Consider the following 57,671-nt stretch of genomic DNA (forward strand, 5'->3'; position numbering starts at 1 on the left):
CCCTAACATCATATCTGTTAATATGTAATTCAATAAAATAATAACCACCGATGTCCAAACAAAAGAGGTTGTACTGGCTTTACCAACTTCAAGCGCACCACCTTTCATGTAATAGCCATGAAAGGATGGAATGGTTGCTAAAACAAAAGCAAAAATAAAGGTTTTAACAAACGAATAGGCCACATGGAAGGCATTAAAATCGGTTTGTAATCCAAGAATATAATCTGCCAAAGATGTATAACCACCAAAAACACAAGCAGCCATACCTCCTAAAATACCTAAAAACATTCCGATAGCAATGGCAAAAGGATATAGCATTAGCGCCACTGTTTTAGGGAAAACAAGATAATTTAAAGAGTTGATTCCCATAACCTCTAAAGCATCAATTTGTTCAGTAACACGCATTGTTCCTATGCTAGAAGTTATAAATGAACCCACTTTACCAGCCATAATAATTGAGGTAAACGTTGGTGCGAATTCTAAAATAACAGATTGCCTTGTTGCAAAACCAACCAAGTATTTTGGAATTAGTGGATTGCTAATATTTAATGCAGTCTGGATAGTAATTACACCACCTACAAAAAATGATATAAATGCAATAATACCTAATGATCCAATAATTAAATCGTCAATATCTTTTAGGATTAATGTTTTCATTACAGACCATTTAGTGGGCTTGCGAAACATTTCTGCAATCATTAAAAAATAAGATCCAATATTATGAAGGTATGTCATATAAAAATTTGTTAGTGCTAAAGTAAAAAAAGTTATAGAATTTAGCCTTAATTTTAAAATATCATATTTTAAAATATGTATTTTTGATCTTATAAATTTTTTAATCATGCTAAAAAACGTAGTACCTTTTTTTTTAATTATTTTTTTATATAATTCCACTTTTGCTCAAAGACCTAGAGTGAAAAAGCAGAAAACTAAAGTAGAAACAATTAATTCTAGACCTAAATTAGTAGTAGGTGTTGTAGTAGATCAAATGAGGTATGACTATTTAACACGTTTTGAAAATAAATATGGAGATGGCGGGTTTAAACGTATGATGAATGATGGTTTTAATTGTAAAAACAACCATTTTAACTATGTGCCAACGTATACAGGGCCAGGACACACATCAATATACACAGGAACAACACCAAAATATCATGGTATTATTAGTAATGATTGGTATGATAAAGAATTAAAAGACTGGGTTTATTGTGCAGGAGATACTACTGTGCAATCTGTAGGTACAACTGAAAAATCTGGACAAATGTCTCCACACAGAATGAAGACAACGACGTTTGCTGATGAGAATAGATTATTTACTCAGCTTAGAGGAAAAACAATTGGTATTTCAATTAAAGATAGAGGAGCCATTTTACCAGCAGGTCATTCTGCAAATGCAGCTTTTTGGTTTCAAGGAGGAAAAGAAGGATCTTGGATTTCAAGTACATATTATATGAATAGTTTACCAAAATGGGTTAACGATTTTAACGCTTCAGATATAGCCGAGTCTTACTTTAAAGTTTGGAATACTTTATATGATATTGATACATATATTGAGAGCGGAAGTGATTTGAATAATTTTGAAGGTGGGTTTGTTGGTAAAGAAACAGCAACATTTCCTTATGATTTAGCTGTTTTGAAGAATGATAATAATGGTTTCGATATTTTAAAATCGACGGCTTATGGTAATAGTTTGACAACAGATTTTGCAATAGCATCTCTTGATGGCGAACAATTAGGGAAAGATAATATTACCGATGTATTAACAGTGAGTTTTTCATCAACAGATTATGTGGGTCATAACTTTGGTGTTAACTCAAAAGAAGTAGAAGACACCTATCTTAGATTGGATAAAGATTTAGAGCGTTTATTTAATGCTTTGGATGATAAAGTAGGCAAAGGAGAATATACGATATTTTTAACTGCCGACCATGGAGCAATAGATGTTCCGTCTTATTTGCAGACTTTAAAAATACCATCAGGATACATAGATAATTCGCAGAGAAAGGAAAAGTTTCAAAAATTCCTAATAGATACTTATGGTGACAAAGATATTGTCGAAAATATTAGTAATAATCAAATCTTCTTAAATAGGGAAAAGATTAAAACATTAGGATTAAACCTTGAAGAAGTGCAACAAGCTATAGTTAATGAACAAATTAACTATAAGCATATTTCAAAAGCGTATACAGCTCATACTATGAGCTCTACTAATTTTACAACAGGTATTGAAGCATTATTGCAAAGAGGATATAATCAAAAACGTTCTGGAGATGTTATTTTGGTAAATGATCCTGCATACATAAATTATCATGTAACAGGATCTACACATGGTAGTAGTTTAAATTACGATACACACGTTCCGTTATTATTTTTTGGTAAAGGAATTAAACCTGGGCATACACTTAAAAAAACAGAAGTAACCGATATTGCACCAACCATGTCTGCTTTGTTAGGAATCAGTTTCCCTAATGGTGCTATTGGAAAACCATTAGACTTTGTGCTAGATTAAATTTATCATAATTGAATAAGAAAACAGTTTATTCGTTGTTAGCTATTTTACTCCTTTTAGGTGTTTATGGTTACGAACACTTTTTAAATGAAGATGAGAAAGCTGAAATTATTTATGAAGGTAAATCGACAAAAAAAGAAACTAACGAATATTTCTTACCAACAAGTACAACGGGGCAAGTAATTCATCATAAAGGGTATTCGTTATCATATAGTGAACCACACGAACAAGCCGAATGGGTGGCATACGAACTGAAGAAATCTCATCTTTCAAACACAAATTTCAAACGGCCATATTTCGAAATTGACAAGGCTGTAAAAACTGGGGCTGCTAATTGGCGTAATTATAAAAAGTCTGGGTATGATCGCGGACATTTGTGCCCTGCAGGAGATAGACGTTATAATCAACTTGCGCATGACGAAACTTTTTTAACTAGTAATATTAGCCCGCAGGAACATAAATTTAATTCGGGCATTTGGAATACTTTAGAACAAAAGGTACGTTACTGGGCAAGTAAGTACGATGGTGTTTTTGTAATAACGGGAGGTGTTTTAAGTGGTAAAATGGAAACTATTGGAGTTGAAGAGGTTTCTGTACCTAACCAATTTTATAAAGTATTAATTGATAATAATTCTGGTGAAACAAAAATAATCGCATTTTTAATACCGCATAAAAATTCTAATAAACCTTTATACGAATTTGTAGTTCCTGTCGACACCATTGAAAAATTGACAGGAATTGATTTTTTTCCTCAGTTAGATGATAATATTGAAGATAGACTAGAGGCCTCTAGTAGTTATAAAGCTTGGAGCTTTTAATTAAAGTCTTACATAGATACTATAATATTAAAAATCAAAATGTTAGCTGTCTAACATTTTGATTTTTTTTTACCTCATAGCTTTACAAGAATTAATTAATCAATAATTTTATTATGGAAAAAGAACAACTTTTAAGCTATGTTGGATCAAAAATTCAATATACAAGAAATGCCCTTTTAATCGTTTTCCTTTTATTAATGAGTCTCAATTTAAATGCCCAACAGGAGAAGCGAGGCAAATATCTTAATGGAGGAAAAATTGAAACGAAAGACGATACTACAATTTGTATTGATGGAAATTCTACGCCAATTGATGTGTATAGAAAAGGAGCCAAAGGGAAAAAGAAGCGTTGGATTATTACCGATGCTGATAATAATATTTTAGCACTACCAAAAGCTCCTCCTTTTGATTTTGAAGATGCTGGAGCTGGAGTTTGTAAAATTTGGAGCATATCATATTGGTGGTATGTGAGAAACTTAAAAAAAGGTAAGAACTTATCGAAGTTAAGAGGATGGTATGATTTATCCAATCCTATAGAGGTAATAAGAAACCAACCCAAGGGCGGTACATTAACCGGGGGTCCGTTTGAATATACAGTAGGAGATGGAATAGCAGATAACATACCAGAAGGAGCCATTACATTAGAAGGCAATGCGGGGTCAAATTCGCAATGGGTAGTAACTGATAGTGAGGGGAACATTTTAGGTTTACCTCCGAGTCCATATGTAGTAGATTTTGATGGTGCAGGAGCAGGCACATGTTTAGTATGGCATTTAAGTTTTGATGGTGATTTAGAAGGTGCTGCAATGGGAAACAATGCATCAGATTTAGTAGGGTGTTATAGTTTGTCTAATCCGATAAAAGTAGTTAGAAATTCAGTTATAGCTGATGGAGGTACTTTAACAGGTGGCCCATTTGAATATTGTGTAGGAGATGGAGCTGCTGATAATATTCCAGAGGGTGCCATTACATTAGAAGGCAATACAGGATCAAACTCACAATGGGTAGTAACTGATAGTGAGGGGAACATTTTAGGATTACCACCAAGCCCATATGTAGTAGACTTTGATGGTGCAGGAGCTGGGACATGCTTAGTGTGGCATTTAAGTTTTAATGGAGAGTTAGAAGGTGCAGTTATGGGAAACAATGCCTCCGATATAGTTGGAGATTACGATTTATCCAATCCTATAGAGGTAATAAGAAACCAACCCAAGGGCGGTACATTAACCGGGGGTCCGTTTGAATATACAGTAGGAGATGGAATAGCAGATAACATACCAGAAGGAGCCATTACATTAGAAGGCAATGCGGGGTCAAATTCGCAATGGGTAGTAACTGATAGTGAGGGGAACATTTTAGGTTTACCTCCGAGTCCATATGTAGTAGATTTTGATGGTGCAGGAGCAGGCACATGTTTAGTATGGCATTTAAGTTTTGATGGTGATTTAGAAGGTGCTGCAATGGGAAACAATGCATCAGATTTAGTAGGGTGTTATAGTTTGTCTAATCCGATAAAAGTGGTTAGAAAAAATAAAGTTGATCCAATATGTGACGTTAATGGCGGATATCTTAAGGCAGGAGGGTTATATCTTTTTTGTCAAGGTGATGGTGTTGATGATTTTGCAACTGGTATAGAACTTAAAACAAATGTAGGATCAAACTCACAATGGGTTGTAACTGATGTTGAAGGAAATATTTTAGGTTTACCACCAACCCCAGAAGCAGTTAACTTTGAAGGCGCAGGACCTGGAGTTTGTTTAATATGGCATTTAAGTTTTGATACGATATATGGAGTAGAAGAAGGAAATAATGTTTTTATAAATTTATCTGGATGTTATGACTTATCTAATCCTATACCAATTTTTAGGTTCCCATATGATAGTGGATTTTGCGATTTGATTACTTATGCGAATAGGCATGAAAACGAAATCGTTAAGATTTCAATGTATCCTAATCCTGCAAAAAACAACTTAAATATTGATTTGTCAGGAATTAAAGATGAGGATGTTACGGTTAAAATCTATAACTATTCAAGTTTAGAAGTTTACAATCAATCTATAAATCTTAAATCTAAAAGAGATAAATCTATTGATGTTAATGTTAGTAAGCTACCTCAAGGACTTTATTTAGTTAGTATTACTAATAAAGATAATTCAATAAAAGCCATAAAGCGTTTGCTTGTTGAGTAGGATTAATTTTTTTGTATATAAAAGAGGTTATCTATTATAGGTAACCTTTTTTTGTTAAAACAATGCTTTTTTAATCCCTTTCCAGCGCAGCCTTCTAATAAATTCTCCTTCTTTTTTAGAAACTAAATAATCCATTTTTTGCTTTTTTGCTTTAAAATAACCAGCTAAATAATTTTTAAACAAAACGAAGCTTCTTTTTTTATAAGCAAGTTTCAATGCCGAAATAAAAGTAATTAAAAAGCCATAACGCATTTTGTACATAGCTTCACCTTGCAAATATTTTGAGGCTTTATTATAACTAATACCTGTTGGCTTTAGATGTTTAACCTTAAGATTTTCATCAGTTAAAATTGTCCAACCATAAAATTGTGCTAGCAACTCATCAACAGTATCCCAACCCATAGATGGTTTTAGTTTTCCTATATCAATAAAGCAAGGTTTTCTATAAGCTTTTAATGCGCCCCGAATATGATCTTTGTTCGTTAAATTCTCTAAAACCCATTCATTATTTTTTTCTATGTAACAAAAACCGGCAGCCATACCCAACTTTTGATTCTTATTAAAATGATGTGTTAATTGTTCTAAATAATTTGTTGGGAAAATTAAGTCTGCATCAAACTTGCAGATTACATCATAATTATCATCTAAAATTTCAAAGCCTTTGTAAAAAGCATTTATAATTTTTGAACCTGGAATATGCTCATTTGATGATTTTGAATTTATTAATGAAATCCAAGTATGTTTCTCGGCGAAAGCTTCAACAATATCCTGAGTTTTATCAGTGGAATTATCATTAACCACAATAACTTTTTTTGGTAAATGCGTTTGATTTACTAGCGAATCTAAAGTGAGTCCTATAGAGCGCTCTTCGTTATGTGCTGGAATAACAATATAAAAGTTCAAAATTTTAAAGCTTAGTATTCAAAGTTAAACTCTTTCAGCGTAAACTATGTAATATCTTGGCGTAAACCACCTCAAAATGGGTCTGAGTCCAATTTTTTTAGTTGGATTAGTCCATTTTTGTTTGTCTAAAATTTTCCAACCTGCTTTTTCTAACAACCAATCAAATTGCCAGTCTTCAAACTCGTGGTAATGTCTGTCAAGCATGTCTGTTTTACTTCTATATGCTGAAGAAAACCATAACTTAAGTGGTACACTAGCAACCAATTTATCTGCTTTTATAGATTTTAACACAGTAAAAGGTGATAGTAAATGTTCGAATATTTCAAAAGCAGTAACAACATCAGCTTCTGAATTAGTAATGGTAGAAGTATCTATATCTAAATCTTCCCCTTTAGTGTTTTCAACTTTATAACCATGTTCTTGCATGATTTTGGTAAATGGATTAATAACACCTAAATCTAGAATAGCTTCGGAAGCCGAAACATGCTTATTTAAAAATTGAATGGTATGTTTAAAGCGTTTATTAGGATAACTTTTCTCGTACATTTTAATGTTTGTAAATAATAGCATTAATATTCATGCCAGCACCAACACTAGCAAACATAATAGTATCTCCTTTATTTATTTGCTGATTTTCCATATCTCCTTTCAATATCATATCGTATAATGTAGGAACGGTTGCAACACTAGAATTTCCTAATTTACCAATAGTCATTGGCATAATGTCTTCTGGCATTTCTAAATCGTATAACTTATAAAAACGTTTTACAATGGCTTCATCCATTTTTTCATTGGCTTGGTGTATAAGAATCTTTTTTAGGTCTTTAATGTCCACACCACTTTTGTCTAAGCAAGATTTCATTGCTTTTGGAACATTACTAATAGCGAATTCATAAATTTTTCTACCATACATTTTTATGTATCGTCGTTTATCATTTATGTCTTGATTATTTGTTTCTCCAAAAAATATAAAATGAGCTTCATCAAAAGCAAAGGTTGCTGTTTCATGAGCTACTATGCCACCTTCTTCATTAGTAGATTCTACGATAACAGCGCCTGCACCATCACTATATATCATAGAGTCTCTATCGTGAGGGTCAATAACACGAGATAATGTTTCTGCGCCTATGACTAAGCACTTTTTAGCAATTCCAGATTTAATGAAAGCATTTGCTTGAATTACGCCTTCAATCCAGCCTGGGCAACCAAAAAGCACATCGTAACCTACACATTTTGGGTTTTCAATCTTTAAAAGATGTTTAACTCTTGATGCGATACTTGGTACGGTATCACTCTGTTCTGTGTTGTGTTTTACATCACCATAGTTATGGGCTACAATAATATAGTCTATATCTTCACGATTAATATTAGCATTAACAATAGCTTTTTCAGCGGCAAAAAAAGCAATGTCCGAAGTGTTTAAAGATTTTTTTGCATACCTACGTTCTCCAATCCCTGTAATGGCTTTGAATTTTTCAACTATAACCTCATTAGAAGCATTTATAATTGAACCATCGCTATTTAAAAACTGATGTTGGTAAAAGTCTTCATTCCTTTCAATATTATTAGGAATATAACTTCCAGTACCTGTAATTTTTATAGTCATAAAATAAAAAATTGCCTTTGATTAAAAACTAAAACCCAATATAATAGTTTATAATTAAAGGCAAGTTCAGTTTTGTTTTAATTTACGATGTTCAAAAGACTAATTAAACTTCTGCATATGCCTCAATAGGCGTGCATGAGCAAATTAAATTTCTATCGCCATAAGCATCATCAACACGTCTTACACTAGGCCAAAATTTATTGTCTTTTACATATTCCAAAGGAAAAGCGGCTTCTTGTCTTGAATATGGAAACTGCCATTCATCATTTGTAATCATGTCTAATGTGTGGGGTGCATTTTTAAGCACATTGTTGATGTCATCTTTTGAAGATTGATCAATTTCTTTTTTGATTGAAATCATAGCATCACAAAAACGATCCATCTCTGCTTTACTTTCACTTTCAGTTGGTTCAATCATTAATGTGCCAGCAACAGGAAATGATACTGTTGGTGCATGAAAGCCATAATCCATTAATCGTTTAGCAATATCTGTAACTTCAATACCATGAGCTTTAAATGCTCTACAATCTACAATCATTTCGTGTGCAGCACGACCACGTTCTCCAGAATACAGCGTATCGAAACTACCTTGTAATCGGTGTTTTATATAGTTTGCATTTAAGATAGCAATTTTAGTAGATTGTGTTAGCCCTTCAGCACCTAACATTTTAATATATCCATAAGAAATTAAGCAGGCTAAAGCAGAACCAAAAGGAGCTGCTGAAATAGCTGTAATGGCTTTGTCTCCACCAGTTTTTATTACAGGATTTCCTGGTAAAAATGGAACGAGTTGTTTTGCAACACAAATTGGACCAATACCTGGGCCACCGCCACCGTGAGGTATAGCAAAGGTTTTATGTAAGTTTAAATGACAAACGTCTGCCCCAATATTACCTGGGTTAGTTAACCCTACTTGTGCATTCATGTTAGCACCATCCATATAAACTTGACCTCCGTTATCGTGAATAATTTGTGTAACCTCTTTAATAGCTGATTCATATACACCATGTGTGGATGGGTATGTTACCATCAAAGCTGCTAAATTATCTTTGTGCAATTCGGCTTTTTCGCGTAAATCATTTACATCAATATTACCCTCTTCGGTAGATTTTGTTACTACCACTTTCATGCCAGCCATAACAGCACTTGCAGGATTTGTACCATGTGCAGAAGACGGAATCAAGCAAATATTTCTATGATGATCTCCTCGCGATTCATGATAAGCTTTAATAACCATCAAACCGGCAAACTCGCCTTGAGCACCAGAATTTGGTTGTAAAGAGGTTGCTGCAAAACCTGTTATTTCGGTTAATTGATCTTCTAATTCTTTTAAAATAGTAGCATAGCCTTTAGCTTGTTTTAGCGGTGCAAACGGATGAATATTACCCCATTTAAACCAACTTAATGGTAACATTTCTGCAGCAGCATTTAGCTTCATGGTACATGAGCCTAAAGAAATCATTGAATGATTTAATGATAAATCTTTGCGCTCTAACGATTTTATATAACGCATCAATTCAGTTTCAGAATGATGAGTATTAAAAACGGTATCTGCTAAAAAATCTGATGTTCTTTGTAAAGACTCATCAATATTATTTGTTTGTTCTATTTCAGTAACTTCAATAGTGTCTTTTTGGGCTGCTTCAGCAAATAAAGAAATCAAATAATTAATATCTCTAATGGTTGTGGTTTCATTTATAGAAATAGTAACAGTTTCTTTATCGGGATAATTTAAATTTACCTTTTTATCGGTTGCAACCTTCTTTATGTTTTTTGCTTTTGTTTTAATTTGAAGGGTATCAAAGAAATACGTATTTTTTTGCTCGTAACCTAGTTTTGATAAAGCATTTGATAAGACCACTGCTTTATCATGCACTTTACCAGCAATAAATTTTAAACCCTTTGGCCCATGATACACAGCATACATACCAGCCATAACTGCCAAAAGTACTTGTGCTGTACAAATGTTTGATGTGGCTTTATCTCGTTTTATATGTTGCTCGCGTGTTTGTAATGCCATGCGTAACGCTCTATTACCGTTTGCATCCTTTGTTACGCCAATAATTCGTCCAGGAATATCTCGTTTATATGCTTCTTTTGTAGCAAAGAAAGCTGCATGTGGACCACCATACCCCATAGGTATACCGAAGCGTTGTGTTGTTCCAACCACTACATCTGCTCCAAACTTGCCTGGAGCTTCTAATTTAACTAAGCTTAAAATATCGGCAGCAACGGCTACTTTAATTTCAGCAGCATTAGCTTTATTAATAAAAGATTTAATATCTGTAACCTGTCCATTTTTCCCTGGGTATTGTAATAAGGCTCCAAAAAACTCATTAGAAAAACTAAAAGTATCTTCTTTTCCAATTACCAATTCAATACCGATAGGATTTGCTCTTGTTTGTAAAAGTGATAAGGTTTGTGGTAAAATATTTTCAGAAACAAAAAACTTGTTTATACCTGCTTTTTTCTGACTACGCTCACGAACAGAGAATAACAAACTCATAGCTTCAGCAGCTGCGGTACTTTCGTCGAGTAAAGATGCATTAGCAATTTCCATTCCTGTTAAATCTATAACCATGGTTTGAAAATTTAAAAGCGCTTCTAGTCTGCCCTGGGCAATCTCTGCTTGATAAGGCGTGTAAGCTGTATACCAGCCTGGATTTTCAAGAATATTTCGTTGAATAACAGCTGGCATTATAGTAGGATGGTATCCAAGACCTATATAAGTTTTACGTGCTTTATTTAATTTAGATAAATCATGAATATGAAGCAAATACTCATGCTCCGTCATTGGCTCATCTAAATTTAATCCGTTTTTTAAACGAATATCATCTGGAACAGTTTCCTGAATTAACTGGTCTAAAGAGTCTATTCCTAAGGTTTTCAACATAAGATTTTGGTCGTCTTCTCTAGGACCAATATGACGTAATGCAAAAGCTTTTGTGTTCATTAAAAATCAATTTTTTATATAATTCGCAAAAATACGTAATATAATTCGCGAATAAATGCATAAAACGTAAAGTTTTTAACCATTTGAAAACGTTATTAACAGTTTGCTTATTTTTGTAAAATGACACTATTAAAACAAATTTTAAACTTTTATATTAATAGTAGCATTCACGTCGCATTATCGGTGTTTTCATTAACATGGATGACGTTGATTGAGTATAATTTTTTGTATGATGAAAATGTGTTATATTTTGTGTTTTATGCCACTATTACAGGTTATAACTTTGTTAAGTATTTTGGAATAGCAAAATTCTATCACAGAAGCTTAGCTACTTGGCTAAAAGCGATTCAAATATTTTCATTAATCTGTTTTATTTTAATGTGTTATTATGGCCTTCAATTAGAAAAAAACACTCTATTGTGTATAGCCGTTTTAGGATTAATTACTTTTTTGTATGCTATTCCTTTTTTGCCCAAGCATTTGTTTTTGGATAAGCATCACAATTTGAGAAGTATAAGTGGTTTGAAAATTTATTTAATTGCTTTGGTATGGAGCGGAGTTACTGTTTTTCTACCTTTAATAAATATGAAATATGGCATTAATACAGATGTTATAATAACGGGGTTACAGCGCTACTTTTTTGTTATTGTTTTAATGTTTCCTTTCGAAATTAGAGACCTACAATATGATAGTTTGAAGCTCTCTACAATTCCTCAAAGAATAGGAGTAAAGCAAACAAAAGGGATTGGAACTTTATTATTAATGTTGTTTTTCTTTTTAGAGTTTTTTAAAGATGAAACTAATATAGGTAGTGTTATGATATTATTAGTAATTACTTTTATTACAATGCTTTTGTTAGTGTTTTCTAAAATTAAGCAGAGTAATTATTATAGCTCGTTTTGGGTAGAAGGTGTGCCTATTTTGTGGCTAATATTAATGCTTTTAAGTCTTTAATTTGAATATTCGCTTATAGCATGCTCTAAATCTTTTTTCATAGATTCTTTGCACTTTTTATCTAAGCATTCAACTTTGGACTTTTTTATTTCCTTAGTAAGCTTAGTATTATTTTTTGTGTATTTTCTACAAGCTCTACAGTATATTAAATGGATATTTAGTTTTATTTTTTCCCATAGTGTAGCGTCTTTGTATTGCGTTTTATCACACACATGATTTGCTTCATCACAAGGAATCACAACCTTTATCTTCGTACTCATAATTAAAACCAATTTTCTTTTAAGCAATCTACCATGGCTGTACGTGCTCTATGAATGATTACCCAAAGGTTAGACGCTGTAATATTTAATTCATTACAAATAACTTCAGTTTCAAAACCTTGTATGGTTTTCATTTTAAAAACTTCAGCTTGTTTTTCTGGTAGTTTACCTAAACAATTATGTATAGCATCACCTAACTCTGCATTTTGCAAGGTGTCTTCTGCTGTTTTATCGTAAGGATCTGCAACACGTTCTTCCAACCAATCACCTTCGGTTTCAGCATCATCGTTGTAAGTGATTCTTACTTCAGCTTTCCCTTTTTTGGAATTTATTTTACGATAATGATCAATAATCTTTCTTTTTAAAATAGAGATTAGCCAAGTGCGTTCGCTAGCTTCGCCTTTAAAATTCTTCATCGATTTTAAACCTGCCAAAAATGTATCCTGCACTAAATCTTGCGCAATTTCTCTGTCGCTAACTCTAGTAATTGTGTAGTTAAATAAGTAGTCTGAATATAAATCAACCCACTTATTTGGATTTATTTGATGGTTGGGCATTATTGATGCAATTGTTTTTTTGAATTTCAAAAATAAGGTAAAAAAATGAATATCTAATTTTTTATTAAATCTTGTAGTGCATTTTTAAAGTTTGTGTACTTATAAACAAAACCTGCATCTAATAATCTTTTTGGGATTACATTTCTGCTTTTTAAAATCAATTCGGTCTCTGTACCTATTAATTTTGCTCCAAAATCAAGTAACCATTTGGGGTGAGAAATTCCAAATGGTATTTTTAAGGCCTCTCTAATTGTTTTCATTAGCGTTTTATTATCCGTTGGTTTAGGTACAGACAAATTAAAATTTCCTTGAAGCTTTTTATTTTGAATTAAAAACTCAATTGCTCTTGCAAAATCTAATTCATGAATCCAGCTTACTTTTTGATTACCATCTCCTTGTCTTCCACCTAATCCAATTTTGGTTAAATTTTTAAGAGGAATTAGAGCACCTCCATTTTTACCCATCACAATAGAGGTTCTTAATGCTATTTTCCGTGTTTTAGGATTAGTAATACTATAAAATGCTTCTTCCCAATATTTGGCTATATTCATAGAAAAATCATCACCAATTTCTCCTTTTTCTTCTGTCATTTCTTTCTTTAAAGCATGTTTGTATATGGTTGCAGTAGAGGAATTAATCCAAATCTTTGGTGGGCTTTCACAAAGATTAATTGCTAATCCTAAAATGTTTGTAGAATCAATTCTTGAGTTATAAATAAGTTTTTTATTTTTTTCATTATATCTGCAGTCAACAGATTTTCCTGTAAGGTTTATTAAAACTTCTGCTGTTTCAAGTTCATTAACCCAATTACCCAAGTCTTTTCCATTCCAAAAGACATCGTTATTCTTTTTAGTGTTTCTTGTGAAGATTTTAATTTTATACTCTTTTCTGTTGAAATAGTTTTCTAAGACTTGTCCTAAAAATCCACTTCCTCCCGCTATGATAATTTTTTTCATTGTTTCTGTATTAAATAAGTTATATAAATAAAGTAGCTAGCAATTAGCATAGGTGTAACAAATACAAATGCTATTTGAGAAATATTATTACTCATAATATTAGTTTTATAAAGTATCAGAATAATTAGCAAATTAATTAAGGTAAGTATCCAATATCTATAGATGTGCCTTTTCTTAGTCTCACTAAGTTTCTTCATATATAGTGATACTATAATTGCTATAAATATTTGAACAATACCAAGGATGAATTGAGCATACAAACCAAAAAAGAAATAATATATAGTTATGTATGGTGCTATTGTGATAAAATAAAAAAAACAGTTAATGTAATGGAGTGTTTTCATTTTTAATTGTTTTAAACTTTCAGAAATCATTGAAAGTTAGATTTAAATTTTTTTACTTAATTAATTTTAATAAAGATTTAGTAATCCAGTTTTGTTCTTGATTTACAATTTTGTTCATCATGGTATCTGCTGTTTCAGCTAAATCATGCAATGCCTTCGTTTGTTTAATTAGTTCTTTAGTTTTTGCTGTACCGTCATCTTTAATAGAAGATACATCTTTTAATATTTTAATTACTGGTTTTATTTCTCTTCGGCTACGTTCTTTGGCTATATGTCTTGCTAATTCTTGTACGTCTTTTTCTGTAGTAAAAAATTCTTTTCGTTCGCCTGGGATTAACTCTTTAGTTACAATACCCCAATCCATTAACTGACGTAAATTCATGCTTGTATTACCGCGAGAAATTTTAAGCTCATCCATAATTTCTTCCATAGATAAGGCTTTTGTAGATATAAAAAGAAGCGATTGTATTTGAGCCATGGCTTTGTTTATACCCCACAGTGTACCTAAGCTTCCCCAAGTGCTGATAAACTTTTCTTTTGCTTCTTGATATTCCATGACACAAAGATATAAATAATTTCTAAACTTTCAATAATTATTGAAATCTTGTTTGTTTGTGGGAGTAGATTACCTTATCTGTAAATGAATATGATCGTCATGTCTAACCGCTCCGCAACCATGAAAGCGGATTTTAGTATAGTTATTTAAGCTTAATTCAGTTTTTAAATAAGGTTCAATGAAAATCTTTTCGGTTTGTTTTGAGTGCAATAATTCCTGTATTAAAAGTTTTGTCGTTGCTTTATCAAATTTTAAATCATTGGTTATTCCGAAAGTGACATATTTAGTAAAGTCGTATTGCCAATAACCTTTATTAATACAATTTTTTGCTGTTATATTTTTTGAGTTAACAAATGCACCATAGCCAGAAACAGAAGGTTTCTTATTTGTAGTTTTTCCATTTTCATCTAAATACATAAATGAAATATCTATTTTTTTTCCGTTGCTATGACTTAAATGTGGCAATAATGGAAAGCCATCAATAAAAGGAAAATTTGCATCTAAATAAGTGATTGAAATATTTGAAGGCTTTAAGTTTTTAGCTGAGTTTTCTAATAAATCTTTTAAATCTGACGTTACATAATTTCTAAACAGCAAGGGATAAACCCAATTTCTTGGTTTTAAATGATTATTAAAAACAGGTAGCTGTTCTTTTCCAAAGGATTTAGCAATAGGAGGAATAATTAAAATATTGAAAATTAAGTATAGAATTGGAAATACTAACCGTTTTTTCTTTTTTAATTTTAAAGAAATTAACGAAGCTAAAAGCCATATTAAACCACCTATTTGAGTTAATATAGTTAAAAACGAAATAATTATTAGATGCCCAAAAAGTTTTAGAAACCTCATAAACAACTAAACGAAAATCAAAACAACTTATTTTAACAAGCCTGCCCGCTTTAATAAGGCTTCTGGTTTAGGTTCTTTTCCGCGAAAGCGTTTGTATAGTGTCATAGGGTTTTCAGTTCCACCTTTACTTAAAACATTATTTTTAAACTTGGTAGCTACTTCTTTATTGAAAATGCCAGTTTCTTCAAAATATTCAAAAGCATCAGCATCTAAAACTTCTGCCCATTTGTAACTGTAATAGCCAGACGAATAACCCCCTTGAAAAATATGAGAAAAAGCTGTACTCATGCAATTCTCTGCTACTTCTGGGAATAAATTTGTTCTTTTAAAAGCCACAACTTCATGCGCTTTTACATTTGTGATTTCTGATGGATTTTGACCATGCCAAGACATATCTAATAAACCGAAACTAATTTGACGTAAAGTTTGTATGCCTTCATTAAAAGTAGCTGATTTTTTTATTTTTTCAATCAAATCCATCGGAATAACTTCACCGGTTTCATAGTGTTTTGCAAATAATTCTAAAGCGTCTTTTTGATAGCACCAATTTTCTAATATTTGACTTGGCAATTCAACAAAATCCCAATACACACTAGTGCCAGATAAACTAGGGTATGTAGTATTTGCAAGCATACCATGGAGGGCGTGTCCAAACTCATGAAATAGGGTAGTTACTTCGTTAAAAGTTAGTAAAGATGGTTTACTTATTGTGGGTTTTGTAAAATTGCAAACTATAGAAACATGAGGTCTTTCATTAGTGCCATCTTTTACGTATTGCGGTTTAAAAGATGTCATCCACGCTCCATTACGTTTTCCTTTTCTTGGAAAGAAATCGGCATAAAAAATGGATGTTAAATCGCCATTATTGTTGGTTACTTTATAAGTTAAAACATCGTTATGATATTTATCAATATTATTTATTTCTTCAAAATTTAAATCAAATAACTTACTTGCAACAGTAAAAGCTCCGTTAATAACATTTTCTAGCTTGAAATAAGGTTTTAATTGCTCATCATCTAAACTGAATAATTTTTGTTTTAGTTTTTCTGAATAATAAGCCGAATCCCATTTTTCAAGTCTGTTAATGTTGTGTAACTCTTTAGCAAAACTTTCAAGATTCTTAAACTCGCTTTCGGCTGCCGGTTTTGCTTTTTCTAATAGTTCATTTAAAAAGTTCTGAACGGTTTCTGGCGTTTTTGCCATACGCTCTTCTAAAACAAAGTGCGCGTGTGTTGAATAGCCTAAAAGCTTAGCGCGCTCATACCTCAGTTTTGCAATTTTTATAACATTATCTTGGTTGTCTAATTCATCATTTTTAAATCCTTTAGCTCCAGCCGCTAAAGATATTTTTTTACGTAACTCGCGATTATCAGCATAGGTAACAAAAGGAATATAGCTTGGATAGTCTAGTGTAAATAGCCACCCTTTTTTGTTTTTTGATTCTGCTAATTGATATGCTGCTTCTTTTGTGCCTTCAGGTAAACCAGAGAGTTTTTTTTTATCTGTAATTAACATTTCAAATTTGTTGGTTTCAGATAATATGTTTTCACCAAATTTGAGTTTTAATTGACTTAATTGTTTATCAATTTCTCGAAGCTTTTCTTTTTTGTCTTCAGATAAATTGGCTCCATTACGCGAAAAGCTTTTATATTTTTTGTCTAAAAGTGTTTCTTGCTCAACACTTAACTCAAATTCACCTTTTTTATCATAAACAGATTTAACGCGTTTAAACAAATTTTCATTTAAGGTAATATCATTACTAAATTCTGATAACAAAGGAGATACCTCTTGGGCAATTTTTTGAATTTCGGCATTTGTTTCAGCAGAATTCAAATTAAAAAAGATACTTGATATTCTATCTAATTGCTCACCTGAAAAGTCTAGAGCTTCTATTGTGTTTTCAAAAGTAGGAGACTCAGCATTATCAACGATCTTATCAATTTCTGCTTTAGCATTTTTAATGGCTTCTTTAAAAGCAGGAAGGAAATCTTCATCTTTTATTTTCGAAAAAGGAGCGGTGTTATATGGTGTATTAAAAGGTTTGTTTAAGATAGACATGAATGTGAAATTGTAATTGTTTTAAAAAATAAAAATCTAAAAAAATAATGAATATTGGTAGTTAATCGAATATGTAAAATAAAAATTAGTTAATCAGACTTTTTTTTCTATTTTGGCACAAGATTTTTCAGAGAGTTATCTTTAACTCGTAAGAATTATTGTTAATAGCTGTAAAAACCTCGGATTTATTCGAGGTTTTTTTATTTTAAATCTTTAGCAGATTCATGAACCATTTGTTCTAACCCTTGTTTGTAAACTATAACTTTATCTAGAACACATTTGTCTGATGTTCCAATAATTTGAGCTGCCAGAATACCTGCGTTTTTTGCCCCATTTAAAGCAACGGTAGCAACAGGTACGCCACCTGGCATTTGAAGAATAGATAAAACAGAATCCCAGCCATCAATAGAATTACTACTTTTTATAGGAACACCAATAACAGGAAGTGGTGATAAAGAAGCTATCATTCCTGGTAAATGTGCAGCTCCACCAGCACCAGCAATTATTACAGCAAACCCTCTTGTATGCGCATGCTTTCCGTAGTCAAATAGTTTTTCAGGTGTGCGATGGGCCGAAACAATATCAACTTCAACTTCAATATCAAAACCTTCTAATATCTCAATAGCTTGTTTCATAACAGGAAGATCGCTTTTACTTCCCATAATTATTCCTACTTTATTCATAATTATTTACTTATTACTTTAATCGTCTTTTTTACTTTTTCAGCAACTTTTCGAGCTTTACTTAAATCTTCATTTACAATAGTTACATGCCCCATCTTTCTAAATGGTCTTGTTTGTTTTTTACCATAAATATGAGGCGTAACACCTTCCATCTTCATAATATCATCAATGTTTTCATAAACTACATTACCCGTATAGCCTTCAGCACCCACTAAATTTACCATAACGCCACCTACTTTACTATCAGTTCTTCCTAATGGTAAATTTAAAATAGCTCTAAGGTGTTGTTCAAATTGTGAGGTATAGCTAGCTTCAATAGTTTGATGTCCAGAGTTATGAGGTCTAGGTGCAACTTCGTTAATTAAAATATCATCACTTTCAGTTTGAAACATTTCAACAGCTAAAAGACCTACATGATTAAATGCTTTTGATACATTTAATGCAACTTCTGTAGCTTTTTTAGCGACGTCATCATCAATTCTTGCTGGGCATATAACATATTCAACTTGGTTTGCTTCTGGATGAAATTCCATTTCTACTACTGGAAATGTTTTAGTTTCTCCTGATGCATTTCGGGCAACAATTACAGCCAATTCATTTTTAAAAGGGACTAATGTTTCTGCAATACATTCAACATTTGGTAACCCCTTTAAATCTGAAAGTGTTCTTACAATTTTTACACCTGTACCATCATATCCAAACTGTGCACATTTCCATACAAAAGGAAGTGTTAAACCACCATTTTCAATAGCATCATTAATTTCAGAAGTATAAGCAAAACGAGTAAATGGAGCCGTTGGTAAATTGTTGTCTACATAAAACAATTTTTGTGTGGCTTTGTTTTGAATAGCACGTAATGTTTTTGACGATGGGTATACTTTTACATTTTCTTTTTCAAGTGTTTCAAGCGCATCAACATTAACATTTTCAATTTCTATGGTTAATACATCAACTTGTTTCCCGAAATTGTAAACCGTATTGTAGTCCATTAAATCGCCTAGATAAAATTCGTTACTTGCAATTTTACATGGTGCTTCATTACTCGCATCCAAAATACAAGTATGAATATCAAACTTCCGAGTGCAGTTAAGCAACATTTTTCCTAATTGTCCGCCACCAAGAATACCGAGTTTAAAATTTGAAGAGAAATAGTTCATGTTAATTTACCAAAAAGTGAATCCTTTTAATTAAATTGATTTTTTGCTTTTGCACTACAAAAATACACTTAAAAATCTATTCCTTATTAAATAGTAAATTAAAAAATAATCCCGATAGCTATTGGGGCGTTAATCTATTGATTATCTTTGCATCTTTAAAAAATAATAACCGTGATAAAGCTACACGATAAATATTTTAAGCCATTTATTTCTGCAGAAGAAATTGATGTTGCTATTGACCGTTTGGTAAATGAAATTTCTAATGATTTAGGAGATGAAATACCTGTTTTTATTGGTATTTTAAACGGTTCGTTTATGGTAGTGAGCGATTTTGTAAAAAAGTACCCTAAACCGTGCGAGGTTACCTTTATTAAGTTGGCATCTTACGAAGGTGTTAAGTCTTCTGAAGATATTCAACGTTTAATTGGGCTTACTCAAGATTTGTCTGGGCGAACAGTTGTTATTTTAGAGGATATTATCGATACAGGAAATACCCTAACAGAAGTGCACAGGATTTTTAAAAATGAAAATGTAAAGTCGCTTAAAATAGCAACCTTATTTTACAAGCCTGAAGCGTATAAAAAAGATTTTAAACTACATTATGTTGGTATAGAAATACCTAATAAATTTATAGTTGGCTATGGACTCGACTACGATGGATTAGGAAGAGACATACCAGAAGTATATCAAATAAAAGAAACACAACACATGACAAATTTAGTGCTATTTGGTCCTCCAGGAGCAGGAAAAGGAACGCAAGCAGAATTTTTAAAAGAAAAGTATAATCTAGTACATATTTCTACAGGCGATGTTTTTAGGTTTAATATTAAAAATAAAACGGCTTTAGGGATGTTAGCAAAATCCTATATGGATAAGGGTGAACTAGTTCCAGACCAAGTTACTATAGATATGTTAGAAGCTGAAGTTGAGAAGAATGCTGATGCAAATGGTTTTATTTTTGATGGTTTTCCGCGTACTAATGCTCAAGCTAATGCACTTGATAAGTTAATGAGTAGTAAAGATTCTCAAATAAATGCAATGGTAGCTTTAGAAGTAGATGATGAGGTTTTGGTTGAGCGTTTGTTAAAACGAGGAGAAACTAGTGGAAGAGCAGACGATGCTGACGAATCTATTATTAGAAATAGAATTACAGAATACTATAATAAAACAGCTGTTTTAAAAGATTATTACTCTGCGCAGAATAAGTATTTTGGTGTAGATGGCGTTGGTAGTATTGAAGATATTACTGTAAGATTGAGTGGCGTTATAGATAATCTTTAGTTGAAGCGTTGAAATGTTTAGTTGTTTAATCGTTAAATAGCTAAACGATTAAACAAATCAACAACTAAACAATTAAAATGACTGAAGGAAATTTTGTTGACTACGTAAAAATGTATGTAGCTTCTGGAAACGGAGGAAAAGGGTCGGTACACTTACATCGCGAGAAATACATAACTAAAGGTGGTCCTGATGGAGGAGATGGCGGCCGTGGGGGGCATGTTATACTTAGAGGAAATTCAAACCTTTGGACACTTTTACCTTTAAAATTCAAAAAGCATATTAGAGCGGGTCATGGAGAACATGGTAGTAAAAGCCGTAGCTCTGGAGCCGATGGAGAAGACATGTATGTTGATGTGCCTTTAGGTACAGTAGTTAGAGATACCGAAACCAACGATATTATTTTTGAAATAACCGAACATGATGAAGAAAAGATAGTTGTAGAAGGAGGAAAAGGCGGATTAGGTAACTGGCACTTTAAATCTTCAACTAATCAAACACCACGGTATGCTCAACCAGGACTTCCGTTAGAGGAAAGACACATTACTTTAGAGTTAAAAATACTTGCAGATGTTGGTTTAGTTGGTTTTCCAAATGCGGGAAAATCTACATTGTTATCTGTTGTTACTTCAGCAAAACCTAAAATTGCCGATTACGAGTTTACTACCTTAAAACCAAACTTAGGTATTGTTGAATATCGCGATTTTCAAACTTTTGTTATGGCAGATATTCCAGGGATTATCGAAGGAGCTGCTGAAGGTAAAGGGCTGGGACACTACTTTTTGCGTCATATAGAGCGTAATTCCATTTTATTATTTTTAATCCCTGCTGATGCAAAAGATATTAAAAAACAATACGATATTTTGTTAGATGAATTACGTAGGTATAACCCAGAAATGTTGGATAAAGAGCGTATTATAGCCATTTCTAAATGTGATATGCTTGACGATGAGTTAAAAGCAGAGCTAAGAACGGAGTTGGATAACGAACTTCCAATTCCATATCTACTTATTTCTTCTGTGGCACAACAAGGTATTACAGAGCTTAAAGATTTACTCTGGAAAATGCTGAATGATTAACTTAATTAAGACTGAGTTTTTTAATTGATTTACTTTTATTTATAAATAGATAAAAAATTCATGATGAAAAAACAGATTAAAAATATCGTTGAGATTAATGATAATAAGTTAAGTAGATACTTTTCTATTTTTATTCAAGGGCTAATTCTTTTATCGGTTATAACTTTTTCAATTGAAACCATTCCGAATTTAAAACCTCAAACGCGAACTATTCTTCAATCAATAGAATGGTTTTGTGTTATTATATTTTCCCTAGAGTATGCTTTGAGAATTTATGTTGCAGACAGTAAGTTTAAGTTTGTATTTAGCTTTTTTGGTATTATAGATTTACTTGCCATTTTACCATTTTATTTGTCTTTTGGCGTCGATTTACGCTCGTTAAGAGCTTTACGCTTTCTGCGTTTATTTAGGATTTTAAAATTGGTTAGGTATAATAAAGCCATGAATCATTTTACAAATGCTATAAAGTCGGCTAAGGAAGAAATTTTTCTATTCATATTTATCACACTTATTTTAATATACTTTGCTGCAGTAGGAATTTATTATTTTGAAAATCAAGCACAACCAGAACATTTTTCTTCTATTTTTGATAGCTTATGGTGGGCAATTATCACGCTTACAACTGTAGGTTACGGAGATGTATATCCAATAACTGTAGGAGGTAAGGTGTTTACTTTTTTTATTCTTATGATTGGCTTAGGTATTGTAGCTATACCTACAGGAATAATTTCATCAGCTTTAACAAAATCTATAGATAAGAAATAGAATAATTAAAAATTGTAGTTTTTGTTTTGATGTTAAACTCTTTCTGCCTAGTCTATGTGGAATAATTTTTGATTAACTTTAAAGAAAAATAATGCCATGAAATATTTAAAAACATTAGCGTTAGCTCTATTAGTTGTATCCTGTGCACCCATACATGTTAATTATGATTTTGATAAAAGTACAGACTTTTCTAATTACAAAACCTATAATTATTATGCTAATATGAAAACAGGTTTAAGTGATTTAGATACCAAACGTTTTCTGGATGCTTTAGATGCAAAAATGCAAGCAAAAGGATTTAGTTTAGTAGAGAAGCCAGATTTTTTTATTGATATTAAAAGTAGCGAGTTTCAAGCAGCACAAAGAAACACTGTTGGTGTTGGTGTTGGAGGTGGCGGGCGTAATGTTGGAGGCGGCGTATCTATTGGTATTCCAATAGGTCAAGCAAATGTAAATCGTCAAATTATAATTGACTTTGTCGACGAAAATGGAAAAGGGCTTTTTTGGCAAGCTGTAAGTGAATCTAGTTTTAACCCAAATGCATCACCAGAAAATCGAGAAGTACGTTTAAATGCCATTATAGATAAAATATTAATTAACTATCCACCTAAAAAATAATTGTCATGAGAAATCATTTGTTTATTTTATTATGCTTAGTTGTTGCTTTAACAGCTAGTGCACAACGCGTTATTAAAGCAGAAGATGGTTTTACACCCAATGTTGGTGTCCTTGTTTCAATGTTAAATGATATGAAAGATAGAGTGGAAAGAACTGTAAAAGATTTGGAAGTTGATGAAATAGATTTTTTACTAGATGAAAACGCTAACAGTATTGGTACTTTAGTTTTGCATTTAGCAGCTACAGAAAAGTTTTATCAGGTTTACACTTTTCAGAATAGAGAGTTTAATGATAAAGAGAAAGAGATTTGGGGAACAAGAATGTCTATGGGTGAAAAAGCAAGAAAGCTACATAAAGGAAAACCAATTAGTTATTATTTGGATATTTATAATGATGTTAGAAAAAAAACTCTTGAATATTTAAAAGAGAAAGATGATAAATGGTTAGCAACCGTACCAGAAGGCTATAGAATGAATAATCATTGGTCTTGGTACCATGTTATGGAACACCAATCAAGTCATTTAGGGCAAATTTTGCTTTTAAAGAAAAGAATACCTTAAATATATTTAGTTTTTTACAAAACGCTTACTGGTTAAAAGTATATTGTTTGAGTAAAAATTAGCAATATAAATGCCTTGACTAAAACGGCTAATATCAACTTCATTAGTTTCATAACTAGATATTTTTGTCGATTTTATCTTTTTCCCGTCCAAGCTAATAATGTCTACTTTTAAGTTTACTGCATTTCTACTTTCAATTTTTAAGTTTATTATACGGTTTGAAGGATTTGGATATAATGTAATTTCAAAACTATTTTGATCACTTGTGATATCATCAATACCTAAAGCAGATTTAGTTATAGTCCATGTAACAGAGTAAACATGCACGGTTTCATGATTGTCAACCTTTAAAAACGAAGAGACATCATTGACCACAACGGTTAAACTATTGGTTCCAGTGTTTAAATCAGTGTCAATAATAGAAATATCATCAACATCATTAGCAAAGTTTGAAGCATTTAATGTCCATACACTTTCTAAAGTATTAGGAATAGGTTTTATTAAATTTAATTGAAAATCAATTGGATATGTTGAAGTATTTACTGAGTTTGAAACTGGTAAATAAGAGTCTATTGGAGAAACTAAGCTGTGAATTTTTTCTATAATTCCTTCTTGACAAACAGAACAAAAAGGCACTCCTAAGTAACGCATTTTACAACTTTGATGTGGTCTGTTCCAAGTAGCAGATTCACCAGAAGATCCGTAAGGGTATATACTAACAGCATTAATTCCTATCCAATTTTTCCATCTTACCAAGCTTGAATTTGTTTCTTTAGTAGCATTAATAGATTCAAAAAGATTCCCATCTCCAGGATAATATTCATCTCTTAAATTAAAAAGCGAATGTCCCAACTCATGAATAGCAATTTCATTAGCACTGCTTCCAGTAGATGAAACAGCGTAAGGACCACCAGCACCACCATATTCTGATGAATTAACTAAAATAATAGGTTGATCGTATTCAGGGAAATTGTTGGCTAGCACATTATAGACTAAAGAGGAGTTATATGTGTAAAGTAATCTGTGAAAACCAGAGGTGTCAAAAGAAGTGTTAAAATAGGTGTCTTTAGTAGTGGCTGGAAAAACAGGCTCTACTACATCGGTTGCTGTTGCTGGGTGATCTGTACCGCTTTCATTAGAAGGGACCTTTATAGCGTATACGTTAAAATAATCTGTATATTCTTTAAAGGGGGATTGTGTAAACATTTCGTTTGAAAAATTTGTAGCATCGGTAATGAATTTTGATAACTCACTGGTTTGATAACCTTCACTTAAAATAACAAGATTTATTCTTTTATCATTATCTCCAGAAGCTTTAATAGTTTCAACATCAAAAATTTGAGCATTAATAAAACTTATATTTAATAGGCATAATATATAAAGTAAATAATGCTTCATGATTAGTTGATTTTAGTTTTAATTAATGGCTTTGTTTGTGCTAATTTTTTTTCGATTTCGTAAATACTAATATATTGTGCATTTGGTTCTAACTTTAGTTTTAATGAAAACTCAGTGTTTTTTAACTCTACTTTTTTCGTTTTAAAGGTTTTGGAGTCATCAACATACTCAAAGATTTTTACTAGTGGATTCTTTATTGTTATATTTTGCAATATATTAGAATTTTTATCTAGTTGAGTGCATATTAAATCGCCAGTAATACCACTTTTAATATATTCGTTACTGCTTATTTTTAACTTACCATCTGTTATTATTTTATTAATAAATTGAATGTTTTTCTTCCCTTTATTGTTTTCAGAAATAGTGTAATTTAAAAAAATAAGTTTTGGGTTTAGCTCTTCAATAGTAGTGTTTTGTACTACCCTCTTTGTTGTAGTACATGCGGTAATACATATAAGTACTAAAGCAATGATTAAGTTATTTATGATTTTGGGGTAAACCAGCATGACTTTTTTAGTGAAACTTGAGAGGCATTTATATTTTGTAAATTTACTAATTAATTGGTTTAAACAAAAAAGAGGCTTTAAAAGCCTCTTTTTTGTTTAAACATAGAAAGAAGCCTTTAGAATAAAGATTTATAACTGTCTTTATAACCGTAAAGTACTATAACATTTAGAACTAGTAAAGCTAAGGCTCCACCAATACTACCTGGTTCTAAAGTAGCGTGGAATAATACAGCATTTACAGAAATACTCATTAAAATTAGCGCCAATAAAGCACCGTATTTATTGAATATTAAGCCTACACCAGCAACAATTTCAACAATAGCTACTAATGTAATTACTTTTGCAGAAGACAATGCTCCAAAATACGCACCTGCTTCTGCAGACATATCTCCCATGTCCATAAAATGGAAAAACTTGTTAAGACCAAAGAACAAAACGAAAAGCCCAAGAAGTATTCTTACGACCATAAAAACTTTTGAATTCATAATGATTAAATATTTAGTTAGTATTTAAAGATAATAAATTAAAAATAAGTCATTTAAATGTTTTTGTCGAATCGAAAAGGTTTATCTAACAACTTTAGCTTTTCATTTTCCGTTTATCATATCCAAATTACCACTCATCATATTTCAAATTTTTAAACACATTCACTGATTTATATTTACACCATCATTCAAAAAACGAACAGTATTATGATCAATTTAGTAAAAGCTTTAGTAGAACTAATCATTCAAATTGCCTTAGGGTAAAATAATCATCATGAAAAAGCTTAAAAATATACCTGAAGAGAAATTTAAATTGATGTTAAAAGGATCAGCAACAGCTAGGAACTTATCATTTATTTATGTGTTAGTTTCATTGATGTTGACCTTTAAGTTAAGAGAGCATATTGAATATGTCATTCCGTTATTAATTGGAGTCTCACTCTTAATTTGGTACACATTATCACATTTATTGTTAAAAAAATTCAATCTTAGAAATGGTGAATTTAAAGTTAAATTTAATCTTTATAGGTTGCACATCTTAAAGCGAGAGAAATACGAATCTACAGTGTTTTTTATTTGGTTATTAACCGTTGTTCCTGCCTATTTATTTGAGAAAGACATTACAACACTTACAGTCTTAAAAAGTATGGTTGTAATTTATATTCTTTTTATTCTTGGAAATAAATTATTTAATAAAGTAAAAGAAGACTTGAAAGTTATAGACGAACAAATAAATAGCCCTGAAGCAAATAATTTTTAATATTAAATTGTAAGTTTGATAACCTATACCATATTAAAATAAGAATGAAATATTTGTTTTCTAAAAAGGCATTGCCAAATTATTTGGTTTGGAGTATTACGCTACTTCCTTCTTATATTATAAAATACCAATCGGCTGTAAAATCGGGAAGGTTAGAGTTTTCTTATCTTGTTTCAGAAGGTTTAATATGGTTTACTTTAATGATTCTATTAACAGCAAGTATACAGTTTTGTATAGATAAGTTTGTTAAAAAGGATGAAACTTTAACCTTAAAGGTATTTAAATTTTTAGGTTTTTTAGTTATTGCTACGTTTCTTTTCAATTTAATTTTATGGCCAATAATAGATGTTGTTTATACTTCTATTCAAGGGAAAGAAGCGGAAGAATATGGTAAACTACCAACAAATATTTTCAATTGGTTTGCTTGGATAGTTTGGTATTTAATATCTGCTTACTCTGCATTATATAGAGAGATTAAAGAAGAAAAAATAAAGAATGTTGAGTTACAAGCTAGCTTAAAAGAATCACAATTAAACACTTTAAAAGGGCAAATAAATCCGCACTTTATGTTTAATAGTTTAAACAATATTAGAGGGTTAATGCTTGAGGATGTAGACAGAGCTAGAAATATGCTTACAAGTTTGTCTGAAACCTTACGGTATTCACTAACTAAAAGCGATGTAAATTCTATTGCTTTAGAAGATGAATTAGAAATGGTTGAAAATTATATCGAAATTTCTAAGATTCAATTTGAAAATCGTTTACAATTTGAAACACATATTGATGAAGCGTCATTAAATAAACAAATACCTCCAATGATTATTCAAATGCTTGTTGAAAATGCCATAAAACATGGAATTTCTAATTTAAAGGTAGGAGGAGGAGTAAGTTTGTCTACTGTAATTAAAAATGACTTACTTCAAATTGAAGTAATAAACTCCGGAACATTACAAAGTAATAAGAACACTACTCAGTTGGGTTTGAAAAACATTAAAAAACGACTGGAATTACTTTACGGAGAAAAAGCCACATTCAATTTAAATGAAGTTAAAAATCAAGTTGTTGCTACAATTAAAATTCCATTAGCATGATAACATTAAAAGCTGTTATTGTTGAAGATTCGCGTTTAGCTCGTAATGAATTAAAAGAGCTTATAAAAGCACATAAAGAAATTGAACTTTTGGGCGAAGCAGAAAATGTTGATGAAGGGTTTAAATTGATTACAAATACAAAGCCGGATTTATTATTTTTAGATATTAATATGCCTGAAAAAGATGGGTTTGAGTTATTAGAAATGTTAGATGACGTGCCCCTTACTGTTTTTACAACAGCTTTTGATGAGTATGCCATAAAGTCTTTTGAGTATAATGCTTTTGATTATTTACTAAAACCAATAAACCAAAAAAGATTTTCCAAAAGTATAGAAAAAGTTGTTGAGAAGTTTAGTAATAGCATAGCAACAAAATCTAAAAATGAAGATGCTTTAAGTATAGACAAGCAAATTTTTATTAAGGATGGCGAAAAGTGTTGGTTGGTGAAAATTCATGACATTTCTTTGTTTGAAATTGTTGGAAACTATACTAGAGTTTTTTTTGAAAGTAATAAGCCGCTTATATACAAATCATTAGCACAAATAGAGGAGAGGTTACCCAATGATGTGTTTTTTAGAGCAAATAGACAACAAATTATAAATATTAACCATGTAAAAAAGGTGGTGTCTTGGTTTAATGGTAAACTGAAAATAGAAATGAATTCTGGAGAAGAAATTGAAATCTCCAGAAGACAGTCCTATATTTTTAAGGAGCAATTAAGTTTTTAGTAACCTATCATTATGAGTTATACTATGACGTTAAATTTAATCAACTAAAATTCTAACGCCTTCACTATGGCTGCTAAATTCTGGCGCGTACATGCTTTGAATAGTTGTGATGCCATTGCTCATATTCCCAGAATTGTTAACTCTTAAGTCATATTCAAATACATAAACGCCTTTTGGTAAATAATCAAAAAAGAAATTGGTACTTGCATCTTTAGTGCTTTCATAATACCCTAAACCATCTTGCCATTTGTATTGCGATAATACATTTACTGGTTCTAAACCAGATGCTCGCATATCTTTCATATGCACAAATTCCATAGCTCTATCGCTTCGTAATTCAATACGAACACGAACTAAATCACCAATTTGAACTTTGGTTCCTTGAGTTATTTCAGAAATGGCTTCACCTGTATCTGTGTTCCTTTTAATGAATAGCTTTTTACTTAATTTAAGTGGTGTTTCGGCCGATGAAATCTTATCTAAATCTTCAAAATATTGCCAGTACAAACTTCCCCAAGCAATACCATTTCCTTTTTTAGTGATTTGAACGTCTGCCATTTCTGGTTTAATTTCTGATGTATTCCAAGACGTTTTAAAATAGCCTGTCCCAGCTTCAATTTTCACATCTTCTAATTTTGAAGGCTCTATTTTTTGCCCGCCTAAAACCACATCAATCATATCGGTTACACTCAACCAGTCGCTTCCTTGTAGTAATAAAGCATAAACAGATTCAGTAGTCGCTTTGGTCGTTTTCCAACGATTTGTTTGCTTGTTTTTAAGTAACCATATTTTAAGATTATCAATAGTTTTAGTGTCATTTTCAATTTCAGCGAAAACTTCAATTAGTAATGCTTGAGTTTCAATCGGCGCTTGATACCAATACCAAGAATTGGTATTGGTTTTCCAATACATACCTAATTCATCAGATGTAATACTATTTTCTTTTAATGATTTTAAAATCTTCGTTGAGGTCTTTTTATCACCCATTCTATCAGTAACTAAAGCAATTAACCCTTTCGCGTATAACGATTGTTTTAACCAGTATTTTTGAATTTGAGTTTGGTAATATTTAGTAACCTTTTCAACTTCAGCAGACTTTTTAATCTCTGGATAAAAGCTTCGCATGTATAAATAGTGTAATTGGGTGTAGCTTAAATGATCTTTTTTTAAGTCAATTTTTGAATCGTATTTTCTGATGTCATTGTATTCTTTTATAAATTCTGCATCTAAATAGTTGATGGCTTTTTTAATCATAGATTCTTCACTATCGCTCTGAATAACATTAAGCTTATTTAAGTGCCCAAAACCAGTAATAATGTGTTGTGTAATATATCTGTTTTCAAGACCTCCTTTAAACCAAGACCATCCACCAGATGACATTTGATTTTGTTCTAGTTTACGTTTTGCAGATTGCAACTCGTTATTCATTTTGTTTAAATCAAATAACAAAGCGATGCGCTTTTTCTGTTCCGTTTCACTTTGTGCGTCACGTAACCAAGGTGTTTCTTGAATTAAAATAGATTTCAGTTCTTCATTCTTTTCTAAATTTGAAATAAGTGCATCTTGAGATGCCCACTGATTGAAAACCTCTTGAATTCTTGGGTTGGAATTTGCAATATGACTTGCTAAGGCGTTTGCATAATAACGCGAAAAGGTCTGTTCGTTACATTCATAAGGGTATTCCATTAAATAGGGAAGGGCTTGTATCGCGTACCATGCTGGGTTGGAAGTCATTTCCAATGTCAATTTATGGTTTTTAAGGCTAGTTGAAGACACATTTTTCAACTTGTCCAATGTGAATGTTTTAGTTTGGTTACTTCTAATCCACATAGGGAGTGTTTCGGTAACCAACATGCGGTTGCTTAAAACGGGCAACGCATTTTGTTCACCATCACTAAAATCTCCAGATTTTGCTATCACTTTGTATTGAACAGCCTGTACATCATTAGGAATAGATAAATTCCACGATACTTGCGTATTGCCTTTTGTATCTACAGTAAAGGCTTTATTGTTTTCTGAATTACTAAGTTTTGTGTCAATAGCATTTCCAGAAATAGCGTCGGTTAATATTAAAATAGCATTTCCAGATAATGACGCATCGGTTAAGTTTGCAATCTTTGTGCTAATACTTATGTTGTCACCTTCTCTTAAAAAACGAGGCGCGTTTGGTATTACCATCAATTCTTTTTGTGTAACCGTTGTTAAGGTTTTGGTGGCACTTTCTAAAGTTTTGGTGTGTGACAATAATTGTAATTTCCATTGGGTTAAAGCTTCTGGTGTTGTAAAACTGAAACTTACGTTGCCACCTTCATCTGTTTTTAACTGCGGAAAGAAAAAGGCTGTTTCTTGAAGGTTTTTACGAATTTTTACATTGTCGAAGTTTGGTTTTTCTATTGAACTTGTAGAAGTGCTATCCTCAATACTACTACCGACCAAATCCTTTTTCTTTTGAGTCCCATATCCAACAACTACAACTTCATCTAAGTCAGCTTCAGAATTAAGCATCATACTTTCTTCAACTTCCATTTCATCAGTAACAACTTGGACTCCAGCTGCTCTTCCGCTTAGTGTTCGAGATACACTTGCATTCCCTCTAATTCTTAAATTGTAATTATTCCCAAAACTAAACCCAAACCAATTCAATTGGTCATAATTTTGATGCTGATAATATTTACGAACTCTATCATTATAAACTCTAAAATTACGTGTACCAAAACTCTGTCTTGCATTGCTATTATTATATGAGTAATATGTTGGATTACTAATGGGGTTAAAACTCCAAGTATGAGGCTTAAACTGATCTAAAGATGCATCGTACATACTCGCTAATAACTCTGCACTTACTTTATCGCCTTTGGGGCCTTTAATTTTAAAGCTCCAAGTTTCGTCTGTTCCAGGTTGTAATTTATCTCTAAATGTTGTGGTTTCAATATCTAAATCGGTTTTTGGGTAGGGCACAGATATATTCAAAGTGCTAGATTGAAAACTATTAAAAACTGCAAAACTATAATTAAGAGAAAAGCCACCAATGTCTTCATCTGTTATAGGAACACTAATGGTTTTTTTATTATTATTTAATTGAATAATTTGTGTTTTTATAACCTTGTTGCTTTTTTCAACAGAAACAGTAACGTTTAAATTGCTGGCTGCAGAAGCCAAAGTTATGATTGCAGTATCGCCAGTATTATATTTAGATTTATCACTTGTGATACTAAACAATTGATGGTCTGCTAAGGTTTCATCTTTATCACTATAAAGAGTGGTTTTAATTTCATCTTTTACAATTTGACCAAATTTATCCTTACTCTCTAAAGTGATAATATATTGACCAGATTGCCACTTTTTAGTCTTACCAAGGTTAAGTTTTTTTGTAGTTTCAGTATTAAAGGACGATATAAAAACTAGCTTACCTTTCTTCCAGTTATTTGAGTTTTGCTCATTATTATAGGCATCATGCGGAAATAAGTTTTTAAAATCATTTTCTGTAAAAACCTGATAATCTGGTGCTGCCCAAGGACGCTGCCTTAAAACTGAATTTGGTGCTAGTAATTTGTAAATTTTAATGGTTCCTTTTGCTGGCACAAACTCACCATTTAAATTTTTGGTATCAATGTCAATAGCATGCGTTTTTTTAGTTTTATCTAAAAGGTTTGCAATAGACATTTTTGCTATTAAAGCATGATAGCCAACATTAACAACTGACGTAGCGCTACTTGTTTCTCCATTTAAATCGGTGACATCAGCAGTAACTTCATATTTGAAAATAGGTAAGCTACTTTTATCAACACTTTGGTCTGGTTGTGCTTTAAATGTGATTTCAAACTCACCTTTATCATTAGTAATGCTTTCTCCATGAGTAATTTCTTGTGGTTCACTATTAAACCAAGGGCGGTACCAAAAATACCAGTGCGGATATTCTACTTTGCGGTGAACGCGATACACCACTTTGGCATCAGTAATATTGCTGCCTGCATATGCTAAAGCATTCCCTTTTATGGTTACAGAATCGTTAACTTTATAAGTTTCAGTTACAGGATTAAACTTGGTTTCAAACTTAGGACGTTTGTATTCTTCAACAGAAAAATAGGTATTACTTTCTGCATCAAAACCAGATTCGGTATCAAATTCAATATAGTATTGTCCGTTTAAACCATTGTTAGGTAAAATAAATTCGCCAGAAACAGAACCAAATTCATTTGTTTTTAAGTTTAATACTTTTAACTCTTCTCCATTTACATTATATAAAATAGCATAAACCTTTTCATTTTCTAAAACTTCAGACTTATTATCTTCAGTTTTCATTGCTATGCCTTTAAAATAAACGGTTTGTCCTGGTCTGTAAATACTTCTATCAGTAAATAAGAAAGACTTATAATTTTCTTTTTCTTTTTCATTTTTATAATATTGATAGATATAATAATCTCCAAAATATGCCACATCGCTACCATGTTTTACTTTTAAATGGATATTTCTGTAGCGCTTTTTTGATTTCTTAATTTTAATACGCCCATAAATGTCTGTTGTGTAATTTTCGGTTTGTTTACTTCGGTCATTATCTTCAATAAAACTTAACTCAACTTTAGTATTATTAATAGGATTTCCGTTATTTCTATCAATAATTTGAAAAGTTTTATAATCACTATTATCCGTTTCAACTAAAGCTAAATTGGTAACTTGAATCGTACTAAACGCAAAAGTGCTTTCTCTATTTTTTGGAGATGTATAAATTAGATAAGTACCATTATTAAGCTTAGGCAATAAAACCTCTGTAGTATGTGTTTGATAATCTTCTTCATTGCGTAATGTGTTATTCCAACTGGTTGTGATTTTTAGCTTTTTAATAAAAGCTAGTTGTTCTTCCTCTCTATAGATTTTATTGAATTTATTGAATTGATTTCTAGAAATTTTAAAGACCTTAAATTGAAGTTCATTTAAGTTTTTATAACGTACTAACAAACGTGCATCTTGAAGAATTGGCAGAAAATTTTCAGTAGTAATTTGCAACGATTGTTGTTCCATTTGCTGCTTTAATATAGCACACATTTCTGCACCTTTACTCTTTGGGAATTTGGTGATAACGGTGTTGCAAATATCAATGGCTTCTTTAGCTTTCCAGCGGTTTTCTTCTTTATTTTTTGGTTGATACTCTAATCCTTGTTGATAGTAGATAGAGGCGATTTCGTAATCATATAATCCTGAAACTTCATGTGATTTTAATTGTTCACTCTCTGATTTTAATGCATTTAATAAAATGGTTTGTTTGTTACTAAAAGTGGCATGTTGATTTACAAATTTTAAACGATTTATGTTTACGTCAGCTAACGCTAAAGGCGATTCATCTTTTAAATGAAATTGAATTAAAGTTTGATAAATTTTTAAAGCGTTTAGTTGTAATGAAGTTGAATCTTTAGATTCCAAATTTAAATTTGAAAACGTATTTGCATCACCCAAAAAATCAGGATTGTCAATCTCAAATTTATAAGCAGGTTTGGTAATATGCGTTTCATTTGATTTATAAAATAGTAAGGCATTATGGCTTAAAAAATCAAATAGCGTTGGTCTGTAAATTTTAGACCCTTTTTGTTCATTTATAAGCACACTATAATTACTTAATGGCTCTAATTGAAGCATCAAGCCATTTTGCAAAGATTTTTTATAATGAATGTGTATTTCGCTAAAAAGTGTTTGTAAATCCCAAGTTCTAAAATCGTTGGAATCAACTTTTTCAGAAGTTTTAGTTCTGTTGTAAAACTGCCATCTGTTTTGATTGAAATATTGCCAATACAAGTTAGCTAGTATGTTTTCTAGAATGTTTTTTGTTGGAAAGGAACTCTGTTCAATTTCACTATTAAAACTATTAATAATTTTTAACTGTGCATCTTCCTCTAAAACCAAAGCAAACTTACTTTTAAAAAGCATTGTTTTAATAAGTTGAGGATGATTTTTATCTTTTTTAGCTTTCACTGAAATATCTTCAACAATTTTAAGTGCCGATTTTGGCAATCCTTCAACTTCCAGTTTTTCAACTTTATCCCATAACATTTTATAATCTGGGTTTTGAGCTAAGGTTAAATTTGAAAAAAGAATAATCATTAATATAGATAGTGTACGTTTCATGTGTTTATACTTATTGTTTTTTTAAAGCCACATATAGCACCCATAAAACCATTTCTTTGTGCGACAAAATTTTAGTTATGGATGTTTCATTTGCTTTAATTTGTCTCTAATCTACTTTCAAAAGTTATTCCAAAAAAGAATAAATGAGTAATTACTTTCGTTAGTTGAGTGAAGTTAACCATTTTTCAAGTAAAGTGTAATGTTTAACTTTGTATTTTCGACCTAAATCATCATGAATAAGCTTTTGTTTCTATTTCTCTTTCCAATACTCATATTTAGTCAATCAGAGCTAAATGATGTTAATGACCTTTTTCAAAAAAAGCAGTTTGTAAAAGCAGAGCAAATAATTATTGAATTTCTAAGAAGTAATCCAAATAACATAAAAGCCATTGAATTATTAGGAGATGCTTACGGACATCAAAAAAAATGGAACGAAGCTATACATCAGTACAAAAAACTTGTAAATACGCAAAAAAACAATGCCAATTACCATTATAAACATGGTGGAGCTTTAGGCATGAAAGCCCTGTCGGTTAGTAAATTTAAAGCGCTAGGAATTATTGGGGATGTAAAAAGAGCTTTTTTAAAAGCGGCGGAGTTAGACAAAAATCATATTGACACGCGATGGGCTTTAGTGGAATTATATATGCAATTGCCTGGTATTATTGGTGGTAGTAAAAGTAAATCGTTAAAATATGCAAACGAATTAGAGGCACTCTCGAAAGTAGATGGTTATTTGGCTAAAGGATATATTTGGGAGTATGATGATGAACCAGAATTAGCCGAAAAATATTATAAAATGGCAATTGCAGAAGGCGGATCTTTAACCTGTTTTAACAAACTTACCAATTTTTACAAAAATCAAAAACAACCTCAAAAAGCTATAAAAAATATTGAGGCTACTCAACAAAATCATCAGCGTAATGCACTGCATTATCAAATTGGAAAAGTTGCTGCTGAATATAATATCCAGCTTGAAAAGGGAGAGCGCTGTTTACACACATATATAACCAATTATTCAGCTAAGGATGGTGTTCCTAAAGCCTGGGCTCACTACCGATTGGCACAAATAAATACGCATAAAAAAAATAAATCCGAAGCTTTAAAGTATATCAATTTAGCCATTAATAAGCTGCCAGAAATAGATATTTTTAAGAAACAAAGGCAAAACATCTTAAATTTGTAATTTTTTAAGTAGTTAGCATTCAATAAGTTGTGCTTGATTGTGTAACTTTTTTTGTTTTTATTTTTCAAATTAATAGTATTACTATTATATTTGCAATTAAAATGTTTATAAATGAAAAATTTACTATCAAATTTAAAAATAATAGTTCCGGATAAAATCTTTATTAAGGACCCAGAATCTTCCCAGTTAGGTAAGCGAATTATTGAGCATAGTATTTTATTAATTGATGAAATTGGTTTTGATGATTTTACGTTTAAAAAGCTAGGAACAAAAATTGGTTCTAACGAGAGTTCTTTATACCGATATTTTGAAAGTAAACATAAGTTGCTGTTGTATTTAACATCGTGGTATTGGGCTTGGATAGAGTATCAGCTTGTTTTTGAAACACATAATATTTCTGATCATAAACTACAATTAGAAAAAGCAATACAAATTGTAGCCCGAAGTATTAAAAAAGATAGTAATTTTTCGCATATCAATGAAGAGGTATTGAACAGAATTGTTATAAACGAATATTCTAAATCATATTTAACTAAAGAAGTAGATACCGAAAATAAGGAAGGATACTTTATTATTTATAAAAGATTAGTATCAAGACTACGAGAAATGATACTAAACGTAAACCCTAACTATGTGTACGCTTCTAGCCTTGCAAGTACCATAATAGAAGGGGCTTTGCATCAGCATTTTTTAAAGGATCATTTTAAATCTATTACAGATTGTGATGACTCTACAACACCCTCACAGTTTTTTATTGACCTAACTTTTAAAGCCTTAAAATAAACTTATGAATCATCCTACTATGACACCTTGGCAAAGGCTTTTTGGCTTGCTGAGATTAGAAAAACGCGCAGTATTACAAGTTTTTTATTATGCGATTTTTGGAAGTTTAGTTTCATTGTCTTTGCCTTTGGGAATACAAGCAATAATTAATTTAATTCAAGGTGCACAAATTACAACATCTTGGATTGTATTAGTGATTTTAGTAACTGTAGGTGTTGCTTTTACAGGAGTTTTGCAGCTTATGCAAATGCGTATTATAGAAAGTATTCAGCAACGTGTTTTTACGAGATCGTCCTTTGAGTTTGTTTTTCGTTTTCCTAAGATTAAAATGAATGAGCTACGAAGTTATTACCCGCCGGAATTAGCAAATCATTTTTTTGATACACTTAATGTGCAAAAAGGATTGTCTAAAATATTGGTAGATATCCCTACCGGAGTTATTCAAATTTTATTTGCGCTTATTCTGCTATCGCTTTATCATCCATTCTTTATTGTATTTGGTTTATTGTTGCTGTTGTTGGTTTACTTGGTTTTTAAGTTTACAGCCAATAAAGGTATGGAAACTAGCCTTGATGAGTCTAAAAATAAATATAAGGTGGCACATTGGATTCAAGAAGTTGCAAGAACAGTTGTAAGTTTTAAGCTTTCTGGGAAAACTAATTTGGCCCTAAATAAGAATGATGAACTAGTTGTTAAATATTTGGATGCTAGAGAAGGTCATTTTAAAATTTTAGTTGTTCAGTTTACCCAAATGATAGGCTTTAAAGTTATAGTAACTGCAAGTTTATTAATAATAGGAGGCGTTTTAGTGCTACAGCAAAAAATGAATATAGGGCAATTTGTAGCGGCTGAAATTATTATTTTAATAGTTATAAGCTCAGTAGAAAAACTAATTTTAGGTCTTGAGTCCTTCTATGATATTTTAACTTCTTTAGAGAAGATAGGACAAGTTGTTGATAAAGAATTAGAAGGTCAAGATGGTGAAATCTCAAGTTTTAAAGATGATTTTCTATTAGAACTAGAAGGCGTTAATTATAATGTGCAGAATAGAGAAAAGAATATTCTAGAAGACATAAACCTAAAAATTAATGCAAATACAAGCATACTTGTTAGTGGAGAGAATGGTTCAGGAAAATCTAGCTTATTACGTTTGTTAGCTGGAATTATAAAACCAACAAGAGGAACTGTTTTTTTAGACAATACATCATTAGACAATATGCAAATTAACACATATCGATCACAAGTAGGGCTCTCACTGTCTGAGGAAACACCTTTTGAGGCAACACTTAGAGAAAATATCACTTTTGGAGATGAGAGTATTACAGATGATGATGTGTTTTGGGCAATTGATAAAACAGGACTAAAAAGCTTTGTTAAAGAGCAATCAAAAGGTTTGAATACCATTATATATCCAGAAGGGAAACGTATATCTTATGCTATTACTAAAAAAATAATTTTGGCTAGGGCAATTGTAAAAAAACCAAAATTGTTAATACTTGAGGATCCTTTAGATCAATTTGAAGCACAAGAGATAAATCGTATAATGGACTTTCTCTTGGATAAAAAGAATCCTTGGACACTTATTATCGCTAGTGCTAATGAAAATTGGCAAAAAAAATGCGAAAACGTAATAACACTTAAAAAAGGGAAAATTGTTTAAAAAGGCTTATTATGTTAAATATATCTCACAATACATTAAATAAAAAATTCGATTTTTTAAAGTATAAATCGGGCCAAAAAACTTTTAATAAAAATTATTATAAACACTTTAATAGGCTTCTTTTAGGTGCGGCTATTTTTTCTTTTATCGTTTTATTTTTTCCATGGACTCAAAATATTACAGGGAATGGAAAGGTAACAACATTAAAGTTGGACCAGAGACCACAAACCATTCAATCTCCAATTCCAGGTAAAATAGAAAAATGGTATGTGCAAGAAGGCGATCAAGTAAAAAAAGGAGATACTATTTTAGAGATTTCGGAAATTAAAAGTGACTATTTTGATCCTAATTTAGTCGAAAGAACTCAGGAGCAAATTAATTCTAAAGCATCATCAGTTAATTCCTATTCTGAAAAAACTAAAGCTTTAGAGCGTCAAGTATTAGCTTTGTCTACAGAACGTAGTTTGAAACTAAAGCAAGCTAAAAATAAGCTTATGCAATCACATTTAAAAGTAAAGAGTGATAGTATAGACTTAAAAGCTGCTCAAACAAACATAGATATTGCCCAAAGACAGTATAACAGAACCCGTATGCTCCAAGAAGAAGGGTTGAAAGCATTGAAAGATGTTGAAACAAAGCGTTTAAAGCTTCAAGAAACTCAAGCAAAATTAATATCTCAGGAAAATAAGTTATTGGCAAGTAAAAATAATATTATAAATGCTGAAGTTGAAATATCCCGAATACGAGCTTCTTATAATGATAAAATTTCAAAAGCACAAAGTGATAAATTCACTGCAGAATCTAATAGGTTTAATGCTGAAGCACAAGTAAGTAAACTTGAAAATAGTTTTTCAAATTACGAAATACGAAATAAATTACGCTATGTTACAGCACCTCAAGATGGGTTTATAAATAAAGCTATTCGAGGAGGCTTAGGAGAAACCTTTAAAGAAGGCGACCGTTTAGTTGGTATTATGCCAACACAATATGATTTGGCAGTAGAGACTTATGTTGAACCAATAGATTTACCCTTATTAAATATTGGCGAAAAGGTGAGAATACAGTTTGATGGATGGCCAGCCATCGTTTTTAGCGGATGGCCAAATGTGTCATACGGAACCTATGGAGGCAAAATTGTAGCCATAGAAAATTTTATTAGCGATAATGGGAAGTATCGCGTTTTGCTTGCGCCAGAAAATGAAAATAATACTTGGCCAGAAGCCATTCGAGTAGGTTCTGGGGCAAAAACTATGGCGTTATTAAACGATGTTCCAATTTGGTTTGAATTATGGCGAAAACTAAACGGATTTCCACCAAATTACTATAAGCCAACTCAACAAGATTCAGATAAAAAAAACAAGGCATGAAGCAACTATTAATTATACTGTGTGTCTGCATTTATGGCTCTTTATTTGCTCAAGATGAAACTACTGTTATGCGTTTTGATGAGTATTTAGGTTATATAAAAGCTTACCATCCTATAGTTAAACAAGCTAATCTTATTATTGATAAAAGTCAAGCAAAACTAATGAAAGCTAGAGGGGGTTTTGACCCTAAAATTGAAGTTGATTATGAAAGGAAAAAATTTAAAAATACAGAATACTTTGATAAACTAAATGCAACATTCAAAATTCCAACATGGTATGGTATAGAATTGAAAGCGAATTTTGAAGAAGCTGATGGCGTATTTTTAAACCCAGAAGCGGCACTTCCTCAAGATGGGGTGTATAGTGCCGGAGTGTCATTTTCAGTAGCGCAAGGATTATTGATTAATAAAAGAATGGCAGCGCTTAAGCAAGCCAAATTTTTTAGAGAGCAAGCTAAAGTTGATAGAAATATTGTAGTAAATTCCATTTTATATGATGCTTCCTTAGTTTATTTCAATTGGCTAAGAAGGTATAATGAAGCACAAGTTTATAAGGAGTTTTTGGCCAACGCCTTGGTAAGGTTTGACGGTGTAAAACAACAGGTAAGGTTAGGAGAAACTGCAGCTGTTGATTCTCTAGAAGCACGAATAACGGTAAACAATAGAAAACTTAATTTAGAAAAAGCTAATGTAAAACTATTAAAAGCCTCTCTTGAATTATCAAATTACCTTTGGTTAGATGGTAATATTCCTGTAGAATTACAATCTAATGTTATTCCGGATGTTGATAGTGAAACTATAATAGATTCAGTTTTGGAGATTTCTGAATTGATAACTGGCGATTTTGATTTAGAGAAGCATCCTAAATTACAATCTCTAAACTATAAACAACAAAGTTTAATGATTGATAAACGTTTAAAAGCAAACATGTTATTACCAAAAGTTAATTTGGAATATAATTTTTTAACTCAAACGCCAGAAGTGCTAAATGCTTTTAATACTTTAAATTATAAGAGTGGTTTAAATTTTGTTTTTCCTTTATTTTTAAGAAAAGAACGAGGGAATTTAAAATTAGCTAAGCTAAAACTTAAAGATATTAAATATGAAATAGTTACTTCTCAATTAAATATTGGGAATAAAATTACCGCTATAAAAAAAGAGTTGACATCGTATATTGTTCAAAATGATTTGACTGAAACTATTGTTGAAGACTATGAAAATTTAGTTAAAGCAGAAGAACGGAAATTCATGTTAGGAGAAAGCTCTTTATTTTTAGTAAATTCTCGAGAAAGTAAATTAATAGATGTAAAGTTAAAAGCCATAGAATTGCAAAATGAATTTTTTAGCACCAAAGCTAAATTGTTTAATAGTCTGGCTGTAAATCCAAATATATAGGCAGGAATTGTTCGCGTATTCATAGTAAAAAAAGTATATTTGAACACTACATAGTAAGTATATATGAACGTACATTTTATAGCCATTGGTGGTGCAGCAATGCATAATTTAGCACTAGCATTACACAATAGAGAATATAACGTAACTGGGAGCGATGACATTATTTTCGAGCCATCAAAATCGCGTTTAAACGCTAAGGGACTTTTGCCAAAAGCGTTTGGTTGGTTTCCTGAAAAAATAACAAATAGTTTAGATGCTATTGTTTTGGGAATGCATGCTAAAGCTGATAATCCTGAGCTGTTAAAAGCTCAAGAATTAGGTTTAAAAATATATTCTTATCCAGAGTTTTTGTATGAACAATCTAAACATAAAACAAGGGTTGTTATTGGTGGAAGTCACGGGAAAACAACTATAACTTCAATGATACTTCATGTTATGCATTACCATGATAGGGATGTTGATTATATGGTTGGGGCCCAGTTAGATGGTTTTGATGTTATGGTAAAGCTTACCGAAGAAAATGATTTTATAGTTTTAGAAGGTGATGAATATTTAAGTTCTCCAATTGATAGACGACCAAAATTTCATTTATACAAACCTAACATTGCTTTATTAAGTGGTATTGCTTGGGACCATATTAACGTTTTTCCTACCTACGAAAACTATGTAGAACAGTTTAGCATTTTTGTAGATTCTATAGTTAATGGCGGTAGTATAAATTATAATGAGGAAGATGATGATGTTAAACGCGTTGTTGAAGCGAGTGAGAATACCATTAGAAAGATAGCTTACCAAACTCCAGAATACACTGTTGAAAACGGACAAACATTATTGGAAACTCCAGAAGGTGATTTACCAATTGAAGTTTTTGGAAAGCATAATCTTAATAATTTGGCAGGAGCTAAATGGATTTGTCAGCATATGGGTATTGACGAAGACGATTTTTATGAAGCTATAGCTACTTTTAAAGGTGCTAGCAAGCGTCTTGAAAAAATTGCAGAAAGTAAAACCAGCGTTGCTTATAAAGATTTTGCACACTCGCCAAGTAAAGTTGAAGCTACTACCAATGCGGTTAAAGAACAATATAAAAACAGAACTCTAGTAGCTTGTTTAGAATTGCATACTTACAGCAGTTTAAATGCTGAGTTTTTAAAAGAATACAAAGGAGCGTTAGATTCAGCCGATATTGCAGTAGTATTTTATTCCCCTCATGCCGTTGAAATTAAAAAATTAGAAGAAGTGACTCATGAGCAAATCTCAAATGCTTTTGAGCGTGACGATTTAATTATTTACACCAATCCAGCCGACTTTAAAGACTTTTTATTCTCTCAAAACTTTGATGATAAAGCATTGTTATTGATGAGTTCTGGTAATTATGGCGGACTAGATTTTGATGAGGTAACTAAGCTTATTAATTAGGGTTTTCATTCAATGAATAGAAGTTGAGTTCGTTTAACGTATTTGTATAACTGTTGTTACGGGATTAAAGTTACATATTTCGTTTAAGAACTAACGTTAGTAATTAACGAGTGGATTCAGACGAAGACGAATCCGCCGTAATTGCGGTTATACATTGTTACCCAACGTTTTTTCATTCCGATTTTAGTTTTTCAATCAATTCAGCCAAACATTCTTCAAATTCCGATTGGTTTACAATCAATAACTTTTCATTTTCGGTACCAAAGTCAGTTATTGATTCATAATATTCAGTCGGATTTATTGGGTCAACGCTCCAACCTGCTCGTCTTGAAAATCCGTATGTCAAATTCAAGTCGTTTTCTTTTTCCACTCTTAAACAGCCGGTATATTGGTCTGAAAAATCAATTGGCAAGTAAATAACTTGTCCGTTTTTCATTTTCGTTTGCTTTTTATTCCACGAAGCGATTAATTCCGCAACGGCATTTTTAATTTCCTTTATTCCGTTTTTCGGCTCAATTGCTAAAGCAAAATAATAAGTGTCAAATTTCCGCTGACTTATCAAATTTGGAATTTCAAAGATTAAATCTTCGTGTCCTCCTTTGTCATTTTCTATAATTTCTATTTTTAGCAGGTTGCTCATCAAATGTTGGCTAATGTTTTTCACGGATATGCGTCGTTTTAATGACTTATATCCGACGTTAAACGAAGTTAGCCAAATTTTCTGACAAAGTCAAGAGTCAGTTCTTGAATTAAGACTATTCATTAGTGCTATTAAAATCTACCAAAAGACCACCATAAATCCAATTAGCGAGAGCCTCCCTGTTTTCATAATCCAAAATACGTTTTTGATCTTTCTTATTTTTAATATTACCTAGTTCAATATAAACCATTGGCGGGAATGTGTTTTTAATTAAATACAAACCTCGGGAGCTAACCGATCCTGCATATGTTCTGTTGGGCTGATGTTCAGCGTATTTTTCTTTAAAAGACTCAAGAATATTTGTGGCTAATCGTTTTCCGTTTTTACTTTTTTTATGGTGATAGAAAAAAACATCAATATTTTTATTTTCACTTCTACTATCAACATGAGTTACAATAAGCCTTTGGTAAGCACCTTTATGTTTCATGAATAATGTGTTAACTGTTCGAGTGCGTTGGCGCAAGCGTAATGTTTGGTTTCTAGGTATTTTTTTATTTACGTAACAAACTTCATCATAATCAATCTCTAAAATGCGTTTATCTCTAATGCCATCATTTTCATCCTTTATTATAATGTAAACTTTTGCTCCGTTGGAAAGAAGTCGTTTAGCGAGTCTTAAGGTAACATCATAGGCATATTCATCTTCAGAAATAGTTGTGTTATTATAGGTTGTAATAGCTCCAGGATCCGGGCCTCCATGACCAGAAATTAAATAATAAATAGCGCCATCAAGTTTTTTGCTTTCAATATTAAAAACACTGTGCTTTTTTCCAAAAAGAGGAAAGTTAATTTTGTTTACAACAGTAATACTGTCTATAACCTTTGAAGGAATACTATCAGTTATAGTATGCGGTTCTTCAATTATTATTTCAGCTTTAGGGAGTATATAACTTTCGCCAATTAATAATTGATTATTGGGTTTTAACTGCGCTTTATTTAGGGCAATAAATTTTTTTAAATATTTTGTAGGATCTAAGCCATTGTTTCGAAGCAAAGAATATATACCATCACCTTTTTTTGCAATAACTGTTTTTTCTGGAGTTTGGGCAAGAGATATAAAGCTTATAAAAAATAAAAAGGCAAATAAAATGAGTCTTCTTAACATTCAAGATTAATTATATTATTAGCAGAAAATGTTTAGTCTACTAACTCCCATATTGTTATTTAATTGTTATTTAAAGCAAAAGCAATACCTTTTTCAATAATTGGCTCCATAATTTTATACCCTTTAGCATTAGGATGTATCCCATCACTTCCTAAATCTTCTTTTAAGCCTTTTGATTTGTTAACCATTGCCGAAAAATAATCCACATAAACTAAATTATTCTTTTTAGCATAAGATTTTAGTATTGAGTTAAGTTTTATAACTTTTTCAGCAGGTTCTAGCCCTGGTCTCCATGGGAAATCATAAGCAGGAAGCACAGAACATAAAACAACTTTTATGTTATTTGATTTGGCTAATTCTGCCATTGATAATATATTATTTGAAATCATTTCAATAGTTGAAGGACCTGTATTTCCAGCAATATCATTTATACCAGCCAATATAACCACGACCGAAGGAGAAAGATTGATAACATCTTGTCTAAATCGCAATAACATTTGCGGTGTAGTTTGTCCACTTATACCTCTATTTATATATGGTTTATTGGCAAAAAAATCAGGCCGAATGTTTTTCCACCCCTCTGTTATGGAGTTGCCCATAAATACAATACGCTGCTCGTTTTTTTTAGGAGCTTCTAACTCTATGTTTTCTTTTTCAAACCGTTTTAAGTTTGCCCAATCTTGGGCTTGTACTGCACCTGATGTAAATGCTGATAATAGCATAATGATAATGTTTTTTTTCATTTATTGTTTCGTTTTAAAGCGTTTAAAGCCTATGCGTATATATTTATAACATATAACGCTAAGGTAGCAAATATCTGTTTTAAGTTTTTATATAGTAGTTGTACCTATATCTTACATTAACAAGTAAATTAATCTTGAAGATGATTAATTTAAGTTATTTTTATAATATTTTTTCACCTCAGACAACCTTTAGCACAAAATTTGCGTCTTTATAAATAGAAGGTCATATAAAATCATTTTTTGAAAGTCATTCAACTCCATAAAAACGAATCAGAGCTTATAAAAAGAGCTCTTAAAAATAATCGAGAAGCACAGCATGTGTTATTCGAGTTGCACGCTCCAAGAATGTTAAACGTTTGTAGATACTATATAAAAGATATACAATACGCTGAAGAAGCAATGCTTAATGGGTTTTTTAAGGTTTTTTCTAATTTAAAAAGTTTTAAGAGTGAAGGTAGTTTTGAAGGGTGGATAAGGCGTATTATGGTACGAGAATCGATTTCGTTTTTACGCAAGAAAAATAATATTGAGTTTTTTACAGAAGATATTGATTATAAAAATGATTATGTAAATAATATTAAAACTGATATTGAAGTTGCCGAAATACAACAACTTATAGACGCACTACCAGATGGTTACAGAATGGTATTTGTTATGTATGCCATTGAAGGGTATAAGCATCAAGAAATAGCAAACATGTTAAATATTACCGAAGGCACTTCAAAATCGCAGTTATTTAAAGCACGTAAACTGCTTCAAGAAAACATTAAAAAATTAAATAAAACAAGCTATGGCACCAATTAAGTTTGAAGAAAATATTAAGGAAAAGCTTGATAAAAGAACTATAAAACCATCGGCAGATGCATGGGATAGACTATCTAAACGTTTAGAGAGCCGAGAAGAAAAACGAAGTAATAAGACGTTTTGGTGGTTAGGTATTGCTGCTAGTATTATAGGTGTTTTATTGGTAGGGTCTCAATTTTTTAAGAGTAAGCCAATTGAGCAGATTACTCCAAAAATTGTTGTTACTCCAGAAGTTGTAAAACAAGATGACAACACTAAAATAGTAACAGAAAACATTGAAGAGTTAAAGAGAGCTACAGAAGAAACTAAGTTTAATGAAGAAAAAAAGACTAGCCAAATTAAAAATGAAACAATTATAATTCAGCAAAATTTAATAAAAGAAAACATTGCTATAGCTAAAGAAAAAGGTACACCAAAATTAAAAAATGAACCTCTTCAATCTGAAGAAAGAATTGCTGAAAATTTAACTTTCGAAGACCAAAAGGTTAAAGATTTGGTAGCTCAAATTAAAAAATTAAAAGACAGCAATTTAGTTGTTAATGACCAGGTTATTGATGCTTTACTTGCCGAAGCACAAAAGGAAATCACTTTAGAACAATTATATAATGATTCTACAGGAATTGTTGATGCAAATTTATTACTTCAGGATGTAGAAGAAGAATTAGATCAGTCTTTTAGAAATAAAGTTTTGGAAGCTTTAAAATCCAGTTATAATTCGGTTAAAACTGCAGTAGCACAACGTAACGATTGATTTAACCATATTGAAGTAAAAATTTATAAATAGTAAAAAATCATTTAATCAAAAATCAAATAAACGAACAGTTATGCAAACAATTACTAAATATTTGGTGTTAGCTGTGTTGTGTTTAAATGTGCACCTAATCAATGCACAAGACACGATCACTAATGCAAACAATCAAGAAAAAATAAAAACTTTAAAGGCATTAAAGGACAAAATAAAAACTCAAGAACGCGAGTATTTAAAAGAAGAGGTTGAAGCTATCAACCAACAATTGGATAGAAATGAAATTACAATAGAGGAAGCCAATAAATTAAAAAAGAAAGTAGCAAAAAAACGTGCTTTAAATATTGAAAATAGAATAGCAATTATTAATAATAAGATTTTGCTTTTACAGCGTAACAGTGAAGTTTATAATGTTAATGAAGAAGATGATGAAGACGACAGTTTTGTTTTTCGTATTGGAAGGGGAGATGAGGTAAACGATGAGTTTATATTTATTGGAACAAGGAAAGATGATAAGCATAAAAAAAGAAAATATGATAGACGAACTACTAGTGATTTAGTAATAGCCTTTGGTTTAAATAATGCTATTATTGAAGGAGAGAAACTTGATGATTCGCCATACAAATTTGGAGGCTCTAGATTTTTTGAAATTGGTTGGGCGTGGAAAACGCGTGTATTTAAAAACACCAATTTTTTACGCTTTAAATATGGGTATTCGTTTCAAATTAACGGATTAAAACCAAACGATAATCAATATTTTGTTCGTCAAGCCAATCAAACCATGTTGGAAGTATTTCCTGAAAACCTTAAAAAATCTAAACTGTCCATTACTAATTTAGTATTTCCTATGCATTTTGAATTTGGGCCGTCAAAAAAGATTGAAAAAGATACCTATTTTAGATATTCTACTCGGAATAAATTTAAAATTGGAATTGGAGGATATGCAGGATTCAATATAGGTACGCGCCAAAAATTGAAATATACAGTAGATGGAAAAAGGCAGAAAGATAAAATTAAAGGAGGTTTAAATACTACTAGTTTGGTATATGGTGTAAGTAGTTATATTGCGGTTGGTAGTACTGCTTTATATGTAAAATACGATTTGTCACCTATTTTTAAAGATCAAATTATAGAGCAGAATAATATATCTCTTGGAGTACGATTTGATATGGATTAACTATAATTAAAGTTTAGAGTTAGTATTTAAAAGCATTAAAATTAATTTTAATGCTTTTTTATGTTCTCTCTTAAAATGCTCACAATCCTTAAAAATATATTATTTTTACTGTTCTTAAATTTTTAAAATTTGATATCACAATCAACCATAGATCAAGTATTTGACACTTCCCGAGTAGAGGAAGTAATAGGTGATTTTGTTCAGCTTAAAAAAGCTGGTAGTAATTTTAAAGGATTAAGCCCGTTTAGTGATGAGCGTTCACCAAGTTTCATGGTATCTCCAGTAAAACAAATCTGGAAAGATTTCTCTACAGGAAAAGGAGGGACAGCAGTGTCTTTTTTAATGGAACACGAGCATTTTACGTATCCTGAAGCGATAAAATATCTGGCAAAAAAGTATAATATTGAAATTGAAGAAACAGTTCAGTCCGATGAACAAAAGGAAGCTGCAAACGAACGAGAAAGTTTGTATTTGGTTAGTGAGTTCGCAAGCACATATTTTCAAAAAATATTACATAAAACTGACCAAGGAAAATCGATTGGATTAAGTTATTTTAAAGAACGCGGATTTACTGAAGATACTATTAAAAAGTTTGATTTAGGGTATTCTTTAGATGAATGGCAAGCCTTTACAGACGAAGCTTTAAAGCAAGGATATAATATAGATTACCTTGAAAAAACAGGACTTACCATTGTTAAAGAAAGTAAGCGCTTTGACAGGTTTAAAGGTCGTGTAATGTTTCCTATAAAAAGTATGAGTGGCCGTGTTTTAGGTTTTGGTGGTCGTATTTTGATTACCGACAAGAAAGCAGCCAAATATGTAAATTCTCCTGAAAGCGATATTTATTATAAAAGTAAAGTGCTATATGGTATTTATCATGCAAAGCAAAGTATTGCAAAAGAGGATAATTGTTACTTAGTTGAAGGGTATACCGATGTTATTCAATTTCATCAAACAGGAATTAAAAATGTAGTATCATCATCTGGTACTGCTTTAACTTCTGAGCAAATAAGGCTTATAAACAGGCTTACAAAAAATATTACGGTGCTTTTTGATGGCGATGCAGCAGGGATGCGTGCCTCTCTTCGTGGTATAGATTTAATTTTGGAACAAGGGATGAATGTAAAAGTTTGTACGTTTCCTGAAGGAGAAGATCCTGATAGTTTTTCTAAAAAACATACACTAGATGAACTTGCGCTTTATTTAAATGAAAATGCAAAAGATTTTATTCAATTTAAAGCCTCAGTATTATTTGAGGATTCAAAAAATGACCCAATAAAAAAAGCCGAAACAGTTAGAGATATTGTAAACAGTATTTCTAAAATCCCTGATCGTATTAAAAAAGAAATTTATATTCAAGAATGTGCAAGAATTATGGACATTAGTGAAGAGGTTTTATTTAGTACGTTAGCTCAAATTAATAAAAAAGAATTTCAAGAGGAAAATAAAAAATATAAAAATGAGCAAAAGGCCTTTGATGTTATTAAGCACCAACAACCTGTAAAAAAAGTTGATGTACAGTATGTCTTAGAACGAAAGATAATAGAGGTTTTACTGCTATACGGTAACAAGACCGAAGACTTTGAGGATTTAGTTTTAAAAGAAAATGATAAAGGCGACCTTATTTTAGAGCCAGTAATTCATCAAGCCAAAGTATTTGAAAAAGTGTTTTTAGACTTACAAGATGATGAAATGGAATTCTCGAACGAACAGTTTAAAACCTTGTATTATACGATTATTGATACTTTAAATCAGAGTACTGAGTTTAACTTGAAATCATTTATAAACTCTGTTGATTCTGAAACATCTAGTCAAATAACAACAATATTAATGGAAGATGAACGATACATGTTAGATGATTGGAATAGAATGAATATATTTCCAAAAGAAAAAAATCAAAATGTTGCCCAACTAGTAAGCGAAACCATTTTAAGCTTACGTTGCTTTTTAATAGACCAAAAAGTTAAAGAATTTCAGCAAGAAACTTTACAAAATAAAATAGACACGAATAGAAATATACTTGAAGAAGTAAAAGACTATTCGAGTCTAAAAATGTTATTATCTAGAAAGCTGAATCGTGTATTATAATTCTGCAGTAAGCTTTGCTTGATTTACAAGATCAACTAAATTGTTAACTTTTAGTTTTCTCATTAAACGAGCTTTGTATGTGCTTACCGTTTTTTCGTTAATATTTAGCTCTTTGGAAATTTCTTTGTTTTTTCTACCAATTGTTAAAAGCTTTAAAACTTCTGACTCACGAGTTGATAGTTTTTTGTAAAAAGCTCCAGATTTATTTGATTTACTTCCAAAAGCTAGTTGTTGCGTAAGCGCATCACTTAAGTGAATACCACCATCAGAAACTCTTAAAATAGCATCGTTAATGGTTATGATATTAACTGATTTAGAAATATATCCAGAAGCGCCAGCTTTAATGGTGTTAATACCATATACTTCTTCTGGTTGGCTACTAAAAATGATGGTTTTAATATCTGGATAATCTTTCTTTAAATAACGTAAAACGGTTAAACCGTTAAGTTTTGGAAAATCTGTTTCGGTTAAAATAATGTCAACATCATTATTTTTTACAAATTCTAAGATGGCTTCGCCATCATCTACACTTCCAACAATTTTTATGTTTGAAGATGCTGAAAAGAGATGTTCTAATCCCTTTCTAATAATTGGGTGGTTGTCTGCTATTAGTAATTTAATCATTGTTCTAGGGTTTTATTATTATAATTGTTAGAGGTTTTACAACTATAATTGAGAGAGTTACCTTGTGGTAAAGATAAGACTTTTTGTTATAATCACAATAATTACTTGAAATTACTAGGAATTATGCAAATTGGTATAGGAATCATTTTGTGCTTGTTCGATGTATTAAAACGTTTATAGATTTTAAAAACCTCTAACTCTCTACCAGAAAAACTACTTTCAGTTTTACCAGCTTCATCCATTTGCATTGCCCATTCAAGTTCTGGATATGAAGCCCCAATTTGGTCTTCATCGCTTCTGGCATCACCAAATAAGCCATCACTTGGAGCTGCTTTCATTATAGAATCTGGTACTTGCAAAAACTCACCTAATTTATAAACTTCAGATTTCATTAAATCAGCTATTGGGCTTAAATCTACACCCCCATCACCGTATTTGGTATAAAAACCAACTCCAAAATCTTCTACTTTATTACCAGTTCCTGCTACCAATAGTTTATAAAGGCCAGCGTAGTAGTAAAGCGTTGTCATTCTTAAACGAGCTCTAGTATTTGCTAAAGCCATATCAATAGTAGCTTGGTCGCCGTCAAAAAACACTTCAGTTTTAAATTCTTCAAAAACTGGAGTTAAATCAGTACGCGTATCATCAACATTATCAAACCTATTCCTTAGTTGAGCAATGTGTTCTTGCGCTCTGGTAACATGGCTTGGAGCTTGGTGTATGGGCATTTCTACACATAAAACATTTAAACCTGTTTTGGCGCATAAAGTTGATGTTATTGCTGAATCAATACCACCAGATATCCCTACAACAAATCCATTTACACGGGCATTAGTTGCATATTCTTTTAACCAATTAACAATATGATTAACTACTTTTTCTGTTTGCATATTAAATGAATTTAAATCTAAGAATAGTACCTTTGCAAACAAAAATAAACGAAACACTCAATTAATAAAAATTTATGCCGTTTAAGTTTTATATGAAAAACGTAATCTTATTATTTGGTATTATTTTGATAGTTATATCATGTAAAAAAAATAGTGAACTTCAAGAAAGTATTGCTAAAATAAATACAGATATTTCTGTAGAACGTTTTGATAGATTGTTTGCCGAGGCCTCTTTGCCGGATTTGAAAAACTTAAAAAAGGTTTACCCTTTTATGTTTCCAAAAAAGTATTCAGATTCGTTTTGGCTAGCTAAAAAGACCGATACCTTGCAGGTTCAATTATTTAATGAAGTAAATAAAGTGTTTCCTGTTTTTAATGATGTAGAAGCAGAAATAGAATCGTTATTTAATCATTTAAAATATTATTTTCCAGAGTTCAATCCTCCAAGAATTATTACTGTAACTAATGATGTTGATTATAGAAATAAAGTAGTTGTTACTGATACTATTGCATTAATAGCTTTAGATAATTATTTAGGTGATGATCATAAGTTTTATGTTTATGGCAACATTCCGAAATATGTAAGAGCAAATTTAAAAAAAGAACAGCTTGTTGTTGATATAGCAAGCAAATATGCAAAGAAATACACATATCAATCACAAAAAAGAACTTTGTTAGATGAAATGATTTATTCTGGAAAACAGTTATATTTTAAGGATGTTATAGTTCCATTTAAACCTGAAAGTGAGCGTATTGGTTATACTCAAGAACAGTTTGATTGGGCTATTGCTAACGAGAGCTATATATGGCGTTATTTTGTTGAACGCGAATTGTTGTTTAGTACAGACTCTAAATTACCTAGTAGATTTATAAACCCAGCACCTTTTACAAAGTTTTATTTAGAAGAGATTGATGCCGATTCACCTGGACGTTTAGGACAATATATTGGTTGGCAAATTGTGCGTGCTTACATGCAACAAAATAATGTATCATTAAAAGATATGTTAATAAAATCTACTGAAGAAATATTTAATAACACCAAGTTTAAACCACGTAAGTAATGGAAAAAAAGCATATCTCTAAAATAGAATTGCAAGTTGAGTTAGATGAAAACAGAATCCCAGAAAGCTTGTATTGGACAGCTCAAGATGGAGGCATTACCAATGAGGAAGCTAAAGCAATGATGCTCGCTGTTTGGGATGCTAAAACTCAAGAAACGTTACGTATCGATTTATGGACCAAAGATATGCCTGTTGATGAAATGAAAGTATTTTTTCATCAAACCTTGGTAGCTATGAGCGATACATTTAATAGAGCTACTCAAGATGAAAAAATGACAGCGACAATGAAAGATTTTTGTGACTATTTTGCTGAAAAATTGGAGCTAAAAAAGTAATTAATTTAATTTGCTTGATACGCTTTCCACTTTAATGCAAAAGACTCATCAATTAGCCAAGAGGCATGCTTTGTTATGTTAGGGTAATTATCAAATGCAAATATTTCTTTTGTAGCGTTATTCCCTAACCAACCTGTGTTTTCAGGAATAACATTAAGTGTATTAGATCCAGGTGTAAGCCTTTTGTCTAATGCTACAGAGAAAAAAGCTCTTGTTAGTTCCCACGAAGGACCTAAGTTTCCAAAATGATCTACATCGGGTTCTATGGCATAACTAAAAGCTCCACCCTTATCTCTTTTTGAAAGTACTACACCTCCCATATTTTGATTTCTTGAAACAGCATCGTTTTCACCCAATAGCATTAGCCCAGGAGTATTATTATTAGTGTCAGAGGTTAAGCCAACAGCACCGCCTCTAATATTTACAAAAGCAATAATACGTTCTGGTTTAAAATTGGAAAAGTAATAACTAAAAACACCTCCAGCAGAATAGCCTTTCATTAAAAAAGGTAATTTGTTTATATCAGTTAAATTATTTTTATAGGTAATAGTATCAAGTGCTTTTATTAATGCATCACCACTTCCGCCACTTGCATTTGTGTAGAAACCATCAGCTGTAGTGGTTTTAACATTAATTGCCATGAGTGCTAACTTTTCTGCTCTTGCATAGTTCCTCCATTCATCTAAACTTAACCATCCAAAGGATCCTCCATTAGCGTGGTTTGATAAAATTAAAATGGCTCTTAAATCACTAACATCTTCAGGAACCCACATTTTAAATTCGGCTAAATCAAAATTGTCACCTAATTTAGGAAAAACACTAAAAGACCAATCATCAATAAACTCGCCTACAGGTTTAGTCTCTGTTAGGCCTTGTTCATTAGAATCAGAAGAACTACAGCTAGTATTGATTAAGGTTAATGCTGAAAGTATTAAAAAGAAGTATTTTTTCATTTGAGCAAAAAAAATTTAGTAATTCAAGATACGTATATTAATCTTTAAAATTACCATTCATTAATTTTATTAGAGTCTAGTTTAATAAATATAAATAGTAAAATAGTGAATGCCCAAAGCCCAGAACCGCCGTAGCTAAACATGGGTAGTGGAATGCCTATAGTAGGAATTAACCCCATTACCATACCTATATTAATAAGAAAGTGTATGAAGATAATTGACGCCACACCATACCCGTAAACTCTACTAAATTGGGTTTTTTGTTGTTCTGCCAGATGAAGAATACGCATTATTAGCAGAACAAAAAGAACTACAACAAAAGCACTTCCTAAAAAGCCCCATTCCTCGCCAACGGTACTAAAAATATAATCGGTATGTTGTTCTGGAACAAATTTCCCTGTGGTTCTTGTTCCTTCCATAAATCCTTTCCCTGTAACACCCCCAGAGCTTATTGCTTTTTCAGATTCATTCAAATTGTAAGCAAATGTTTTTTTCATTTGTTCTAATTTAACTGGATCTTTTTCTAGTCTTAACCAAAGACTTATTCTATCTTGCTGGTGAGGCTTTAATATGCTTTGATAAAAGAATTTTACTCCAAAAGAAATACCAATAGTCGCTATTAAAATAAGTAAAGATTGAAAAATATGCAGTTTTCTTTTGCTTATAAAATGAAAGCCAATAATTAATATAGTTGCGATTATGGAAGTTGCTATCGCTCCAAATTTTAAAGATAAAATTGAAACTAGAATAACAGATATACCTATGGTTAGGTAATATTTAGGCAGACCTTCACGATATAAAACAAAAAAGAATGCACCATAAACAATGGTGCTCCCTGTATCATTTTGTAATAATACTAAAACGGCAGGAATTGCTATTAGTATTAGAGTTTTTATCTGATCTTTTAAGTCTTTAATATTAGTGTTTAAATCACTTATGTATTTGGCGACGGCCAATGCCGTTGCCATTTTTGCAAACTCACTAGGCTGTATAGTCATTCCTCCAATGGCATACCAGGAAGTGGCTCCATTAACATTTTTTCCAAACAGGAAAAGGCCTACCAAGGAGAGCATCGAAACTATATAAATTATACTGGAGAAACGCTCGTAAAACTTAGCGTCAATAGCAAGTAGAACCACGATTAAGCCAAAGGTTAAAAAGATAAAAATAAGCTGCTTACCATAAGGTTGCGATAAATCAAAATAATTTATAGCACTTCCAGAATGTGATGCTGATAAAATATTTAAATACCCAAAACCTACTAGTAACAAGAAAAGAATAATGGTAATCCAGTCGAATTTAAAATGTCTATTCGTTTCTCTAACCATTAATTTGTTGCTTTACTAATTCTGACTAACTGTTTTTTTAAACGAGAATATTCGTTATCATCAACAACTTGTAGTTTTGTTTTTCCGTTAATTTGAAAAGGTTCACCAGAATAAGGTTTAGCATACTCGTCTTCCAAACTATGCCTTAAAAGCCAATCTTCTAAATCTGTTCTTGTTATTTCACCTTTAATATGTTTTTCAATCATTAAGCTGGCAATCTTTCCTGCAAATCTGCTACCCCAATAACCATTTTCTACAAATACCGCAAGAGCTATTTTCGGTTTTTCTTTTGGGGCAAAAGCTACAAAAATAGAATGATCGGTTAATTGTGTTTTTAAACTATCAATAATAGCAAAATTTTCAACAGTTCCTGTTTTACCACAAATATCAATATCCTTTACTTGCACCCATTGCGCTGTTCCTTTTTTGTAAACCTGATGCATGCCTTCTATTACAGGTTCAAAATTTGCTTTATCTATGGTTGTGTATTTTGGAGTTGTAAATTTTTCAGGAAGTGTTTCTCCTTCAATAGATTTAATAATATGGGGGGTGTAGTAATGCCCTCTATTGGCAATTGCAGCAATCATATTAGCTAGTTGAATAGGTGTAGTTGCTACCTCGCCTTGACCAATAGCGTTAGATATTGTATAAGTTGAATAAAAGGTTTTTGGGTATATTCTTTTGTAATAATCTCTATCTGGAATTCTACCCTTTTGTCCTACCTTTAAATCATACCCTAAAAAATTACCTAAACCAAAACTTTTAGCATGTTTACTCCAAACATCAATGCCTTCAGAAGCGCTCCCATTTTTATCTAAAATTTTTCTATATGCTGTAGCAAAATAAGCATTGCAAGATTCTTGAATACCGCTAATCATATTATTCCGTTTACCAATGTAACAATGACATTTCATAAAACGATTTCCGTATTTATAACCAGCATAGCAGGTAACTGTTTCGGTAGGGGTTAATACGCCTTCTTGCAAGCCAATTAGAGCATTCATTAATTTAAAAGGTGATCCAGGTTCGTATACACCTTGTAGACTTCTATTAAATAATGGTTTTGCAATAGAATCATTAAAAAGTTTAGTAAAATTTTTTGATCTGCCTCTGCCTACTAATATATTTGGATCATAAGTAGGGGCGGCTACCATAGCTAATATTTCCCCTGTTGATGGTTCAATTGCAATAACCCCACCGCGTTTATTTTGCATGAGTAGCTCACCGTATTCTTGTAGTTTAGCGTCAATAGTTATGGTGATGTCTTTTCCTTGTTCAGGAATGGTGTCAAACTTACCATCTTTATAAGGGCCAATATTTCTGTTAAATCGATCTTTCTGAATAAACTTAATGCCTTTTACACCTCGTAATATATCTTCGTAAGATGCTTCTACTCCTTGTCTGCCAATTAAATCGCCCATTCTGTAATAAGGGTCTTTTTTTATGTCTCTATTATTGACTTCTCCAATATCACCTAAAACATTAGCACCAATTGAAGTCTCGTAGTTCCGAAGAGATCTTTTTTGAATATAAAAGCCATCAAACTTTCGCATTTTTTCTTGTAAAACGGCATAATCTTCTTTTGATAAGTGGGATAAAAAAACAGATGGTAACCTAGGAGAATAAACTCTGGCTTTTTTTAATCTTTTATTAAAGTAAGCGGTATCAACTTTTAATAATGAACAAAATTCAAGTGTGTCTAAAGGTTCAACCTCACGAGGAATAACCATAACATCATAAGAAGGCTGATTGGCAACTAAAAGTTTTCCGTTTCTGTCATATACAAAACCACGCTTTGGATAATCATAAACTTTTCTAATGGCATTATCTTCAAACAAATTATGTTCAGTTGAAGTATATACTTGTAGATAAAAAAGCCTAGTTATAAATAATAAACCAACAAAAATTACAGATATATATAGTAAAAGTTGTCTCATTTAGATTTTCGGCTAAAAATAATAATTAGTAAAACACATAGTATAATAGTAAATATACTTGAGAATAACGTTTTTTGAAGGACTAAAATTATTTTTGAAATGCTAAAAATTTCTAAACTATATAAAATAATATGATGTACAACAGTCATTATGGTTATATAGGTGAGTTTAGCACCAAAATCTACAGTATTAAATTTCATGTTTTGGTGTTCGTAAACCATACCAAATGAGAACTTTAATATAATTGGTCTTGTATAAGCTATAAAAACGCAAGCTGCTGCATGAATACCTCCAGAATCTAAAAATAAATCGATAATTAGTCCTAGCAAAAAACTCACTAATATAAATAATGAGCGATTGTTTTTAACGGGAAATAAAATGATGAATAGTATATAAACATTCGGATTTACATACCCCAAAAAATTGATATGATTGCATATAAGTACTTGTGTTAAAACAAGAACCAAAAACCGAACACTATTTAAAGAAATAATACTATTCATTTAGTTAGAGTTTAACAGATTAGTAATTTCTTCAATATCTCTGTTCTCTATAATATGAACATGCTCAAGATTGGTCATATCATTAAAAAGAACTACATTAATTTCATAATAATTTTCGGCAATATCTAATTT

The 57,671-nt window shown here is 31.4% G+C and carries 51 protein-coding genes (2 of these 51 cut by a window edge); 24 read left to right on the forward strand and 27 right to left on the reverse strand.

Going from position 1 to position 57,671, the window contains the following annotated elements:
• Positions 1–735: the 5' portion of an MlaE family ABC transporter permease gene (locus M3P09_RS11570; RefSeq protein WP_099563558.1), read on the reverse strand. 6 nt of this gene lie to the left of the window's left edge; the window shows 735 of its 741 coding nt (coding positions 1–735); it begins with the start codon at positions 733–735; its stop codon lies off the left edge, out of view.
• A 106-nt stretch (positions 736–841) separates the two neighbouring features.
• Here M3P09_RS11570 and pafA point away from each other — a divergent pair, with 106 nt between their 5' ends.
• The 3 genes from pafA to M3P09_RS11585 all read left to right on the forward strand — a co-directional run bounded on the left by pafA (position 842) and on the right by M3P09_RS11585 (position 5,516).
• Positions 842–2,509: an alkaline phosphatase PafA gene (gene pafA, locus M3P09_RS11575; protein ID WP_099563559.1), complete on the forward strand. Its 1,668-nt coding sequence runs from the start codon at positions 842–844 to the stop codon at positions 2,507–2,509.
• A gap of 11 nt (positions 2,510–2,520) precedes the next feature.
• On the forward strand, positions 2,521–3,327 hold the full coding sequence (locus tag M3P09_RS11580; RefSeq protein WP_249973227.1) for a DNA/RNA non-specific endonuclease: 807 nt from the start codon (positions 2,521–2,523) through the stop codon (positions 3,325–3,327).
• Between the two features lie 113 nt (positions 3,328–3,440).
• Positions 3,441–5,516 carry a T9SS type A sorting domain-containing protein gene (locus tag M3P09_RS11585; protein ID WP_249973228.1) on the forward strand — a complete coding sequence of 692 codons (2,076 nt, stop codon included), beginning with the start codon at positions 3,441–3,443 and terminating at the stop codon, positions 5,514–5,516.
• A gap of 54 nt (positions 5,517–5,570) precedes the next feature.
• Here M3P09_RS11585 and M3P09_RS11590 read toward each other — a convergent pair whose 3' ends face one another.
• From M3P09_RS11590 to gcvP, 4 genes are all read right to left on the reverse strand, one after another.
• Positions 5,571–6,419: a glycosyltransferase family 2 protein gene (locus M3P09_RS11590; RefSeq protein ID WP_249973229.1), complete on the reverse strand. Its 849-nt coding sequence runs from the start codon at positions 6,417–6,419 to the stop codon at positions 5,571–5,573.
• A 24-nt stretch (positions 6,420–6,443) separates the two neighbouring features.
• On the reverse strand, positions 6,444–6,965 hold the full coding sequence (locus tag M3P09_RS11595) for a class I SAM-dependent methyltransferase (protein WP_249973230.1): 522 nt from the start codon (positions 6,963–6,965) through the stop codon (positions 6,444–6,446).
• 1 nt (position 6,966) lies between these two features.
• Positions 6,967–8,025, reverse strand: a complete 1,059-nt coding sequence (locus M3P09_RS11600) for a 3-oxoacyl-ACP synthase III family protein (RefSeq protein WP_249973231.1) — start codon at positions 8,023–8,025, stop codon at positions 6,967–6,969.
• Positions 8,026–8,128: 103 nt separating this feature from the next.
• Positions 8,129–10,978, reverse strand: coding sequence for an aminomethyl-transferring glycine dehydrogenase (gcvP, locus tag M3P09_RS11605; protein WP_249973232.1), 2,850 nt, complete (start codon positions 10,976–10,978; stop codon positions 8,129–8,131).
• A 120-nt stretch (positions 10,979–11,098) separates the two neighbouring features.
• Here gcvP and M3P09_RS11610 point away from each other — a divergent pair, with 120 nt between their 5' ends.
• Positions 11,099–11,932, forward strand: a complete 834-nt coding sequence (locus M3P09_RS11610) for a UbiA prenyltransferase family protein (RefSeq protein WP_249973233.1) — start codon at positions 11,099–11,101, stop codon at positions 11,930–11,932.
• Here M3P09_RS11610 and M3P09_RS11615 read toward each other — a convergent pair.
• From M3P09_RS11615 to M3P09_RS11650, 8 genes are all read right to left on the reverse strand, one after another.
• Entirely contained in the window at positions 11,929–12,192 is a 264-nt protein-coding gene (locus M3P09_RS11615; protein ID WP_249973234.1) for a hypothetical protein, read from the reverse strand. The genes M3P09_RS11610 and M3P09_RS11615 overlap by 4 nt on opposite strands.
• Positions 12,193–12,194: 2 nt before the next feature.
• Positions 12,195–12,749: a sigma-70 family RNA polymerase sigma factor gene (locus M3P09_RS11620; protein ID WP_249973235.1), complete on the reverse strand. Its 555-nt coding sequence runs from the start codon at positions 12,747–12,749 to the stop codon at positions 12,195–12,197.
• Positions 12,750–12,802: 53 nt separating this feature from the next.
• On the reverse strand, positions 12,803–13,705 hold the full coding sequence (locus tag M3P09_RS11625; protein ID WP_249973236.1) for a TIGR01777 family oxidoreductase: 903 nt from the start codon (positions 13,703–13,705) through the stop codon (positions 12,803–12,805).
• A 396-nt stretch (positions 13,706–14,101) separates the two neighbouring features.
• On the reverse strand, positions 14,102–14,605 hold the full coding sequence (locus M3P09_RS11630; protein WP_099563852.1) for a GbsR/MarR family transcriptional regulator: 504 nt from the start codon (positions 14,603–14,605) through the stop codon (positions 14,102–14,104).
• 69 nt (positions 14,606–14,674) lie between these two features.
• A complete protein-coding gene (locus M3P09_RS11635) occupies positions 14,675–15,454 on the reverse strand; it encodes a hypothetical protein (RefSeq protein ID WP_249973237.1) in 780 nt (259 codons plus the stop codon).
• Positions 15,455–15,481: 27 nt separating this feature from the next.
• The gene (locus M3P09_RS11640; RefSeq protein ID WP_249973238.1) at positions 15,482–17,512 is read right to left on the reverse strand and encodes a M3 family metallopeptidase; all 2,031 of its coding nucleotides are present in this window, start codon (positions 17,510–17,512) and stop codon (positions 15,482–15,484) included.
• 200 nt (positions 17,513–17,712) lie between these two features.
• Positions 17,713–18,195, reverse strand: a complete 483-nt coding sequence (purE, locus tag M3P09_RS11645; RefSeq protein ID WP_099563850.1) for a 5-(carboxyamino)imidazole ribonucleotide mutase — start codon at positions 18,193–18,195, stop codon at positions 17,713–17,715.
• Positions 18,196–18,197: 2 nt separating this feature from the next.
• Positions 18,198–19,352, reverse strand: a complete 1,155-nt coding sequence (locus M3P09_RS11650) for a 5-(carboxyamino)imidazole ribonucleotide synthase (protein ID WP_249973239.1) — start codon at positions 19,350–19,352, stop codon at positions 18,198–18,200.
• A gap of 171 nt (positions 19,353–19,523) precedes the next feature.
• On the opposite strand from M3P09_RS11650, the gene M3P09_RS11655 reads away from it, so the two are divergent.
• The 5 genes from M3P09_RS11655 to M3P09_RS11675 all read left to right on the forward strand — a co-directional run bounded on the left by M3P09_RS11655 (position 19,524) and on the right by M3P09_RS11675 (position 23,652).
• Complete coding sequence (locus tag M3P09_RS11655) at positions 19,524–20,633, forward strand: adenylate kinase (RefSeq protein WP_249973240.1); 1,110 nt, start codon at positions 19,524–19,526, stop codon at positions 20,631–20,633.
• A gap of 77 nt (positions 20,634–20,710) precedes the next feature.
• Positions 20,711–21,709, forward strand: coding sequence for a GTPase ObgE (gene obgE / locus M3P09_RS11660; protein ID WP_099563847.1), 999 nt, complete (start codon positions 20,711–20,713; stop codon positions 21,707–21,709).
• A 60-nt stretch (positions 21,710–21,769) separates the two neighbouring features.
• Positions 21,770–22,474, forward strand: a complete 705-nt coding sequence (locus M3P09_RS11665) for an ion transporter (protein ID WP_233192454.1) — start codon at positions 21,770–21,772, stop codon at positions 22,472–22,474.
• A 96-nt stretch (positions 22,475–22,570) separates the two neighbouring features.
• The gene (locus M3P09_RS11670; protein WP_099563845.1) at positions 22,571–23,092 is read left to right on the forward strand and encodes a DUF4136 domain-containing protein; all 522 of its coding nucleotides are present in this window, start codon (positions 22,571–22,573) and stop codon (positions 23,090–23,092) included.
• 5 nt (positions 23,093–23,097) lie between these two features.
• Positions 23,098–23,652, forward strand: coding sequence for a DinB family protein (locus tag M3P09_RS11675; RefSeq protein ID WP_249973241.1), 555 nt, complete (start codon positions 23,098–23,100; stop codon positions 23,650–23,652).
• A 6-nt stretch (positions 23,653–23,658) separates the two neighbouring features.
• On the opposite strand, the gene M3P09_RS11680 is transcribed toward M3P09_RS11675, so the two are convergent.
• The 3 genes from M3P09_RS11680 to M3P09_RS11690 all read right to left on the reverse strand — a co-directional run bounded on the left by M3P09_RS11680 (position 23,659) and on the right by M3P09_RS11690 (position 26,041).
• Positions 23,659–25,050 carry a M64 family metallopeptidase gene (locus M3P09_RS11680; RefSeq protein ID WP_249973242.1) on the reverse strand — a complete coding sequence of 464 codons (1,392 nt, stop codon included), beginning with the start codon at positions 25,048–25,050 and terminating at the stop codon, positions 23,659–23,661.
• A gap of 2 nt (positions 25,051–25,052) precedes the next feature.
• Positions 25,053–25,556: a hypothetical protein gene (locus tag M3P09_RS11685; RefSeq protein WP_249973243.1), complete on the reverse strand. Its 504-nt coding sequence runs from the start codon at positions 25,554–25,556 to the stop codon at positions 25,053–25,055.
• 116 nt (positions 25,557–25,672) lie between these two features.
• Positions 25,673–26,041 carry a DoxX family membrane protein gene (locus tag M3P09_RS11690; protein ID WP_099563841.1) on the reverse strand — a complete coding sequence of 123 codons (369 nt, stop codon included), beginning with the start codon at positions 26,039–26,041 and terminating at the stop codon, positions 25,673–25,675.
• Between the two features lie 274 nt (positions 26,042–26,315).
• Between M3P09_RS11690 and M3P09_RS11695 the strand changes: the two genes are divergently transcribed.
• The 3 genes from M3P09_RS11695 to M3P09_RS11705 are packed head-to-tail and all read left to right on the forward strand — an operon-like array spanning position 26,316 to position 28,620.
• The gene (locus M3P09_RS11695; RefSeq protein ID WP_249973244.1) at positions 26,316–26,801 is read left to right on the forward strand and encodes a hypothetical protein; all 486 of its coding nucleotides are present in this window, start codon (positions 26,316–26,318) and stop codon (positions 26,799–26,801) included.
• A 44-nt stretch (positions 26,802–26,845) separates the two neighbouring features.
• Positions 26,846–27,892 carry a sensor histidine kinase gene (locus M3P09_RS11700; protein ID WP_249973245.1) on the forward strand — a complete coding sequence of 349 codons (1,047 nt, stop codon included), beginning with the start codon at positions 26,846–26,848 and terminating at the stop codon, positions 27,890–27,892.
• Positions 27,889–28,620 carry a LytR/AlgR family response regulator transcription factor gene (locus M3P09_RS11705; protein ID WP_249973246.1) on the forward strand — a complete coding sequence of 244 codons (732 nt, stop codon included), beginning with the start codon at positions 27,889–27,891 and terminating at the stop codon, positions 28,618–28,620. Before M3P09_RS11700 ends, M3P09_RS11705 begins: the two co-directional genes overlap by 4 nt.
• Before the next feature lie 36 nt (positions 28,621–28,656).
• On the opposite strand, the gene M3P09_RS11710 is transcribed toward M3P09_RS11705, so the two are convergent.
• Positions 28,657–34,737, reverse strand: coding sequence for an alpha-2-macroglobulin family protein (locus M3P09_RS11710; RefSeq protein WP_249973247.1), 6,081 nt, complete (start codon positions 34,735–34,737; stop codon positions 28,657–28,659).
• Between the two features lie 232 nt (positions 34,738–34,969).
• Here M3P09_RS11710 and M3P09_RS11715 point away from each other — a divergent pair, with 232 nt between their 5' ends.
• The 6 genes from M3P09_RS11715 to M3P09_RS11740 all read left to right on the forward strand — a co-directional run bounded on the left by M3P09_RS11715 (position 34,970) and on the right by M3P09_RS11740 (position 42,546).
• On the forward strand, positions 34,970–35,923 hold the full coding sequence (locus M3P09_RS11715) for a tetratricopeptide repeat protein (RefSeq protein WP_249973248.1): 954 nt from the start codon (positions 34,970–34,972) through the stop codon (positions 35,921–35,923).
• 111 nt (positions 35,924–36,034) lie between these two features.
• Positions 36,035–36,706 (forward strand): TetR/AcrR family transcriptional regulator, encoded by a 672-nt coding sequence (locus M3P09_RS11720; RefSeq protein WP_249973249.1) that lies wholly within the window; start codon positions 36,035–36,037, stop codon positions 36,704–36,706.
• A 4-nt stretch (positions 36,707–36,710) separates the two neighbouring features.
• The gene (locus M3P09_RS11725; protein WP_249973250.1) at positions 36,711–38,366 is read left to right on the forward strand and encodes a peptidase domain-containing ABC transporter; all 1,656 of its coding nucleotides are present in this window, start codon (positions 36,711–36,713) and stop codon (positions 38,364–38,366) included.
• 11 nt (positions 38,367–38,377) lie between these two features.
• Positions 38,378–39,733 (forward strand): HlyD family secretion protein, encoded by a 1,356-nt coding sequence (locus M3P09_RS11730; RefSeq protein ID WP_249973251.1) that lies wholly within the window; start codon positions 38,378–38,380, stop codon positions 39,731–39,733.
• Entirely contained in the window at positions 39,730–41,127 is a 1,398-nt protein-coding gene (locus M3P09_RS11735; RefSeq protein ID WP_249973252.1) for a TolC family protein, read from the forward strand. The genes M3P09_RS11730 and M3P09_RS11735 overlap by 4 nt, the downstream gene beginning before the upstream one ends.
• A gap of 63 nt (positions 41,128–41,190) precedes the next feature.
• Positions 41,191–42,546, forward strand: a complete 1,356-nt coding sequence (locus M3P09_RS11740) for a UDP-N-acetylmuramate--L-alanine ligase (protein ID WP_249973253.1) — start codon at positions 41,191–41,193, stop codon at positions 42,544–42,546.
• A gap of 172 nt (positions 42,547–42,718) precedes the next feature.
• On the opposite strand, the gene M3P09_RS11745 is transcribed toward M3P09_RS11740, so the two are convergent.
• The 3 genes from M3P09_RS11745 to M3P09_RS11755 all read right to left on the reverse strand — a co-directional run bounded on the left by M3P09_RS11745 (position 42,719) and on the right by M3P09_RS11755 (position 45,094).
• Positions 42,719–43,210, reverse strand: a complete 492-nt coding sequence (locus tag M3P09_RS11745) for a hypothetical protein (RefSeq protein ID WP_249973254.1) — start codon at positions 43,208–43,210, stop codon at positions 42,719–42,721.
• A 91-nt stretch (positions 43,211–43,301) separates the two neighbouring features.
• Positions 43,302–44,351, reverse strand: a complete 1,050-nt coding sequence (locus M3P09_RS11750; protein ID WP_249973255.1) for an N-acetylmuramoyl-L-alanine amidase family protein — start codon at positions 44,349–44,351, stop codon at positions 43,302–43,304.
• A 59-nt stretch (positions 44,352–44,410) separates the two neighbouring features.
• On the reverse strand, positions 44,411–45,094 hold the full coding sequence (locus M3P09_RS11755; RefSeq protein ID WP_249973256.1) for an SGNH/GDSL hydrolase family protein: 684 nt from the start codon (positions 45,092–45,094) through the stop codon (positions 44,411–44,413).
• A gap of 240 nt (positions 45,095–45,334) precedes the next feature.
• On the opposite strand from M3P09_RS11755, the gene M3P09_RS11760 reads away from it, so the two are divergent.
• The 4 genes from M3P09_RS11760 to dnaG all read left to right on the forward strand — a co-directional run bounded on the left by M3P09_RS11760 (position 45,335) and on the right by dnaG (position 49,908).
• Positions 45,335–45,898, forward strand: coding sequence for an RNA polymerase sigma factor (locus M3P09_RS11760; protein WP_249973257.1), 564 nt, complete (start codon positions 45,335–45,337; stop codon positions 45,896–45,898).
• Positions 45,885–46,649, forward strand: a complete 765-nt coding sequence (locus M3P09_RS11765; protein WP_249973258.1) for a hypothetical protein — start codon at positions 45,885–45,887, stop codon at positions 46,647–46,649. Before M3P09_RS11760 ends, M3P09_RS11765 begins: the two co-directional genes overlap by 14 nt.
• Before the next feature lie 73 nt (positions 46,650–46,722).
• Positions 46,723–47,820, forward strand: a complete 1,098-nt coding sequence (locus M3P09_RS11770; RefSeq protein WP_249973259.1) for a hypothetical protein — start codon at positions 46,723–46,725, stop codon at positions 47,818–47,820.
• Positions 47,821–47,949: 129 nt separating this feature from the next.
• Positions 47,950–49,908: a DNA primase gene (gene dnaG / locus M3P09_RS11775; RefSeq protein WP_249973260.1), complete on the forward strand. Its 1,959-nt coding sequence runs from the start codon at positions 47,950–47,952 to the stop codon at positions 49,906–49,908.
• Here dnaG and M3P09_RS11780 read toward each other — a convergent pair.
• Both M3P09_RS11780 and nadE read right to left on the reverse strand, forming a co-directional pair.
• The gene (locus M3P09_RS11780; protein WP_099563823.1) at positions 49,903–50,532 is read right to left on the reverse strand and encodes a response regulator; all 630 of its coding nucleotides are present in this window, start codon (positions 50,530–50,532) and stop codon (positions 49,903–49,905) included. The two genes, dnaG and M3P09_RS11780, sit on opposite strands and share 6 nt — an antisense overlap.
• Positions 50,533–50,633: 101 nt before the next feature.
• Positions 50,634–51,422, reverse strand: a complete 789-nt coding sequence (nadE, locus tag M3P09_RS11785; RefSeq protein ID WP_249973261.1) for an NAD(+) synthase — start codon at positions 51,420–51,422, stop codon at positions 50,634–50,636.
• Positions 51,423–51,514: 92 nt separating this feature from the next.
• Here nadE and gldB point away from each other — a divergent pair, with 92 nt between their 5' ends.
• On the forward strand, positions 51,515–52,483 hold the full coding sequence (gene gldB, locus M3P09_RS11790) for a gliding motility lipoprotein GldB (RefSeq protein WP_249973262.1): 969 nt from the start codon (positions 51,515–51,517) through the stop codon (positions 52,481–52,483).
• Positions 52,483–52,818, forward strand: a complete 336-nt coding sequence (gene gldC, locus M3P09_RS11795) for a gliding motility protein GldC (protein WP_099563820.1) — start codon at positions 52,483–52,485, stop codon at positions 52,816–52,818. The genes gldB and gldC overlap by 1 nt, the downstream gene beginning before the upstream one ends.
• A 5-nt stretch (positions 52,819–52,823) precedes the next feature.
• Here the strand turns inward: gldC and M3P09_RS11800 are convergent, their stop codons facing one another.
• The 5 genes in view from M3P09_RS11800 to mreC are tightly spaced (at most 50 nt apart) and all read right to left on the reverse strand, a layout consistent with a single transcriptional unit that may run on beyond the window.
• Entirely contained in the window at positions 52,824–53,771 is a 948-nt protein-coding gene (locus tag M3P09_RS11800) for a hypothetical protein (RefSeq protein ID WP_249973263.1), read from the reverse strand.
• A 50-nt stretch (positions 53,772–53,821) separates the two neighbouring features.
• Entirely contained in the window at positions 53,822–55,099 is a 1,278-nt protein-coding gene (rodA, locus tag M3P09_RS11805) for a rod shape-determining protein RodA (RefSeq protein WP_249973264.1), read from the reverse strand.
• Positions 55,099–57,036 carry a penicillin-binding protein 2 gene (gene mrdA, locus M3P09_RS11810; protein WP_249973265.1) on the reverse strand — a complete coding sequence of 646 codons (1,938 nt, stop codon included), beginning with the start codon at positions 57,034–57,036 and terminating at the stop codon, positions 55,099–55,101. The genes rodA and mrdA overlap by 1 nt, the downstream gene beginning before the upstream one ends.
• Positions 57,033–57,539 (reverse strand): rod shape-determining protein MreD, encoded by a 507-nt coding sequence (mreD, locus tag M3P09_RS11815; protein WP_249973266.1) that lies wholly within the window; start codon positions 57,537–57,539, stop codon positions 57,033–57,035. The genes mrdA and mreD overlap by 4 nt, the downstream gene beginning before the upstream one ends.
• Positions 57,540–57,671, reverse strand: partial view of a rod shape-determining protein MreC gene (mreC, locus tag M3P09_RS11820; RefSeq protein WP_249973267.1) — the 3' portion only. It continues 684 nt past the right edge of the window; the window shows 132 of its 816 coding nt (coding positions 685–816); its start codon lies off the right edge, out of view; it ends in the stop codon at positions 57,540–57,542.

It is taken from the genome of Jejuia spongiicola (assembly GCF_023502325.1).
Lineage (GTDB): Bacteria > Bacteroidota > Bacteroidia > Flavobacteriales > Flavobacteriaceae > Wocania_A > Wocania_A spongiicola.

What these genes read in the sequence shown, in the direction of transcription:
- pafA (WP_099563559.1), top strand. Translation starts at nt 842, where the DNA reads ATGCTAAAAAACGTAGTACCTTTTTTTTTAATTATTTTTTTATATAAT.
- M3P09_RS11585 (WP_249973228.1), top strand. Translation starts at nt 3,441, where the DNA reads ATGGAAAAAGAACAACTTTTAAGCTATGTTGGATCAAAAATTCAATAT.
- M3P09_RS11595 (WP_249973230.1), bottom strand. Translation starts at nt 6,965, where the DNA reads ATGTACGAGAAAAGTTATCCTAATAAACGCTTTAAACATACCATTCAA.
- M3P09_RS11600 (WP_249973231.1), bottom strand. Translation starts at nt 8,025, where the DNA reads ATGACTATAAAAATTACAGGTACTGGAAGTTATATTCCTAATAATATT.
- gcvP (WP_249973232.1), bottom strand. Translation starts at nt 10,978, where the DNA reads ATGAACACAAAAGCTTTTGCATTACGTCATATTGGTCCTAGAGAAGAC.
- M3P09_RS11610 (WP_249973233.1), top strand. Translation starts at nt 11,099, where the DNA reads ATGACACTATTAAAACAAATTTTAAACTTTTATATTAATAGTAGCATT.
- M3P09_RS11615 (WP_249973234.1), bottom strand. Translation starts at nt 12,192, where the DNA reads ATGAGTACGAAGATAAAGGTTGTGATTCCTTGTGATGAAGCAAATCAT.
- M3P09_RS11620 (WP_249973235.1), bottom strand. Translation starts at nt 12,749, where the DNA reads ATGCCCAACCATCAAATAAATCCAAATAAGTGGGTTGATTTATATTCA.
- M3P09_RS11625 (WP_249973236.1), bottom strand. Translation starts at nt 13,705, where the DNA reads ATGAAAAAAATTATCATAGCGGGAGGAAGTGGATTTTTAGGACAAGTC.
- M3P09_RS11630 (WP_099563852.1), bottom strand. Translation starts at nt 14,605, where the DNA reads ATGGAATATCAAGAAGCAAAAGAAAAGTTTATCAGCACTTGGGGAAGC.
- M3P09_RS11635 (WP_249973237.1), bottom strand. Translation starts at nt 15,454, where the DNA reads ATGAGGTTTCTAAAACTTTTTGGGCATCTAATAATTATTTCGTTTTTA.
- M3P09_RS11640 (WP_249973238.1), bottom strand. Translation starts at nt 17,512, where the DNA reads ATGTCTATCTTAAACAAACCTTTTAATACACCATATAACACCGCTCCT.
- purE (WP_099563850.1), bottom strand. Translation starts at nt 18,195, where the DNA reads ATGAATAAAGTAGGAATAATTATGGGAAGTAAAAGCGATCTTCCTGTT.
- M3P09_RS11650 (WP_249973239.1), bottom strand. Translation starts at nt 19,352, where the DNA reads ATGAACTATTTCTCTTCAAATTTTAAACTCGGTATTCTTGGTGGCGGA.
- obgE (WP_099563847.1), top strand. Translation starts at nt 20,711, where the DNA reads ATGACTGAAGGAAATTTTGTTGACTACGTAAAAATGTATGTAGCTTCT.
- M3P09_RS11665 (WP_233192454.1), top strand. Translation starts at nt 21,770, where the DNA reads ATGATGAAAAAACAGATTAAAAATATCGTTGAGATTAATGATAATAAG.
- M3P09_RS11670 (WP_099563845.1), top strand. Translation starts at nt 22,571, where the DNA reads ATGAAATATTTAAAAACATTAGCGTTAGCTCTATTAGTTGTATCCTGT.
- M3P09_RS11675 (WP_249973241.1), top strand. Translation starts at nt 23,098, where the DNA reads ATGAGAAATCATTTGTTTATTTTATTATGCTTAGTTGTTGCTTTAACA.
- M3P09_RS11680 (WP_249973242.1), bottom strand. Translation starts at nt 25,050, where the DNA reads ATGAAGCATTATTTACTTTATATATTATGCCTATTAAATATAAGTTTT.
- M3P09_RS11685 (WP_249973243.1), bottom strand. Translation starts at nt 25,556, where the DNA reads ATGCTGGTTTACCCCAAAATCATAAATAACTTAATCATTGCTTTAGTA.
- M3P09_RS11690 (WP_099563841.1), bottom strand. Translation starts at nt 26,041, where the DNA reads ATGAATTCAAAAGTTTTTATGGTCGTAAGAATACTTCTTGGGCTTTTC.
- M3P09_RS11695 (WP_249973244.1), top strand. Translation starts at nt 26,316, where the DNA reads ATGAAAAAGCTTAAAAATATACCTGAAGAGAAATTTAAATTGATGTTA.
- M3P09_RS11700 (WP_249973245.1), top strand. Translation starts at nt 26,846, where the DNA reads ATGAAATATTTGTTTTCTAAAAAGGCATTGCCAAATTATTTGGTTTGG.
- M3P09_RS11705 (WP_249973246.1), top strand. Translation starts at nt 27,889, where the DNA reads ATGATAACATTAAAAGCTGTTATTGTTGAAGATTCGCGTTTAGCTCGT.
- M3P09_RS11710 (WP_249973247.1), bottom strand. Translation starts at nt 34,737, where the DNA reads ATGAAACGTACACTATCTATATTAATGATTATTCTTTTTTCAAATTTA.
- M3P09_RS11715 (WP_249973248.1), top strand. Translation starts at nt 34,970, where the DNA reads ATGAATAAGCTTTTGTTTCTATTTCTCTTTCCAATACTCATATTTAGT.
- M3P09_RS11720 (WP_249973249.1), top strand. Translation starts at nt 36,035, where the DNA reads ATGAAAAATTTACTATCAAATTTAAAAATAATAGTTCCGGATAAAATC.
- M3P09_RS11725 (WP_249973250.1), top strand. Translation starts at nt 36,711, where the DNA reads ATGAATCATCCTACTATGACACCTTGGCAAAGGCTTTTTGGCTTGCTG.
- M3P09_RS11730 (WP_249973251.1), top strand. Translation starts at nt 38,378, where the DNA reads ATGTTAAATATATCTCACAATACATTAAATAAAAAATTCGATTTTTTA.
- M3P09_RS11735 (WP_249973252.1), top strand. Translation starts at nt 39,730, where the DNA reads ATGAAGCAACTATTAATTATACTGTGTGTCTGCATTTATGGCTCTTTA.
- M3P09_RS11740 (WP_249973253.1), top strand. Translation starts at nt 41,191, where the DNA reads ATGAACGTACATTTTATAGCCATTGGTGGTGCAGCAATGCATAATTTA.
- M3P09_RS11750 (WP_249973255.1), bottom strand. Translation starts at nt 44,351, where the DNA reads ATGTTAAGAAGACTCATTTTATTTGCCTTTTTATTTTTTATAAGCTTT.
- M3P09_RS11755 (WP_249973256.1), bottom strand. Translation starts at nt 45,094, where the DNA reads ATGAAAAAAAACATTATCATTATGCTATTATCAGCATTTACATCAGGT.
- M3P09_RS11765 (WP_249973258.1), top strand. Translation starts at nt 45,885, where the DNA reads ATGGCACCAATTAAGTTTGAAGAAAATATTAAGGAAAAGCTTGATAAA.
- M3P09_RS11770 (WP_249973259.1), top strand. Translation starts at nt 46,723, where the DNA reads ATGCAAACAATTACTAAATATTTGGTGTTAGCTGTGTTGTGTTTAAAT.
- M3P09_RS11780 (WP_099563823.1), bottom strand. Translation starts at nt 50,532, where the DNA reads ATGATTAAATTACTAATAGCAGACAACCACCCAATTATTAGAAAGGGA.
- nadE (WP_249973261.1), bottom strand. Translation starts at nt 51,422, where the DNA reads ATGCAAACAGAAAAAGTAGTTAATCATATTGTTAATTGGTTAAAAGAA.
- gldB (WP_249973262.1), top strand. Translation starts at nt 51,515, where the DNA reads ATGAAAAACGTAATCTTATTATTTGGTATTATTTTGATAGTTATATCA.
- gldC (WP_099563820.1), top strand. Translation starts at nt 52,483, where the DNA reads ATGGAAAAAAAGCATATCTCTAAAATAGAATTGCAAGTTGAGTTAGAT.
- M3P09_RS11800 (WP_249973263.1), bottom strand. Translation starts at nt 53,771, where the DNA reads ATGAAAAAATACTTCTTTTTAATACTTTCAGCATTAACCTTAATCAAT.
- rodA (WP_249973264.1), bottom strand. Translation starts at nt 55,099, where the DNA reads ATGGTTAGAGAAACGAATAGACATTTTAAATTCGACTGGATTACCATT.
- mrdA (WP_249973265.1), bottom strand. Translation starts at nt 57,036, where the DNA reads ATGAGACAACTTTTACTATATATATCTGTAATTTTTGTTGGTTTATTA.
- mreD (WP_249973266.1), bottom strand. Translation starts at nt 57,539, where the DNA reads ATGAATAGTATTATTTCTTTAAATAGTGTTCGGTTTTTGGTTCTTGTT.